55 protein-coding genes are annotated in these 56,804 nt (G+C 70.6%); 26 read left to right on the forward strand and 29 right to left on the reverse strand.

The features are described from left to right. The 4 genes from ON41_RS21370 to rimP form a co-directional block, all read right to left on the reverse strand. The coding region (locus ON41_RS21370; RefSeq protein ID WP_040749499.1) for a translation initiation factor IF-2 N-terminal domain-containing protein at window positions 1–526 on the reverse strand (526 nt) is incomplete at its 3' end. A 111-nt stretch (window positions 527–637) separates the two neighbouring features. Continuing rightward, entirely contained in the window at window positions 638–1,033 is a 396-nt protein-coding gene (locus ON41_RS40445) for a YlxR family protein (protein WP_306307786.1), read from the reverse strand. A 35-nt stretch (window positions 1,034–1,068) separates the two neighbouring features. After that, window positions 1,069–2,097 carry a transcription termination factor NusA gene (gene nusA, locus ON41_RS21375; protein ID WP_040749500.1) on the reverse strand — a complete coding sequence of 343 codons (1,029 nt, stop codon included), beginning with the start codon at window positions 2,095–2,097 and terminating at the stop codon, window positions 1,069–1,071. Continuing rightward, window positions 2,094–2,747 (reverse strand): ribosome maturation factor RimP, encoded by a 654-nt coding sequence (rimP, locus tag ON41_RS21380; RefSeq protein ID WP_040749565.1) that lies wholly within the window; start codon window positions 2,745–2,747, stop codon window positions 2,094–2,096. The genes nusA and rimP overlap by 4 nt, the downstream gene beginning before the upstream one ends. Window positions 2,748–2,958: 211 nt before the next feature. Between rimP and ON41_RS21385 the strand changes: the two genes are divergently transcribed. Next, window positions 2,959–3,495 (forward strand): hypothetical protein, encoded by a 537-nt coding sequence (locus ON41_RS21385; protein WP_040749501.1) that lies wholly within the window; start codon window positions 2,959–2,961, stop codon window positions 3,493–3,495. A gap of 55 nt (window positions 3,496–3,550) precedes the next feature. Then, complete coding sequence (locus ON41_RS21390; RefSeq protein WP_040749502.1) at window positions 3,551–3,985, forward strand: DUF4439 domain-containing protein; 435 nt, start codon at window positions 3,551–3,553, stop codon at window positions 3,983–3,985. Between the two features lie 97 nt (window positions 3,986–4,082). Here the strand turns inward: ON41_RS21390 and ON41_RS21395 are convergent, their stop codons facing one another. Then, the gene (locus ON41_RS21395) at window positions 4,083–5,840 is read right to left on the reverse strand and encodes a proline--tRNA ligase (protein WP_040749503.1); all 1,758 of its coding nucleotides are present in this window, start codon (window positions 5,838–5,840) and stop codon (window positions 4,083–4,085) included. Between the two features lie 58 nt (window positions 5,841–5,898). Between ON41_RS21395 and yaaA the strand changes: the two genes are divergently transcribed. Both yaaA and ON41_RS21405 read left to right on the forward strand, forming a co-directional pair. Beyond that, window positions 5,899–6,642 carry a peroxide stress protein YaaA gene (gene yaaA, locus ON41_RS21400; protein WP_040749504.1) on the forward strand — a complete coding sequence of 248 codons (744 nt, stop codon included), beginning with the start codon at window positions 5,899–5,901 and terminating at the stop codon, window positions 6,640–6,642. A gap of 216 nt (window positions 6,643–6,858) precedes the next feature. Continuing rightward, window positions 6,859–8,271 carry a three-helix bundle dimerization domain-containing protein gene (locus ON41_RS21405; RefSeq protein ID WP_246829575.1) on the forward strand — a complete coding sequence of 471 codons (1,413 nt, stop codon included), beginning with the start codon at window positions 6,859–6,861 and terminating at the stop codon, window positions 8,269–8,271. Window positions 8,272–8,274: 3 nt separating this feature from the next. Here the strand turns inward: ON41_RS21405 and ON41_RS21410 are convergent, their stop codons facing one another. Both ON41_RS21410 and ON41_RS21415 read right to left on the reverse strand, forming a co-directional pair. Further along, window positions 8,275–8,766 (reverse strand): carboxymuconolactone decarboxylase family protein, encoded by a 492-nt coding sequence (locus ON41_RS21410; RefSeq protein ID WP_040749505.1) that lies wholly within the window; start codon window positions 8,764–8,766, stop codon window positions 8,275–8,277. Then, a complete protein-coding gene (locus ON41_RS21415) occupies window positions 8,763–9,842 on the reverse strand; it encodes an NAD(P)H-dependent amine dehydrogenase family protein (RefSeq protein ID WP_040749506.1) in 1,080 nt (359 codons plus the stop codon). The genes ON41_RS21410 and ON41_RS21415 overlap by 4 nt, the downstream gene beginning before the upstream one ends. 133 nt (window positions 9,843–9,975) lie before the next feature. Between ON41_RS21415 and ON41_RS21420 the strand changes: the two genes are divergently transcribed. Next, the gene (locus ON41_RS21420; RefSeq protein ID WP_040749507.1) at window positions 9,976–10,350 is read left to right on the forward strand and encodes an ankyrin repeat domain-containing protein; all 375 of its coding nucleotides are present in this window, start codon (window positions 9,976–9,978) and stop codon (window positions 10,348–10,350) included. 138 nt (window positions 10,351–10,488) lie between these two features. On the opposite strand, the gene ON41_RS21425 is transcribed toward ON41_RS21420, so the two are convergent. Further along, window positions 10,489–12,075, reverse strand: a complete 1,587-nt coding sequence (locus ON41_RS21425; protein WP_040749567.1) for a PucR family transcriptional regulator — start codon at window positions 12,073–12,075, stop codon at window positions 10,489–10,491. 112 nt (window positions 12,076–12,187) lie between these two features. Between ON41_RS21425 and ON41_RS21430 the strand changes: the two genes are divergently transcribed. The 3 genes from ON41_RS21430 to ON41_RS21440 all read left to right on the forward strand — a co-directional run bounded on the left by ON41_RS21430 (window position 12,188) and on the right by ON41_RS21440 (window position 16,108). Beyond that, window positions 12,188–13,678: a CoA-acylating methylmalonate-semialdehyde dehydrogenase gene (locus tag ON41_RS21430; protein ID WP_040749508.1), complete on the forward strand. Its 1,491-nt coding sequence runs from the start codon at window positions 12,188–12,190 to the stop codon at window positions 13,676–13,678. A gap of 14 nt (window positions 13,679–13,692) precedes the next feature. Continuing rightward, on the forward strand, window positions 13,693–15,057 hold the full coding sequence (locus tag ON41_RS21435; protein WP_083905521.1) for an aspartate aminotransferase family protein: 1,365 nt from the start codon (window positions 13,693–13,695) through the stop codon (window positions 15,055–15,057). Window positions 15,058–15,190: 133 nt separating this feature from the next. Beyond that, window positions 15,191–16,108, forward strand: a complete 918-nt coding sequence (locus tag ON41_RS21440) for an SMP-30/gluconolactonase/LRE family protein (RefSeq protein ID WP_040749509.1) — start codon at window positions 15,191–15,193, stop codon at window positions 16,106–16,108. Here ON41_RS21440 and ON41_RS39235 read toward each other — a convergent pair. From ON41_RS39235 to ON41_RS21460, 4 genes are all read right to left on the reverse strand, one after another. Continuing rightward, window positions 16,092–16,673 (reverse strand): Uma2 family endonuclease, encoded by a 582-nt coding sequence (locus tag ON41_RS39235; protein ID WP_051162105.1) that lies wholly within the window; start codon window positions 16,671–16,673, stop codon window positions 16,092–16,094. The genes ON41_RS21440 and ON41_RS39235 overlap by 17 nt on opposite strands. Window positions 16,674–16,862: 189 nt before the next feature. Beyond that, entirely contained in the window at window positions 16,863–18,380 is a 1,518-nt protein-coding gene (locus tag ON41_RS21450; protein ID WP_051162107.1) for an MFS transporter, read from the reverse strand. A 26-nt stretch (window positions 18,381–18,406) separates the two neighbouring features. Further along, window positions 18,407–19,675 (reverse strand): uroporphyrinogen-III C-methyltransferase, encoded by a 1,269-nt coding sequence (gene cobA / locus ON41_RS21455; RefSeq protein WP_040749510.1) that lies wholly within the window; start codon window positions 19,673–19,675, stop codon window positions 18,407–18,409. 52 nt (window positions 19,676–19,727) lie between these two features. Beyond that, window positions 19,728–20,138 (reverse strand): PPOX class F420-dependent oxidoreductase, encoded by a 411-nt coding sequence (locus ON41_RS21460; protein ID WP_051162109.1) that lies wholly within the window; start codon window positions 20,136–20,138, stop codon window positions 19,728–19,730. 76 nt (window positions 20,139–20,214) lie between these two features. Here ON41_RS21460 and ON41_RS21465 point away from each other — a divergent pair, with 76 nt between their 5' ends. Continuing rightward, window positions 20,215–21,180, forward strand: coding sequence for a poly(ethylene terephthalate) hydrolase family protein (locus tag ON41_RS21465; protein ID WP_157185569.1), 966 nt, complete (start codon window positions 20,215–20,217; stop codon window positions 21,178–21,180). Window positions 21,181–21,258: 78 nt separating this feature from the next. Here ON41_RS21465 and ON41_RS21470 read toward each other — a convergent pair whose 3' ends face one another. Continuing rightward, window positions 21,259–22,590 (reverse strand): DoxX family protein, encoded by a 1,332-nt coding sequence (locus tag ON41_RS21470; RefSeq protein WP_246829576.1) that lies wholly within the window; start codon window positions 22,588–22,590, stop codon window positions 21,259–21,261. 317 nt (window positions 22,591–22,907) lie between these two features. Here ON41_RS21470 and ON41_RS21475 point away from each other — a divergent pair, with 317 nt between their 5' ends. Both ON41_RS21475 and ON41_RS21480 read left to right on the forward strand, forming a co-directional pair. Continuing rightward, complete coding sequence (locus ON41_RS21475; protein ID WP_040749511.1) at window positions 22,908–24,044, forward strand: phosphotransferase family protein; 1,137 nt, start codon at window positions 22,908–22,910, stop codon at window positions 24,042–24,044. A 24-nt stretch (window positions 24,045–24,068) separates the two neighbouring features. Further along, entirely contained in the window at window positions 24,069–25,172 is a 1,104-nt protein-coding gene (locus ON41_RS21480; protein ID WP_040749512.1) for an Rv3169 family protein, read from the forward strand. A 10-nt stretch (window positions 25,173–25,182) separates the two neighbouring features. On the opposite strand, the gene ON41_RS42305 is transcribed toward ON41_RS21480, so the two are convergent. Then, the gene (locus tag ON41_RS42305; RefSeq protein ID WP_040749513.1) at window positions 25,183–25,443 is read right to left on the reverse strand and encodes a hypothetical protein; all 261 of its coding nucleotides are present in this window, start codon (window positions 25,441–25,443) and stop codon (window positions 25,183–25,185) included. 66 nt (window positions 25,444–25,509) lie between these two features. On the opposite strand from ON41_RS42305, the gene ON41_RS21490 reads away from it, so the two are divergent. Next, window positions 25,510–26,538: a DUF2293 domain-containing protein gene (locus tag ON41_RS21490; RefSeq protein WP_040749574.1), complete on the forward strand. Its 1,029-nt coding sequence runs from the start codon at window positions 25,510–25,512 to the stop codon at window positions 26,536–26,538. Window positions 26,539–26,552: 14 nt separating this feature from the next. Here ON41_RS21490 and ON41_RS21495 read toward each other — a convergent pair whose 3' ends face one another. From ON41_RS21495 to cobO, 3 genes are all read right to left on the reverse strand, one after another. Next, complete coding sequence (locus ON41_RS21495; RefSeq protein ID WP_246829577.1) at window positions 26,553–26,924, reverse strand: cobalamin biosynthesis protein; 372 nt, start codon at window positions 26,922–26,924, stop codon at window positions 26,553–26,555. 101 nt (window positions 26,925–27,025) lie between these two features. Then, entirely contained in the window at window positions 27,026–28,411 is a 1,386-nt protein-coding gene (locus ON41_RS21500; RefSeq protein ID WP_040749514.1) for a cobyrinic acid a,c-diamide synthase CobB, read from the reverse strand. A gap of 34 nt (window positions 28,412–28,445) precedes the next feature. Next, complete coding sequence (cobO, locus tag ON41_RS21505) at window positions 28,446–29,060, reverse strand: cob(I)yrinic acid a,c-diamide adenosyltransferase (protein WP_040749515.1); 615 nt, start codon at window positions 29,058–29,060, stop codon at window positions 28,446–28,448. Window positions 29,061–29,151: 91 nt separating this feature from the next. On the opposite strand from cobO, the gene ON41_RS21510 reads away from it, so the two are divergent. Beyond that, on the forward strand, window positions 29,152–30,009 hold the full coding sequence (locus tag ON41_RS21510) for an NAD-dependent protein deacetylase (RefSeq protein WP_051162116.1): 858 nt from the start codon (window positions 29,152–29,154) through the stop codon (window positions 30,007–30,009). A 538-nt stretch (window positions 30,010–30,547) separates the two neighbouring features. Here the strand turns inward: ON41_RS21510 and ON41_RS21515 are convergent. After that, window positions 30,548–32,509: a magnesium chelatase subunit D family protein gene (locus ON41_RS21515; RefSeq protein WP_246829581.1), complete on the reverse strand. Its 1,962-nt coding sequence runs from the start codon at window positions 32,507–32,509 to the stop codon at window positions 30,548–30,550. 352 nt (window positions 32,510–32,861) lie between these two features. Between ON41_RS21515 and ON41_RS21520 the strand changes: the two genes are divergently transcribed. Beyond that, window positions 32,862–33,608, forward strand: coding sequence for an EI24 domain-containing protein (locus ON41_RS21520; RefSeq protein WP_246829578.1), 747 nt, complete (start codon window positions 32,862–32,864; stop codon window positions 33,606–33,608). An 83-nt stretch (window positions 33,609–33,691) separates the two neighbouring features. Here the strand turns inward: ON41_RS21520 and ON41_RS21525 are convergent, their stop codons facing one another. After that, on the reverse strand, window positions 33,692–34,057 hold the full coding sequence (locus ON41_RS21525; RefSeq protein WP_040749516.1) for a winged helix-turn-helix transcriptional regulator: 366 nt from the start codon (window positions 34,055–34,057) through the stop codon (window positions 33,692–33,694). Between the two features lie 65 nt (window positions 34,058–34,122). Here ON41_RS21525 and ON41_RS21530 point away from each other — a divergent pair, with 65 nt between their 5' ends. Beyond that, entirely contained in the window at window positions 34,123–34,743 is a 621-nt protein-coding gene (locus ON41_RS21530) for an NAD(P)-dependent oxidoreductase (RefSeq protein WP_040749517.1), read from the forward strand. 93 nt (window positions 34,744–34,836) lie between these two features. On the opposite strand, the gene ON41_RS21535 is transcribed toward ON41_RS21530, so the two are convergent. Together ON41_RS21535 and mqo are read right to left on the reverse strand one after the other, a co-directional pair. Then, window positions 34,837–35,286, reverse strand: coding sequence for a GNAT family N-acetyltransferase (locus ON41_RS21535; protein ID WP_040749518.1), 450 nt, complete (start codon window positions 35,284–35,286; stop codon window positions 34,837–34,839). A 21-nt stretch (window positions 35,287–35,307) separates the two neighbouring features. Next, complete coding sequence (mqo, locus tag ON41_RS21540; protein ID WP_040749579.1) at window positions 35,308–36,810, reverse strand: malate dehydrogenase (quinone); 1,503 nt, start codon at window positions 36,808–36,810, stop codon at window positions 35,308–35,310. Window positions 36,811–37,002: 192 nt separating this feature from the next. Here mqo and ON41_RS21545 point away from each other — a divergent pair, with 192 nt between their 5' ends. Further along, window positions 37,003–38,040 (forward strand): alpha/beta hydrolase, encoded by a 1,038-nt coding sequence (locus tag ON41_RS21545; RefSeq protein ID WP_051162117.1) that lies wholly within the window; start codon window positions 37,003–37,005, stop codon window positions 38,038–38,040. Window positions 38,041–38,043: 3 nt separating this feature from the next. Here ON41_RS21545 and ON41_RS21550 read toward each other — a convergent pair whose 3' ends face one another. The 3 genes from ON41_RS21550 to map form a co-directional block, all read right to left on the reverse strand. Continuing rightward, window positions 38,044–38,598 carry a hypothetical protein gene (locus ON41_RS21550; RefSeq protein WP_040749519.1) on the reverse strand — a complete coding sequence of 185 codons (555 nt, stop codon included), beginning with the start codon at window positions 38,596–38,598 and terminating at the stop codon, window positions 38,044–38,046. Between the two features lie 320 nt (window positions 38,599–38,918). Further along, window positions 38,919–40,436: a cobyric acid synthase gene (locus ON41_RS21555; protein WP_246829579.1), complete on the reverse strand. Its 1,518-nt coding sequence runs from the start codon at window positions 40,434–40,436 to the stop codon at window positions 38,919–38,921. Window positions 40,437–40,696: 260 nt separating this feature from the next. Beyond that, entirely contained in the window at window positions 40,697–41,560 is an 864-nt protein-coding gene (gene map / locus ON41_RS21560; RefSeq protein ID WP_040749520.1) for a type I methionyl aminopeptidase, read from the reverse strand. A gap of 124 nt (window positions 41,561–41,684) precedes the next feature. Here map and ON41_RS21565 point away from each other — a divergent pair, with 124 nt between their 5' ends. Further along, a complete protein-coding gene (locus ON41_RS21565; RefSeq protein ID WP_040749521.1) occupies window positions 41,685–42,692 on the forward strand; it encodes an LLM class flavin-dependent oxidoreductase in 1,008 nt (335 codons plus the stop codon). 14 nt (window positions 42,693–42,706) lie between these two features. On the opposite strand, the gene ON41_RS42505 is transcribed toward ON41_RS21565, so the two are convergent. Beyond that, a complete protein-coding gene (locus ON41_RS42505; protein WP_051162120.1) occupies window positions 42,707–43,864 on the reverse strand; it encodes a DUF308 domain-containing protein in 1,158 nt (385 codons plus the stop codon). A gap of 302 nt (window positions 43,865–44,166) precedes the next feature. On the opposite strand from ON41_RS42505, the gene ON41_RS40450 reads away from it, so the two are divergent. Then, window positions 44,167–46,383 carry a sensor histidine kinase gene (locus ON41_RS40450; RefSeq protein ID WP_157185570.1) on the forward strand — a complete coding sequence of 739 codons (2,217 nt, stop codon included), beginning with the start codon at window positions 44,167–44,169 and terminating at the stop codon, window positions 46,381–46,383. 78 nt (window positions 46,384–46,461) lie between these two features. Here the strand turns inward: ON41_RS40450 and ON41_RS21585 are convergent, their stop codons facing one another. Then, on the reverse strand, window positions 46,462–47,169 hold the full coding sequence (locus ON41_RS21585; protein WP_040749585.1) for a GntR family transcriptional regulator: 708 nt from the start codon (window positions 47,167–47,169) through the stop codon (window positions 46,462–46,464). Between the two features lie 163 nt (window positions 47,170–47,332). Here ON41_RS21585 and ON41_RS21590 point away from each other — a divergent pair, with 163 nt between their 5' ends. From ON41_RS21590 to ON41_RS21615, 6 genes are all read left to right on the forward strand, one after another. Further along, a complete protein-coding gene (locus ON41_RS21590) occupies window positions 47,333–48,448 on the forward strand; it encodes a TIGR03364 family FAD-dependent oxidoreductase (protein ID WP_040749586.1) in 1,116 nt (371 codons plus the stop codon). 11 nt (window positions 48,449–48,459) lie between these two features. Continuing rightward, window positions 48,460–49,143, forward strand: a complete 684-nt coding sequence (locus ON41_RS21595; protein ID WP_040749522.1) for a phosphonatase-like hydrolase — start codon at window positions 48,460–48,462, stop codon at window positions 49,141–49,143. A gap of 37 nt (window positions 49,144–49,180) precedes the next feature. Further along, the gene (locus ON41_RS21600; RefSeq protein ID WP_040749523.1) at window positions 49,181–50,233 is read left to right on the forward strand and encodes a 2-aminoethylphosphonate ABC transporter substrate-binding protein; all 1,053 of its coding nucleotides are present in this window, start codon (window positions 49,181–49,183) and stop codon (window positions 50,231–50,233) included. Window positions 50,234–50,260: 27 nt separating this feature from the next. Then, the gene (locus ON41_RS21605; RefSeq protein ID WP_051162124.1) at window positions 50,261–51,454 is read left to right on the forward strand and encodes an ABC transporter ATP-binding protein; all 1,194 of its coding nucleotides are present in this window, start codon (window positions 50,261–50,263) and stop codon (window positions 51,452–51,454) included. Window positions 51,455–51,708: 254 nt separating this feature from the next. Next, complete coding sequence (locus ON41_RS21610; protein WP_051162126.1) at window positions 51,709–52,551, forward strand: 2-aminoethylphosphonate ABC transporter permease subunit; 843 nt, start codon at window positions 51,709–51,711, stop codon at window positions 52,549–52,551. A gap of 2 nt (window positions 52,552–52,553) precedes the next feature. Continuing rightward, complete coding sequence (locus ON41_RS21615; RefSeq protein WP_040749524.1) at window positions 52,554–53,351, forward strand: ABC transporter permease; 798 nt, start codon at window positions 52,554–52,556, stop codon at window positions 53,349–53,351. A gap of 177 nt (window positions 53,352–53,528) precedes the next feature. Here the strand turns inward: ON41_RS21615 and ON41_RS21620 are convergent, their stop codons facing one another. Next, a complete protein-coding gene (locus tag ON41_RS21620; RefSeq protein WP_040749589.1) occupies window positions 53,529–53,888 on the reverse strand; it encodes a DUF4254 domain-containing protein in 360 nt (119 codons plus the stop codon). A gap of 375 nt (window positions 53,889–54,263) precedes the next feature. After that, window positions 54,264–54,932 (reverse strand): TetR/AcrR family transcriptional regulator, encoded by a 669-nt coding sequence (locus ON41_RS21625; RefSeq protein WP_040749525.1) that lies wholly within the window; start codon window positions 54,930–54,932, stop codon window positions 54,264–54,266. Between the two features lie 161 nt (window positions 54,933–55,093). On the opposite strand from ON41_RS21625, the gene ON41_RS41730 reads away from it, so the two are divergent. Together ON41_RS41730 and ON41_RS21630 are read left to right on the forward strand one after the other, a co-directional pair. After that, on the forward strand, window positions 55,094–55,321 hold the full coding sequence (locus tag ON41_RS41730; protein ID WP_157185571.1) for a hypothetical protein: 228 nt from the start codon (window positions 55,094–55,096) through the stop codon (window positions 55,319–55,321). 3 nt (window positions 55,322–55,324) lie between these two features. After that, entirely contained in the window at window positions 55,325–55,684 is a 360-nt protein-coding gene (locus ON41_RS21630; RefSeq protein ID WP_040749526.1) for a hypothetical protein, read from the forward strand. Here ON41_RS21630 and ON41_RS21635 read toward each other — a convergent pair. Continuing rightward, window positions 55,662–56,801, reverse strand: a complete 1,140-nt coding sequence (locus ON41_RS21635; RefSeq protein ID WP_040749527.1) for an acyl-CoA dehydrogenase family protein — start codon at window positions 56,799–56,801, stop codon at window positions 55,662–55,664. The two genes, ON41_RS21630 and ON41_RS21635, sit on opposite strands and share 23 nt — an antisense overlap. Window positions 56,802–56,804: the final 3 nt, after the last annotated feature.

Raw genomic sequence — 56,804 nt, forward strand, 5'->3', positions numbered from 1 at the left:
CGCCGGGCGCCGGGCGCGAACCCTGCTGCGGCTGCTGCTGCGCGGGCGTGGACTGCTGGGCCGCGGCCGCCGGGGACGGCGCGGCCGGACGCGGGCCGCCGGGCTTGGGCGCGGGGCCGGGCTTCACGGCCGGGCCGGGACGCGACGCCGGGGCCTCACTGTCGGACCGGGCCGCCGGAGCGGACGACTGCTGCTCCGCAGCGGGCGCCGGCTTCGCCTGGGCCGCCGGGCTGGGTGCGCTGCGCGGGCCGGGACGGGGACCCGGGGTCGCGCCGGACGCGGGCTTACCTCCACCGGCCGGGCGGGCGCCCTGGTCGGAACCGGACCTCGCACCGGACTTCGCGGCGCCGTTCGACGGGGTGGACTTCGCCGAGAACGACTCCCGCAGCCGGCGCGCGACGGGTGCCTCCACCGTCGACGACGCCGACTTCACGAACTCGCCCTGCTCCTTGAGCGTTGCGAGTAGTTGCTTGCTCGTGACACCGAGTTCTTTCGCCAACTCGTGCACGCGGGCCTTGCCTGCCACTGCTCTCCTCACTGAGAGGTCGAGCGTGACAGTCCGTCCGGAATGGACGGAAGTCCGCACGACCTCCGATTATCTTCGATGGCCGATCATCGCTGGTACTTCACGGTGTGCTCATGAGTGCTCGTGCCTGTTCTCCACGTAGTGCTCCAGGGCTGAGATATCCAGTTTTCCGGACACTCTTAGCGCTCTGCCGAACGCTCGGCGCCGAACTGCCGCGGCCAGACAAGCCGAATCGGGGTGCAACCAGGCACCCCTCCCGGGAAATCTGTGCCGCGGATCGGGAACGATCGCCACGCCATCGGTCTGGGATGACGACGCCACGATCCGCAACAGATCGGCGGCCAGCTCGCGTTTCCGGCACCCCACACATGTCCGTACGGGACCCGAGGACGGTGCCTCGCCCCGCGCGGAACGCGTGGAAACCGGAGACTCGTGCTGAGCCTGCGTCCACTCTACCGCTGCCATGTCCAGATCCCCGCATCCAGCCCTCTGCTTAGTTACCAACATGTCACTCCACCACTGCCGTTGCGGAATGACGGCTTCTACCCGTGCGGCGCTTCCGTACGAACGGAGCCCTGTACATCGGGGGCCGCGTCGCTGCGGATATCGATGCGCCAGCCGGTCAGGCGGGCGGCCAGGCGGGCGTTCTGGCCCTCCTTGCCGATCGCCAGGGACAGCTGGAAATCGGGGACGACGACCCGGGCCGCGCGGGCCTCGGGGTCCACGATCGTGACGGAGACAACCTTGGACGGGCTCAGCGCATTCCCGACGAAGGTGGCCGGATCGTCGGCGTAGTCGATGATGTCGATCTTCTCACCGGCCAGCTCGCTCATCACGTTGCGCACCCGCTGGCCCATCGGGCCGATGCAGGCCCCCTTGGCATTGACGCCCGGCACCGTACTGCGGACCGCGATCTTGGAGCGGTGCCCGGCCTCGCGAGCCACCGCCACGATCTCGACCGAGCCGTCGGCGATCTCGGGGACCTCGAGCGCGAACAGCCGCCGCACCAGATTCGGATGCGAGCGCGACAGGTTGATCTGCGGGCCGCGCGGGCCGCGCGAGACTGCGTACACGTAGCACTTGATGCGGTCGCCGTGCTCGTAGGTCTCGCCGGGGACCTGTTCGGCCGGCGGGATCAGGCCCTCCGCGCCGTGCGCCTCGCTGCCGATGCGCACCACGATCGTGCCGCGGGCGTTCATGCGGGCGTCGCGCTGGACGACGCCGCCGACGATATCGCCCTCGTGCGTGGAGAATTCGCCGAAGGATTTCTCGTTCTCGGCGTCCCGCAACCGCTGCAGCACCACCTGCCGGGCGGTGGTCGCGGCGATGCGGCCGAAACCCTCAGGCGTGTCGTCCCATTCGGTGATGACGTTGCCGTCGGCGTCGACCTCGCGGGCCATCACGCGCACCACACCGGATTTCTGGTTGATATCGATGCGGGCGTTGGGCTCGTGCCCGTCGGTGTGCCGGTACGCGGTCAGCAGCGCGGACTCGATCGCGGAGATCACGGTCTCCATCGAGATCCCCTTGTCCGCGACAATCGCGCGCAGGGCTTCGATTTCGATGTTCATTCCACGATCCCTTCGGTCGGCGCGGCTACTGATTCGGGTGCTTCCTGATTTTCTCTCCCGGATTTCCCGGGCGATCTCGCGGCATTCGGCTCGTCCTCGGCCGCGGCGCCGGGTTCGGGACGTCCCGGCGCCACGCCGCCCGCCAACTCCATCTCCGCGGCGCCGGGCGCCGAGAATTCCACCTGAACAACGGCACTCTGGATATCGGCGAGCGGTACGGTGACGCGGTGCGGTTTTCGTTTTCCACCGAGCACGAGCGCCACCTCGGAATCGGAGGCCGCGCCCACGCGGGCGTCGAATGTGCCGGCGTTCTCCGGAGCGGGCGCGCCCGGGCGCAGGGTGACGCGCACCTTGCGGCCGCGGGCGCGGCGCCAATGCCGGGGCGCGGCGAGCGGGCGGTCGATTCCCGGGGTAGTGACCTCCAGCTGATACGCCGCCTCGCCGAAATCCCCGACCTCGTCGAGGGCCTGCGAGATCTCCGAACTCAATTCCGCGATCGTGTCCAGGCCGATGGCCTCGTCACTGTCCACGGTCACCGTCACCCGCGCCGGACCGGTGGCCGCGATCGCCACACCCTCGAGGTCGAATCCTCGGCGCTCGACGGGTCCAGCAACAAGCTGGCTCACCCTTTCCTCGGTCGGCATGGGCATGTGGGGCGGCTCCTGGTTCAGTTGTGACGGGGTGGCGTTGTCGGTATCGGCCCTGGTCCGGGCTTGGTCAGCGAGCATCGACGGCGAAAGTGTCCGCCGCTGCTCCAGCGTAACGCGCTGCAAGAGTGTAAAGGACCAGCCAACCTTCCCTAATTTCGCGTCGGCGGCCCTGCGCGCGTCCGCCCCGGACGAGGGCTGGCACGATGTACGCGTGCCGAGCAGCCATCACCGCGTCCCGCCGCGCCCAGCGGCCGCGAATCTCCCCGCCCTGAGCCGCCGTTCGATGCTGCGGATCACCGGCGGCGGCGCCGTCGCGGTCACCGTGCTGGGGGCGTCGGCCTGCACCGACGACAAGCCGGTCCAGCCGGACGTGTTGCTGGCGCCGGAGCGGGAGGCGCGCGCCGACGCCGTGTGGGCGCGGGCGGCGATGGCCGTCGCACCCGAACGCACGGCCGCGCTCACCGCGATCGCGACGCAGCGCACCGAGCACGCGGACGCGCTGCGCGCCGAGATCGACCGGGCGATCGGGGTCTACGGCGACGGCACGAAACCGAAGTCGAACACCCCGCCGGTGACGCCGCCGGCGGCCCCCGTCCCGCCGCCGACCGTCGCGGCCCTGCGCGAGCAGCTGACCCGCTCGCAGCGGTCAGCCGCCGATCTGTCGGTCGGCCGGTCCGGATTCCGCGCGGGCCTGCTGGCCTCGATCAGCGCCAGCTGCGCCACGCATGCCGGGGTGTTGCTGGCATGAGCGGACAGACGAATTCACCACTCTCGGCTCGCGCCCGAAAGGACGAGAACGCAGCATGACGACACCGGATCAGCAGGCGCTGACCGATGCCCTCGCCGCCGAGTACGCCGCGGTCTACGCCTACGGGGTGATCGCCGCCTACGCCGCGCACGAACGCAATCAGATCGTCGCGGAGTTCACCGCCGCGCACCGCGCCCGCCGCGACGCCACCGCCGACGCGCTGAAGTCGATCGGCGCGCCCGTGCCCGCCCCGGCCGCCGCCTACCCGCCGCCGTTCCCGGTGAACGACCCGATCCCGGCGGCCAACCTGGCGGTCACGGTCGAATCCGATACGGCGGCCGCCTGGCGGTCGGTGGTGGAGCGCGCCGACTCCCCCCAGGTCCGGCGCACCGCCATCGACGCCCTCACCGAATCCGCCGTCCGCCTCGCGACCTGGCAAGCCATCCTGGGCACGAACCCCGCAACGGCCTCGTTCCCGGGCAAGGTCTAGCCCCAGGTCACGGGCACAGGTCTGCCGCGGCCACGGCGCAATCCGTTCCTCGGCCGCGGCTACACCTGTTCCTCAGCCGCGGCTCAACCTCTTTTCCTCAGCCGCGCACCTTGGCGAGGACCGCGGCCACGGCATCGTCGGCCGCGACTTCCTCGTTGGTCTCCGCGAAGCGGTCGCGCAGTTCGACCTTGCCGTCGGCCCAGCCACGGCCGACGACCAGGACCAGGGGCATGCCCAGCAGCTCGGCGTCCTTGAACTTCACGCCCGGGGAGGCGGTGCGGTCGTCGAACAGGACCTCCAGGCCGGCGGCGTCCAGCTGGGCGGCGACCTGTTCGGCGCCGGCACGGGCGCCCTCGTCCTTGTTGGCGATGACGACGTGGACCTGGTACGGCGCGACCTCCAGGGGCCAGCGCAGGCCCTTGTCGTCGTGCATCTGCTCGGCGAGCACGGCGACCATGCGGGAGACGCCGACGCCGTAGGACCCCATGACCAGCCGCACCGGCTTACCGTTCTCGCCGAGTACGTCGACCTCGAAGGCATCGGTGTACTTGTAGCCGAGCTGGAAGATGTGACCGATCTCGATACCGCGCGCCGCGTGCAGCAGGCCGCGCCCGTCGGGCGAGGGATCGCCCTCGCGGACCTCGGCGGCCTCGATCACGCCGTCGGGCGTGAAGTCGCGGCCCGCGACCAGGCCGACCACGTGCCGGCCGGGCGCGTCGGCGCCGGTGATCCACGACGTGCCGGTCACCACGCGCGGGTCGACCAGATAGCGGACCCCGTTGTCCTGCAGCCCCTTCGGCCCGATATACCCCTTCACCAGGAACGGGTTGGCGGCGAAGTCCTCCTCGGTGAGCAGTTCCACCTCGGCGGGCTCGAGCGCGGCGCCCAGCCGCTTGTCGTCGACCTCGCGATCCCCGGGAACGCCGATGCCGAGGATCTCGGACTTGCCGTCCGGGTGGCGCAGCTTGACCATCACGTTCTTGAGGGTGTCGGCCGCGGTGACCGGACGCCCGAGCCGCTCGCCGACACCGGCGGAGTTGGCCCAGTCGACCAGCGTCGCGATGGTCGGGGCGTCGGGGGTGTCGTGCACCTGCGCCGGGGCCTGCCCGTCGAGGGGGATCTCCGGCGGCGCGGGCGTGACCACGGCCTCGACATTGGCGGCGTATCCGGATTCGCGGCAGACCACATAGGTGTCCTCGCCGACGGGGCTGTCGGCCAGGAACTCCTCCGACGCGCTGCCGCCCATGGCGCCCGAGGTGGCGGCGACGATCACGTAGGTGACGCCGAGCCGGTCGAAGATGCGCTGGTAGGCCGCCCGGTGCGCCTGGTAGCTGGCCTCCAGCCCGGCCTCGTCCAGATCGAAGGAGTAGGAGTCCTTCATGACGAATTCGCGCCCGCGCAGGATGCCGGCGCGCGGCCGCTCCTCGTCGCGGTACTTGGTCTGGATCTGATACAGCGTGACCGGCAGGTCCTTGTACGAGCTGTACTCACCCTTCACGGTGAGCGCGAACAACTCCTCGTGGGTGGGTCCGAGCAGGTAGTCGGCCTTCTTGCGGTCCTGCAGCCGGAACAGGCTGTCGCCGTACTCGACCCAGCGGTTGGTGGTCTCGTAGGGTTCGCGCGGCAGCAGCGCGGGCAGCGAGATCTCCTGGCCGCCGATGGCGTTCATCTCCTCGCGCACCACGTTCTCGACCTTGCGCAGCACCTTCAGGCCCAGCGGCAGCCACGAATAGACGCCCGGCGCGACGCGGCGGACGTACCCGGCACGGACGAGCAGCTTGTGGCTGGGCACCTCGGCGTCGGCGGGATCGTCCCGCAGAGTGCGCAGAAACAGGTGGGAGAGGCGGGTGATCACGGGTGCACAGCGTAGCCCCTGCTCCCCGGGCACAGGCAAAGCGTTACCGTATCCCCCCGTGCTGGTCATCCTGCCTCCCTCCGAAACGAAGTCCGACGGCGGCCACCTCGGTCCGCTGGACCTGGACGAGCTGTGGTTGCCGCAGCTCACCGCGGTGCGGGACAAGCTGATCGCCGAATTGGTGGCGCTGGCCGACGATCCCGAGACGGCCCGCACGGCATTGGCGCTCGGCAAGGGGGCTGATCCGGAGATCGCCCGCAACGCCGCGCTGCGCACCTCCCCCACGCGCCCGGCGCTGGAGCGCTACACCGGCGTGCTCTACGACGCGCTGGACGCGGGCGGGTTCACCAAGGTCCAGCGGGAGAAGGCCCGCGCCCGGCTGGCCATCGGCTCGGCGCTGTTCGGGGTCGTGCGCGCGGGCGATCCGATCCCGGCGTACCGGCTGTCGGGCGGGTCCAAACTGCCGGGGCTGCCGACCCTTTCGTCGCTGTGGAAACCGGAGCTGGCGCCGGCGCTACGCGCGGAGACGGCCGGGCGGCTGGTGGTCGACCTGCGCTCGGGCAGCTACCAGCAGCTGGGCCGCATCCCCGGCGCGGTCACCGCGACCGTGCTGACCGAGCGGCCCGACGGCACCCGCACGGTGGTCAGCCATTTCAACAAGCACCACAAGGGCCTGCTGGCCCGCGCGCTGGTGTGCGGCCGCTCCGAGCCGAGCGATATCCGCGGGGTGGCGCGGGTCGCGGAGAAGGCCGGGCTGCGCGTCGAGATCTCGTCGTCCGCCGAACTCCTGGTGCTCACCTGAGTGAATTCCCGGTAGCGTACGAGCCAATTCGAACGGAATTGATATCGGCGTGAATTCGAATTCGCGGTGACGAAAACACCTGTCGTTCAATCGCTTCGGAACGGACGGTCCGCAAAGTCATTGCCTCGCTTGGGAATGTCGGTCGACATACCGTAGGGTTGGCGCCGCGCGCCGGGTGCGCGCGGATATTTTCGCTGCGATGCCGAGGAGCTTGGCGTGGGTGTCAGTACCACCCCTGAAGACAAGGCGGCCCGTGAGGAAAAGGCGCTGCGCGAGCTGACGAATCGGCTTGTCGAAAGCTATACCGACAGCCATTCGCAGGAACGGATCGGAAGTGCCGTCGGTGCGGCGCGAAACAGATTCGACGACGCCTCGATTCGCGATTTCGTCCCCATTCTGGTGGAGCGGATGGCCCGGCGGGACCTGGACGGCGCTCCCGAGCCCGCCCCGGAGCCCGAGACCACCGAGGGCGATGCGGCCGAGAGCGCGGGCTCGGGTCGCGGTCTGGCGGCCGTGCGGGATCTGCTGCCGCCGCCGTGGACTCCGCGCCGCCTGGCGCTACCGGCCGGTGCGCTCGTGGTGGTCGCGGCGGTGGCGGCGGCCGTCGGCCTGGGCGGTTCCTCCCCTGAATCCCCCGCCGCGGCGGCCCCGGCGCTGACCACGGTGAGCGGCGTGGTCGGCTCGGAGAAGGCGGCGTTCTTCGACGATCCGAACGTGGCCGCGGTACTGGCCCGCAACGGCTTCAAGGTGCAGGTGGACCGGGCCGGATCGCGGCAGATCGCGACCACCGTCGACCTCGGCACCTACGATTTCGCGTTCCCGTCGAGCACACCCGCCGCGGAACGCATTCTGCGGCAGCGCAATACGACGGACAGGTACACCCCGTTCTCCTCGCCGATGGCCATCGCGACCTTCCGGCCGATCGTCGACCTGCTGACCAAGGCCGGTGTGGTGCGGCCGGGCCCGGTGCCCACCTTCGACATGAACCGCTACCTCGACCTCACCCAGCGCGGCGTGCAGTGGGACCAGCTGGAGGGCAACACCGAATACCCGGTACGCAAGAGTCTGCTCATCTCCACCACCGATCCGCGCACCTCGAATTCGGCCGCCATGTATCTGGCCGTCGCCGGCTACGTCGCCAACGACAACGCGATCGTGCGCGGCCGGACCGCCGAGGAGTTCGTGGTCTCCAAGGTGGCGCGGCTGTTCACCAAGCAGGGCTTCACCGACAGTTCCAGCGAAGGGCCCTTCGCCGAATACCTCTCGGCGGGAATAGGTCCCACGCCGATGGTGTGGGCGTACGAGGCGCAGTTCGTGGAGGCCGGGGTCGAGGGCAAGCTGCAGCCCGACATGACCCTGCTGTACCCGTCACCGACCGTGCTGTCGCGGCACACGCTGGTCCCGCTGACCTCCGCGGGCGACCGGATCGGCCGCCTGCTGTCGACCGATCCCGATCTGCAACGCCTGGCCGCCGAGCACGGCTTCCGCCCCAACGACGGCGCGCAGTTCGCGAAAGTGGTTGCCGAACACAAGGTTCCGGCGGCCGCCGACGTAGTCGACGTGGTGGACACCCCCGCCTACGACACCCTCGAGCACCTGCTCGACGGCGTCGCGGAGTCCTACAACTGAGGGCTACCTGTTCTCCAGATGGCTCGGCAGAACACAGACAGCGTCCAAGCCGAAGACGTGGTTGAGGCGGCCGAAGCCGAGCCAGGAGCCCAGGCACATGGTGAGTTCGACGGCCTCGGCCTGGGTGTAGTGGGCGAGCATGCGGGTCCAGAACTCGTCGTCGAGATTGTGGTGGTCCAGCGCATAGCGGTCGGCGTACTCGGCGGCGAGGCGGGTGCGCTCGTCGAACAGATCCGTTGTGCGCCAGTCGGTGACGGCCTCGGCGAACTCCTCTTCGACCTTCACGCCGTCGCGCTCGGTGCGCCAGTCCTGGCAGAACAGGCAGCCGTTGATCTGGGCGATGCGCAGCCGCGCCGCCTCGAACTCGCGCAGCCCCAGCGTGCTGTGCGAGTACACCGCGAGCGCGAATTGCGAGGCGGCCGTGCCGATTCCGGGGACCATCTCACCCCAGACGTATTCGATCGGGTCACGGCCCTCGGGCACATCGATGATCATGGCGCTGTCCTTCCGAGAATTCCGGCCGCCGGGCGTAGCGGCACGTCGAGCGCGTCGTAGAGTCCGGGTTCGGCGGCGGCCAGCCATTCGACGGCCCCGACCAGGCGGCCGACCGCGGTGGCGTTACCGCCGGCCGAGCGGTTGCCGTCCTCGTCGGTGGCCTCGACGGTCACCTCGATGCGCGGACGGCCCTCCACGATCACCCGGTGGGCGCCGTCGCCGTCCGGGGGTGTCGGCCAGTCCCGCGCGCAGGACGGATGGATGCGGGTGACGTGCTCGATGATCAGCCGCGGTGCGCCGCCGACGATGCCCTGCACCTCGAATCGCACGGCGCCCTGGGTACCCGCCTCGAATTCGCCCATGCGCTCGGTGGCCACGGTCTCGTCGAGCGGGCGGCGGTCGACGGTCTCGCGGATCTCGTCGATGTCGGCGCCCAGCGCGCGGGCCAGCAGCCGGATCTGACCGCCCCACACCATGGTCGGGATGCCGTTCGCGAGCATCGGCGGCTCGTACTCCATCGGCTGGCCCATGCCCACCAGATAGCGCACCGAATCGGGTTGGTCGTAGGTGGTGTAGTCGAAGATCTCCTGGCAGCGGATCGTCTCGACCTCGCTGCCGAGCCCGGCGACCAGCAGCGGCAGCACATCGTTGCCCCAGCCCGGGTCGACGCCCGACACGAACAGCGAGCCGCCGCCGTCCTCGATCGCGGACAGCACCTGATCGCGCGATTCCGCTGGGGCGCTGCGGTGGTCGTAGAAGGCGTACAGCGCGGGCGTCACGACGACGGCGCCCGCGCGGATCGCCCGGACGATATCGGCGAGCGCGTCGTCGGGCCGGATATCGCCGGAGGCCGCGTAGACCACCGCGCGGGGACGCGCCGCCAGCGCCGCCTCGATATCGGTCGAGGCGGCGACGCCGAGCGTGCGGTCGAGACCGGCGAGTTCACCGGCGTCGCGCCCGTCCTTGTCCGGATTGTGGACGAGCACACCGGACAGCTCGAGCGCGGGATGGGCGGCCACCGCCCGGACGGCGGCACGGCCGACATTGCCGGTGCCCCAGACGATCGTGGGGATCATCGCGTGAGCGTAGCAAGCGCTTGGTCGGCTGTCCTCGACTTGCGATATCTGTGCGTGACACGGCCCCGGCCTGCGTTTTTCCGGGGGTCGTTCACGTCTCGGTGGTAGAAGTAGCGAGGTGGAAAGCGCAGATATGGACCCGGAGCTGATCGAGCTGGCGACCAAGGTCTTCGACCTCGCCCGCACCGGCGACGCGGCCACGCTGACGGCCTACCTGGAAGCGGGCATCCCGCCGAACCTCACCAACGACCGCGGCGACACCCTCCTCATGCTCGCCGCCTACCACGGCCACCGGGAAGTGGTCGCAGCTCTCCTGAACCACGGTGCCGACCCCAACCGCCCCAACGACAAGGGCCAAACTCCGGCCGCCGGCGCGGTATTCAAAGGCGAGGACGAGATCCTGAAGGCCCTCCTCGCCGCAGGCGCCGACCCCGACGCCGGCACCCCCTCGGCCCGCGACTCCGCCACCATGTTCGGCAAGACGGAGCTACTGAAACTCTTCGGCTGACCACCGCGCTCCACCTCAGCACTCCCCTCTTTTTTCCGGCACGCTTTTGGCCGGAATCTCCCGCGGCCGAGGTGGATTCCGGCCAAGAGCGTGCCGGAAAAATGGGTTGGTACGGGTGGCCGGTCACGGACGTAGCGCCTACGGCTTGGCCAGGTCGCGGATGAGCAGTGCCGCGTGTAGCGACGTCCTGACCTCGCCGTCGTCGAGATCCACGCCAAGCACGCGTTCGATGCGAGAGAGTCGGTCGTAGAGCGTGGGGCGGCTGATGTTCATGCGGCGGGACAGTTCGGTCTTGTTGCCCGCGAGGTCGAGGAACTGGCGGAGGGTGGCGGTGAGGTCGCCGCGGTGGCGGATGTCGTGGCGCAGCAGGGCGCCGAGTTCGGTCTCGGCGAAGTGCTGCACTCCGGGCTCGTTGCGGATCAGCGACAGCAGCCCGCGCAACCGGACGTCGCCGCTGCGGTAGAACGGGCGCGGGGCCGCCGAATTCAGCGACAGCGCCACCTCCGCGACGTGCCCGGCATGGGCCAGTTCGCGGGCGGTGTCCAGCAGCGATTCGGAATCCGCGCCGACGCCGATCACGACCCGAAGCACCCCGTCGACGCGGCGCACCTCGGCGGCCACCGCGGCGCACACCTCCCCCAGCCGATCGTCCGGATCGCCGGAGCGGCCGACGGCCACGATGAGCGTGAGCCGATCGTGCTCCGCTGCCGACAGCGCGGTGGCCTTGGTCAGCGCGAGGCCGTGCCCGGCGGCATCCAGCAGCGCCGCGCCCCGCCGCTGCCGGGCCACCGGATCCGGTTCCGCGAGCGCCGCGACGTGCACCGCCAGCGGGACGTATCGCGCACGCCGCGCCAGGCCGAGCGCCGCCGCCCGGGCCATCGCGTCCCGCTCGTCGCCGAGCCGCCCGCCGACCATATCCTCGAGCAGCCCGGTCTGCGCCTGCCGATGCAGCCCGAAGCGGTCGCGCTCGATCATCCGGTGCAGGGTGAGGGTCTGCGCGGCGCGCTCGAGCACCAGGCGCGCGCGAGCCGTCGGGATATGCGGCGAGCGCAGGAGGAGCCGCCCCCATCGCTGGGTGTGCGGGCCGACGGGGACGACGCTCTCGTCCTCGGTCAGCATCCGCGAGGTCGTCTCCCAGTTGTCCAGCAGCGCCGCGGTGGAGGCGTGGCGGGCGGTCAGCGCCAGCACCCGGTGCGCCAGATCCTCCAGCACCACCGAGGCGTCCAGCAGATCGGCGGCGGTCCGCACGATCTCCTCCAGCGACGCCCGCCGCACACTCAGCGCGGTGAAGGTCTCGTGCACCGAATGCGCGAATTCGAGTTCGGCGTACTGGTCGGCCACGATCACCCGGTGCACGGCCTCGGTCACCTCGACGAAGCGGGTGACGCGGTGCAGGGCGATCACCGGCAGTCCGAGCCGGTCGGCATCGGCGGCGACCGCCCGGTCCAGCTCGGCCACATAACTACCCAGCTCCACCACCAGACCCGAAACACCCGCCGCGGCAAGCGATTCCAGATAGGCACTCGTCGCCGCGGCACCGTGCGCCAGCGGCTGGCCGGTGGTGAGGACCAGCTCGCGGCCGGTCAACAGGGTGGCCACATCGGCCACATCGCTGACGTGCACCCAGCGCACATCCCGCGACAGGTCCGCGCCGCCGCCCGCGATCTCGGGCTCGCCCGCGCGCACGACCGGCATGGCGAGGATATCGGCGATGGTCGGCAGCACCGACGAATCGTAAAACATTCTTCCGAACGACCGACATATCGTCGCCTCGGCCGCGGAGCGTGCTGGGGCACAGTGGTCGGTGGGTCGCAGACGACGCGAGGCGAGGAGCACCATGCAGACCATCACGCACTGGGTCGACGGCAAGCCGTTCGACGGGACGAATCCGGCGACCGCACCGGTGACCAACCCCGCCACCGGCGCCGTCACCGGACAGGTGGCCCTCGCCGACGCCGCCGATACGGGTGTGGCGGTCGCGGCCGCCGCGGCGGCATTCCCCGCCTGGCGCGACACCTCGCTGACCCGCCGCACCCAGATCCTGTTCCGGTTCCGCGAACTGCTCAACGAGCGGCGCGAGGACCTGGCCGCGATCATCACCGCCGAACACGGGAAGGTGCTCTCCGATGCCCTCGGCGAGGTCACCCGCGGCCTCGAGGTGGTCGAATTCGCCTGCGGCATACCGCATCTGCTCAAGGGCGGCTTCACCGAGAACGCCTCCACGAAGGTCGACATCTTCTCGATCCGGCAGCCGCTGGGCCCGGTGGCGATCATCTCGCCGTTCAACTTCCCCGCGATGGTGCCGATGTGGTTCTTCCCGATCGCCATCGCGTCGGGCAATACCGTGGTGCTCAAGCCGAGTGAGAAGGACCCCTCGGCGGCGCTGTGGCTGGCGCGCCTGTGGTCCGAGGCGGGCCTGCCGGACGGGGTGTTCAACGTGGTGCAGGGCGCCAAGGCCGCGGTCGACGCGCTGCTGGACGCCCCGGCGATCAAGGCGGTGTCGTTCGTCGGCTCCACGCCCATCGCGCGCTACGTCTACGAGCACGGCACCGCGAGCGGCAAGCGGGTGCAGGCCCTGGGCGGGGCGAAGAACCACATGGTGGTGCTGCCCGACGCCGATCTCGATCTGGCCGCCGACGCCGCGGTCAACGCCGGATTCGGCTCGGCCGGCGAACGCTGCATGGCGATCAGCGTGGTGGTCGCCGTCGGCGAGGTCGCCGACGCTCTAGTCTCCCGAATCACCGACCGCGCCAGGACTATTCGCACCGGCGACGGCACCCGCGGCACCGATATGGGCCCGCTGGTGACGCGCGAGCACCGCGATCGGGTCGCCGGCTACGTGGCGAAGGGCGAGGCCGAGGGCGCGCGCGTGGTGCTCGACGGCCGCGGCGTCGAGGCGGACGGCGGAGCGGACGGATTCTGGCTCGGCCCGACGCTCCTCGACGAGGTCACGCCCGAGATGAGCGTCTACACCGACGAGATCTTCGGCCCGGTGCTGTCGGTCGTGCGGGCCGAGAGCTACGAGGACGCCCTCGCCCTGATCAACGCCAACCCCTACGGCAACGGCACCGCGATCTTCACCAACGACGGCGGCGCGGCCCGGCGCTTCCAGAACGAGGTCGAGGTCGGCATGGTCGGCATCAACGTGCCGATCCCGGTGCCGATGGCCTACTACAGTTTCGGCGGCTGGAAGTCCTCGCTGTTCGGCGACTCGCACGCGCACGGCGCGGACGGTGTGCACTTCTTCACCCGGACCAAGGCGGTCACCTCGCGCTGGCTCGATCCCAGCCACGGCGGGCTGAACCTCGGTTTTCCCCGCAACGACTGACGGAGGCGCACACGATGACACTGCCCAACGGCCTGACCCCCGACGACGCCCGCGCCGAGGCCGCCCGCGCCTACGAGCTGGACCGCCGTCACGTCTTCCACTCGTGGTCGGCGCAGAAGAACCTGAAACCCATGACCGTCACCGCCGCCCAGGGCAGCTACGTGTGGGACGGCGACGGCAAGCGGCTGCTGGACTTCTCCTCGCAGATGGTGAACACCAATATCGGACACCAGCATCCGAAGGTCGTCGCGGCCGTGCAGGAGCAGGCCGCCAAGCTGTGCACGGTCGCGCCGCACCACGCGAATGCCGCGCGCTCGGAGGCCGCCCGGCTCATCGCCGAGCGCACGCCCGGCGAGCTGGACCGGATCTTCTTCACCAACGGCGGCGCCGACGCGGTCGAGCACGCGGTGCGGATGGCGCGCCTGCACACCGGACGCCCGAAGGTGCTGGCGCGCTACCGGTCCTATCACGGCGGCACCGAGACCGCGGTCAATCTCACCGGTGATCCGCGCCGGTGGCCCAACGATCGTGGCACCGCCGGCGTGGTGCACTTCCACGGGCCGTTCCTTTACCGGTCGCAGTTCTACGCGCGCGACGAGGCCGAGGAGTCCCAGCGGGCGCTCGCGCATCTCGAGCAGACCATCGCGATGGAGGGGCCCGACACCATCGCGGCCGTCATCCTCGAATCCGTCCCCGGCACAGCCGGAATCATGGTGCCGCCACCCGGATATCTGGCCGGGGTGCGGGAGCTGTGCGACCGATACGGGATCGTGTTCATCGCCGACGAGGTGATGGCCGGATTCGGCCGCACCGGGCGGTGGTTCGCCATCGACCACTTCGATGTCGTCCCCGACCTGCTGACCTTCGCCAAGGGCGTGAACTCCGGCTATGTGCCGCTGGGCGGCGTGGCCATCGGCCCGCGGGTGGCCGCCACCTTCGACGACCGGGCCTATCCCGGCGGGCTGACCTACTCCGGTCACCCGCTGGCGACGGCCGCCGCGGTCGCCACCATCACCGCCATGGCCGAGGAGGGCATCGTCGAGAACGCCGCCGCGATCGGCGCGGACGTGCTGGGCCCGGGGCTGCGCGAGCTGGCCGACCGGCATCCGAGCATCGGCGAGGTGCGCGGGCTGGGCGTGTTCTGGGCGCTGGAACTGGTGCGGGACAGGCGGACTCGCGAACCGCTCGCCCCGTACGGCGGCACCTCCCCCGCGATGACCGAGGTCGTCGCGGCCTGCCGCGCCGCCGGACTGCTCCTGTTCGTCAACTTCAATCGCCTGCACGTGGTCCCGCCCTGCACGGTCGCCGAGGCCGAGGCCAAGGAGGGGATGGCGATCCTGGACTCGGCCCTGGCGGTCGCGGACCGGCACACGGTCTGATCGGGTTTCCGTCCGGATACCGCCGCGCGGCGCGGTACGGTTCGGGACTATGGCTCCGCAATCGTTCGACGCGCATCGATGGACACCACCGGCCGCGCCCCCGCGCGCCCGCGAAAGCCGCAGTGTCCCACCGATGCCCGCGCCCCGGCTGTTGTCGCTGCCCGGGGCGTCGCCGGAGGACGTGGTGGTCGGACCGGACGGCCGGGTGTTCACCGGCATCGCGGGCGGAGCGATCCTGGCGGTCGATCCGGACAGCGGTGCGGTGGAGCAGGTCGGCCACACCGGCGGGCGGCCGCTCGGCCTGCACGCCGAACCCGATGGCGCGCTGCTGATCTGCGATTCCGAGCGTGGGCTGCTACGCCTCGCCGAGCCACACGGGCAGATCGAGGTCCTCGTCGACGAGGTGGACGGGGAACGGCTCAACTTCGCCAGCAACGTGGTCGCGGATACCGACGGCACGATCTACTTCTCGGCGTCGACCCGCCGGTACGGCTTCGACAACTACATGGGCGACTTCTACGAGCACTCCGGCACCGGCCGGCTGTTCCGCCGCCACCCCGACGGCCGCATCGACACCCTGATCGACGGGTTGCAGTTCGCCAACGGCGTGGTCCTCGCCCCCGACCGCTCGTGCGTCCTGGTCGCCGAGACCGCCGCGTACCGGGTGGCCCGTCACCACCTGACCGGCCCGGACGCGGGCTCCACCGACTACCTGGTGGAGAACCTGCCGGGCATGCCGGACAATATGGGGCTGGGCAGCGACGGGCTGGCCTGGGTCACCCTGGTGACACCGCGAAATCCGTTGCTGGACAAGCTGCTTCCCTTGCCGGGCATACTCCGGCGCATCGCCTGGTCGCTGCCCTCGGCGCTGCAGCCGAAGCCCGCGCGCACGGCATGGGTGCAGGCCTTCGACTTCACCGGCGCGCTCGTGCACGACCTGCAACGCGAGGGCGACGACTACGCCCTGGTCACCGGCGTCGCCGAACGCGACGGCACGCTGTATCTGGGCAGCCTCGCCGAATCGTCCGTCGCCGTCACCACGGTGCCGTGAAATCCGTCGGGAAGTCGATCCGCACCGGATACGGGACCGTCCCGGAAAAATGGCCCGCGTGTATCCATCGCGGCGCGGGAACATAGCTGCCGAGCTCCTCGTCCAGCCAGTACTCGTAGACGATCGGCCGGTCGTCCTCGCCCCGCTCCACCCGCCAGAAGTAGGCGATGCCCGCGGCCGCGTACAGCTGCGGCTTGCGGAACCAGTCGTCGGCGAGGCTCGCGCCCGCGATCTCGACGACGAGCGTGGCCGACTCGACCGGCACGTACTCGGCGGAGTACAGGTCGACCCGGGTCTCGTCGACGACCACCACATCCGGTAGCGCCGGATTGAATTCGTCCACGAGGACGCACTGCTGGGCGAGCACCGCGTACGGCGCGCGGCGGGCCTCCCCCAGCGCGGTCAGCAGCGCGTCGCGGACGGCGCCGTGCCAGCCGTTCGGCGAATCACGGACGGCGATCTCCCCGTCGACCAGCTCCCAGTCGAACGGCAACCGCAGATCCTTGACCTCGTCGTAGGTCCACCCCCGACGAGACCGGATCCGGTCGATCGGTACTGCGGTCATGGCCCCCTCCTCAGCCGTTCGAGTCAGCGTAACCCGCTGGCCGGTAGGGCGCAGGCCGAGAAATCCCCGCGCACGGCAAGCCCGCTCACGCACCCCTAGCTGCGACGACAGGGTGTGCGAGCGGCCGGACCGGGTGCGGGAACACGGGTCCGGAACACCGCCCGGACCGGCGGATAGGGGCCGTGGCGGCTACAGCGTCCCGGAGGCCCCGGACTGCTGCGCCTCCTCCTGCGCGTGCTGCGCCTGAGCCAGCTGCTGCGGGGTGTACCGCAGCGTCAGGGCGATCAGGCCGACGGCGATCGCGCCGACACCGCACAGGAGCAGCACCAGCGTGTACCCGCTGCTGAGCGCGGAGATCTCGGCGGCGCTCATATCCGCGGCCTTCCCGGTCCGGCCGCCCAGCGCCAGCGTGCGGGACGCGGCGATCGGGGTCAGCACGCCGATGGCGAGCGGGGTACCGAGATTGAAGGTCATCTGGCCGATCGCCGATAGCGGGCCCACCTCGGAGACGGGAACGCCGACCAGCAGGCACAGCGGCGCCACCACGATCACCAGGCCGACGCCCACACCCGCGAGGAGCAGGAGGATCAGCAGCGTGGGCAGATATTCCACGGACCCGTCGAGGGTCGACCCGTAGACCCCGGCCACCGCCAGGAACACCGCCGCGGTCACGAGGATCCAGCGCGGCCGCACCTTCAGCGCCGCCTTGGTCGCGACGGCCGTGCCCACGCCCGCGGCGAGGGTGAACGGGATCGACGCCAGACCCGCCACCAGCGGGCTGTACCCGACGATGTTCTGCAGGAACTGGGCCACGAAGTAGGTCATCGCCGCGAGGACGCCCGAACCCAGCAGCAGCGCGATGAAGGTCGCCACCCGGTCGCGGTTGCGGAACAGCGCGAGCGGCAAGACCGGATTCTCGGCGTACCGCTCGGCGAGGACGAACAGGATCAGCAGCACGACGCCCGCGATCAGCGCGCCCAAGATCCACGGACTGGACCAGCCCATCTCCGGTCCCTCGGTGGCGCCGAAGACGATCGCGGCGCAGGCGGCGGTGCCGAGGATCGAGCCCTGCACGTCCAGCGTGAGCCGCTCGGGGGTGGTGTCCCGTAGTCGGTAGAGCGCGCCGAGCAGGATGAGCGCACCGATCGGAACGTTGATGAGGAAGATCAGCCGCCAGTTGAGCTGGGTCAGCGCACCGCCGATGACGAGCCCGCCGACGGATCCGACGGCCGCCATCGAACCGAAGATCGCGATAGCGCGGTTGCGGACCGGGCCCGGCGCGTACGTGCTGGCGACCAGCGCCATGGCCGAGGGCGCCGCCACCGCCGCGCCCGCGCCCTGGATCGCGCGGGCGATGATCAACATCGCCTCGTTCTGCGCGAGTCCGCAGGCCAGCGACGCCAGCGTGAACAACGAGACCCCGATGATCAGCATTCGCTTGCGGCCGAACAGATCACCGAGACGGCCGCCGAGCAGCATCAGCCCGGCGAAGGTCAGTCCGTACGCGGTCACCGTCCAGGCGCTGCCCGCGCTCGACAGGGCCATCTGATCCGGCTCCTGCAGCCGCGGCAGGGCGAGGATCACGACGGAACCGTCCAGGATCACCATCAGCTGCAACCCGCTGAGTACCAGGATCGGCAAACCGAAGGCCCGCTTCGTCACCGGATACTGCACAGTCGCGGCGGGGTTGGCGGGGTTATCGAGCACAGTGAGCCACTGTAACGGATGGGCACCTACCGTCCGGTAGCCGACGTTTCGGCGGCATCCGGTGCGCCCGCGGTGAAGCCTGCGGTCGGGCCCACCACGATGATCGCCGGGGGCCGGATGCCTTCCGCGCGAACGCGTTCCGCGGCGGTGGCGAGATCCGCGCGCACGATGCGCTGGGTACGCAGGCTGCCCTCCTGCACGACCGTGACCGGGGTTTCGGCGGGCCGCCCGCCGGCCATGAGCGCCTCGGCGAACTGCTCGATGCGCTCCACCGCCATGAGCAGCACGAGAGTGCCGCGCAGCCGGGCCAGGGCGGGCCAGTCGACCAGCGAATCCGGATGATCGGGCGCGATATGCCCGCTGACCACCACGAATTCATGAGTGACGCCGCGATGCGTCACCGGGATACCGGCCACTGCCGGCACGGAGATCGCACTGGTGACGCCCGGAACAACGGTCACCGGCACGCCCGCGGCCACGCACGCCTCCACTTCCTCGTAGCCGCGGCCGAACACGTAGGGGTCGCCGCCCTTGAGCCGCACCACGAATTTTCCGGCCTTCGCGCCCTCGACCAGCGCGGTGTTGATGGCCTCCTGGGCCATCGCCCGCCCGTACGGGATCTTGGCGGCGTCGACCACCTCGACGTCGGGTCCGAGTTCGGCGAGCAGTTCCGGCGGCGCGAGCCGGTCGGCGACAACGAGATTCGCGCGCGCCAGCAGCCGCCGCCCGCGCACGGTGATGAGATCCGGATCGCCCGGCCCGCCGCCGACCAGGGCGACGCCGGGCGCGACCGGGCCGGAATCGTCGGTCACGACGCCGGACTGCAATGCCTCCAGCAGCGCGGTCCGCACGGCGGCCGACCGGCGGTGCTGCCCGCCCGCGAGTACGCCGAGCGTCATCCCGTCGTAGCGCGCGGAGGCCGGGGTGACGGCGGTGCCGAGGCGAGCGTTGTCGGCGCGCACGCAGAACACGCGGCGGCGGGTCGCCTCGGCCACGATGGCGGCGTTGGTCTCCGGTTCGTCGGTGCAGGCGATGGCGTACCAGGCCTCGTCGAGATCACCGTCGGCGTATTCGCGCAGGTGCAGCGTCAGCTGCCCGGAACTCGCCATACCCTCCACGGCCGGGGTCACGGCACGGCTGACGACGTGCACGTCCGCGCCGGAGGCGATGAGCAGTCCGAGCCGGCGCTGGGCCACGGTCCCGCCGCCCACCACGACGACGCGGCGGCCGGCGAGATCGAGCCCGACCAAGTAGTTCGGGTCCCCTGCATGCGGGTCGGCTGGCGTGTTCGGCACAAGGTTCGAGCCTACGGCCTGCGCCGACGACGGCCACACCCGGAGGCGGTCCTCAGAACCGGCCGAGCACCTTGGTCGGCGTGATGCGCACGATCACCCGGTCGGCGTCGTTCGCCGAGCCCGGGTTGAAGTCGGCGTAGCGCTGTCCGGTGTACTTCCGCGACAACCGGTCCGGAAGTTCCCGCTCCGGATCGGGCGTCAGGGTCACGGTCCCGCGGATCTGGGCGTACCGGTACGGGTCTTCCGGCGGGTTGATCATCACGGTGATGCGCGGGTCGCGCGCGAGGTTCTTGTACTGCTGGCGCGTCACGGTGGTGGAGTACACCAGTTCGTCGCCGTCGCGTTCGATCCAGTTGACCACGAGGTGCGGCTGCCCGTCGCGGCCGATCGTGGCGATGGTGGCGAACACCTTCGCGGTGTCGAGGTGTTTCTTGAGGTCATCGGAAAGTTCGGCGGTCACCATTCTGCGAACCCGGCGCGCGCCATGCCTATTCCGGATGGAACCACCCGGAGCGCCGATGTGCTTCTATGCTGCGATCATGCGACGAGGTGTCTTCCGGATCCTGGTAGCTCTGACCGCGATCGTCCTGGCGGCCGCGCCGGTCGCGCACGCCGATCAGCCGTACGGGCCGACGGGGCCGGTGGAGACGGTGTTCGCCCAGCGTGGCCCGCTGGCCGTCACCGCGCGGCCCGGATTCGGCTGCTGCGATTCCACCGGCGCCGCCTACGACGTGTGGTACCCGACCGATCTGGGCGTGGCCGGCGTCCGGCATCCGATCATCACCTGGGGCAACGGCACCGACGCGGTGCCGCGCCAATACGCCTACCTGCTGGAACATCTCGCGTCCTGGGGGTTCGTGGTGATCGCCACCGAGAACCGCAACACCGGGACCGGGGCCGACATCACCGCGGCCGCGAGGTATCTGATCGACTCCTCCGCCGATCCGGCCAGTGTCTTCCACAACCGGCTGAACACCGACGCCGTCGGCGCGATCGGCCACTCCCAGGGCGCGTCGGGGGCTCTGAACGCGCTGGCGAATTCCGGCGGCCTGGTCAAGACCGCTGTCCCGCTGGAACTTCCGGCCCAGGCGTTCTGCAACGACTCGACGCGATGCTCCGACTCGCGGCGTCTCACCTCCGGTTCGGTGCTGTACGTCAACGGGGGCGAGGACGCGCTGATCTCCCCGTCGAATCCGCCGCCCTGGCAGCCGGCGGGCCTGCAATCCAATCGGGCCTACTACGACGCCACCCCGCCCTCGGTCACCAAGGCGTGGGGAACGCTGGTGCGCGCCAACCACAACGACCCGCAGGGCCAGCCGGGGTGCGCGCAGGCCTCGTTCCCGTGCACGACCGGTGTGCAGGGCTATCTCGGATATCCGACGGCCTGGCTGGTGGGACAGCTGTGGGGTGAGGGGTTCGCGCGGGGCGCGTTCACTCCCGGGTCCGGCGAGTTCTACCAGCCGAATCCCAACTGGGCCAACCAGATCGGCGCGGCGGCGAGCTGAACGACCCGCGCCCCGCTCAGTGCGTGGGGGCTGAGCGGGGCGGCCCGCCGTGCGGGGCACGGCGGGAGTCTGGGGGTGTCATTCCAGAGGTACATCCTGCACCCAGCGGAATCCCGTTCTACGCAGCGGGAAGGTATCCGGGTCCACCCGCCGCAGCGCGATGGTCACCGGATGTCCGCCCACCTCGCCGGTGAGTATCGCGCTGTCGGCGGATCGGCGGTCGACATTCAGCGCGGCCGGCTGCGGACCGCCGGTGATGTCGAGGTGGTGCGTCGCCTCGTCGACCGTACCGGGCACGGTCACGAGGGCGCCGTCCATCCGCTGATACGTGATCTGCCCGGGGAAGTCGACCACGAGTGTGCGCCACCGGTTCTCGTCGGTGAGCAGCGGCGGTAGCGGCTGCCCGTCGCGGGTGAACTCCGAAACCGACCAGATGCCGTACAGCGGCGGCTTCGGGCGGTCGGGCCCGCCCTCCTGCCAGAACCCCCAGCCGGCGTGCGCGATCGCCGAGCCGACCCAGAGACCGAGCGCGAGCTGCGCGACCGCCGCGATCCACCGCGACCGCCGCGTGTGGAAAGGGTAGGGCGCGGTCGAGGGACCCGTCGCGCGGTTCAGCACCAGCACGTCGAGCAGCCGGCGCGCCTCCGGAGCCAGCAGCACCAGACTCAGCAGCAGCAGATGACCGGACAGGATCTTCACCGGCACGCCGAAGGTCATATTCAGCACGAACACCTGCGCCATGCTGATCAGCGTCAGCATCGCGCCCGCCAGCGCGGTGCGCGGGATCAGCAGCAGGATTCCGGCCGTCAGTTCCGCCGCGCCGAGCAGCATCTCGTACACCGGTGACACGCCGACCTGATTCCACAGCACCTGGAACGGCGCCAGCTCGCCGAACGGCTGCAACAGCGTGGTCAGCGTCGGTTCCGGCATCTGCGACGGGATCACCTTGCCGAACCCGTAGTTGATCATCTGCCCGGCCACGCACAGCCGGACGAACAGCAGGAACCAGCCCGCCAGCCGCCGGTAGTCGGCGCGCCGCCGGTCCAGCAACGACCACGCCAGCGTCCCGGCCACCGCGATCACCAGCAGGCAGAACAGCAGCACCCACATGATGCCCTGATCGCCGCTGCCGTTGAACCGCAACTCGACATCGGCCCCGAAGACCGTGCGGCCCACCCATCGCAGCACCGGGGCGAGCGGGCGGACCGCGCCCATCACCGTTTCCTCGGGCAGCCATTCGAGCAGCCATCCCAGGAATGTGGTGACCGGCTGCGGATAGATCACGCAGAACAATCCGAAGTACAGGAAGGAGAACCGGAACACGATCCGGGTGAGAGGATTCCAGCCCGTCCGCGGCGCCTCGTCGATCTCCGAGTGCGTCGCGGGCGGGGCGGTAACGATGGCGCCCACGCTCGTCCTTTCTGTGCAGTTCGCGCTCCGAAACTACGGAATGCGTGCCCCTGCCGCTTCCGGGAAGCCCCCGATTCCCACCCCGAGGCGGGCTACTCCTCAGGGCTTACCAGTCAGCACCCCCGGCCGAGGTGGTGCGAGCACCACCACCGCAATCGCCGGTCCCGATCAGCGGAACTCGGCGAATTCCCGGCCGAATCCCGCCCGCGCACCAATTGGAACGCGTTACATTTCTTCGGACACGCCCGCCGCCGCGTCTCCGCCTGTTTCCGGAACACGTTGGCACCCAGGCGTTTCGACAGTCAGGAGGACACGACATGGCGGCCGAGCCCGAACCCGATCCCGGACAGCGGCGGCAGCTCACCACCAGCGCCCGCGATCTCGACGACCTCGCCGAGCGGCTCACGAGCTGGCTGGCGACCCGGGTGGACTGCGACGACGCACCGGAGGTCACCCACCTGGCCCGACCGCAGGCCGGCGGGCTGTCGAGTTCCTCGGTCCTGTTCGACGCGCGGTGGCAGGCCGGCGGGCGGCCCCGTGGCGGCTCCTATGTGGCGCGCCTGGCCCCGGAGGAGGGATCCTTCCCCGTCTTCGAGACCTACGATCTCGCCACCCAGTACGCGGTGATGTCCGGCGTGAGCGCGCACACCGATGTCCCGGTCCCGCCGCTGTGCTGGCTGGAGACCGACGACTCGATCCTCGGCACACCGTTCTTCGTGATGGAGCGGGTGGACGGGCGTATTCCCGAGGACAATCCGCCGTACGTCTTCGTCGGCTGGCTGTTCGACGCCACCCCGGACGAGCGGCTGCGGCTGACCCGCAACACCGTCGACATCATCGCCAGGATCCACTCCGTCCCCGATCCGGCCGCGGTATTCCCCATGTTCGACGGCGAGGGTTCGGCGCTGCGCCGCCACATCGACGCCCAGCGCGCCTGGTACCGGTGGGCACTGGCCGACGACGGCTACCGGATTCCGTTGCTGGAGCGGGCCTTCGACTGGCTCGAGGAGCATTGGCCCGCGGATCCCGGACCGGACGTGCTCAGCTGGGGTGATGCCCGGCCCGGCAACATCATCTACCGGGAGTTCGAGCCGGTCGCCGTCCTGGACTGGGAGATGGCGGCGCTGGGTCCGCGCGAACTGGATATCGCGTGGGTCATCTTCATCCACCGCTTCTTCCAGGACCTCGCCACCCGGTTCGACCAGCCCGGCCTGCCCGACTACCTGCGCCGCGAGGACGTGGTGGGGCACTACGAGCAGCTCACCGGCTACACCGTCCGGGATCTGGACTGGTACCTGGTCTACGCCGCGCTGCGGCACGGGATCGTCATGGCCCGCATCAAGCGCCGGATGATCCACTTCGGCGAAGACACCGACACCGACGACCGCGACGACTACGTCATGCACCGGCCCAGCCTCGAGGCCCTGCTCGACGGCGCCTACACCTGGGATTGATCGACCTACGAACAGGATTGAGCCATGTCCGCACCGGTACCGTTGGACGAGTACCCCATTCATCAGACTCCGCTGTCGCTGGCCCGCGTGGCCAGTAGCGACCGGAACTTCTACGACCGCAGCTACTTCAACGCCCACGATCGCGACGGCGGCACGCTGCTGGTCACCGGGCTGGGCGTGTACCCCAATCTGGGTGTCATCGATGCCTACGCCGCCGTCCGCCGCGGCGAGACGCAGCGCGTGGTGCGGTTCTCCGACGCGCTGGCCGAGCGCGGCCTGGAGCAGCGGGTCGGCGGGTACCGGGTCGAGGTGCTGGAACCGCTACGGCGCCTCCGGATCGTCTGCGAGCACGACGATCTCGGGCTCGACCTCACCTGGACCGGGTCGTTCCGGCCCATCCAGGAGCAGCCGCACCTGATCCTCGCCGGCTCCCGGCCGATCATCGACGCGTCCCGCTTCGCGCAGGTCGGCTCCTGGGAGGGCACGATCTGCGTGGACGGCACGGATATCGCCGTCGATCCGGAGGTGTGGACCGGCACCCGCGACCGCTCCTGGGGTATCCGCCCGGTCGGCGAGACCGAACCGGCGGGGCGCGCCAATGCCGAAGGGGCGGGCGGGTTCTGGTGGCTGTACGTGCCGCTGCGGTTCGAGGACTTCGCGATCGTGGTGATCGTGCAGGAGAACCCGGACGGCTTCCGCACCCTCAACGACGCGACGCGGATCTGGCCGGACGGCCGCATCGAGCAGCTGGGCTGGCCGCGCGTGCACATCGAATACCGTTCCGGGACAAGGATTCCGATCGGCGCGCGGCTGGAACTGACCGCCGCCGACGGTAAACCGCTCGAGGTCCGGGTCACGCCGCGGACCTTCATGGCGCTGCACATCGGCTGCGGGTACGGCGGCGATCCGGACTGGGGGCACGGCCAGTGGAAGGGGCCGGGCTGGTCCTCCAGTTCCACCTACGATCTGACCGATCCCGCTGTCGCCGGGCGCATTCCGTGGGGCGTGATCGACCACGTCGCCCGCGCGGAGTGCGACGGGGCGGAGGGCTGGGGCCTGTTCGAGCACGCGAGCCTGGGCCGCCACGATCCCACCGGCTTCGCCGACTGGACCGCGGTAGCGCCGTAGCGTTCCGGGCTCACCGGTTGTAGAGCGCTTCCCGCACCCAGTGGAAACCACGACTGGGCAGATAGGCCCGGCGGCGGCGATCCACCACCGACCAGACCACCGTCACCACCGCGGCCAGAAACAGCAGGCAGGCCACTGTCACCCAGTTCGCCGCACCATCGCCGCTCCCCGTGGCCGCACGATCGAGATCCAGATCGACCCCGAAGACATGACTCCCCGGCCCACCGCACCAGCGGATCCAACGGCCGGCCCGGAAGCCCCACGACAGCACGGAACCGCGGCCTCGTTCACCCGGCCTGCGATTGCCCGGCAGTGCGATGTTCTAGGGTTGGTCGGCGTGGCGAAACTGCGGCGGCGGGTGGCCGAGGCCGCGGAGGCGGCGCTGGCCCGGCAGAAGTACGTGTCGGCGATCGATGTGTTCACGGGGCTGGGGTGGGTGCACTCGAGTCAGGTGGCCCGGTGGCGGCAGGGGCAGGCGGAGTCGTTGCAGGGGCTGGCGGCCGTCGACGGGGAGCGGCTGAGCGATGCGGTGGATCTGCTGCGGGAGTGGGCCCGGGACAAGGGCCTCGCCGCCAGCGAGACGGCGTACGTGTCGGGTGGTCGCGATCGCGGGGCGCTCCGATTCCTCGAGGACGGCGACGACGCGGCGTTCCGCGTGCACTGGCTGTCGGCGGACCTTACTCCGGCGCGGCGCGAGCAGCTGGTGAAGCGGCAGAACAAGGCGCCGGATCTGACGGTCGTCGAGGCGCAGGAGCCGTGGGAGTGCGTCGAATGTGCCGAGACCGGGCCGTATCTGATCACGTCGGACGCCGGCTCGCTCTGCCTCACCTGCGCGGACCTGGACCATCTGGAGTTCCTGCCCGCCGGAGACGCCGCGCTCAGCCGGCGCGCCAAGAAGGAGAGCGCCCTCGCCGCGATCGTCGTCCGGTTCAACCGGCGCCGCCGCCGATACGAGCGGCAGGGCATTCTCGTGGAGGAGGCCGCGCTCGCCCGCGCCGAGGAACAGTGCCTGGCCGACGAGGAGGTCCGGCTGCGCCGCCGCGACCGCGACCGGGTGCGGCGGGCCGAACAGGACGTCGAATTCGAGGCGCGCATGGCCGCGGAGATCCGCCGCCTGTTCCCCGGCTGTCCCGCCGACCGTGCCACCGAGATCGCCGCCCACGCCGCGGTGCGCGGCAGCGGCCGCGTGGGCCGCAGCGCCGCCGCCAAAACCCTGGACCCCGAGGCGATCACCCTCGCCGTCATCGCCTCGATCCGCCACCGCGACACCGACTACGACCATCTCCTCATGACCGGCGTCGCCCGCATGGACGCCCGGGCCACCATCCGCCCCGCACTCGACCGGGTGCTGAACTCCTGGCGGTAAACAGATTCCCCTCGTCAGCGAACGCCGCACCGGGCGACCGCGACGGTAACACCGCCGATCACCCTCTTCGGCACGACCAAATGCCCACCGGCGGAGGCACACAGCGCGGCGGCCTCGGCGACACTGGGCGTTCCGATCGCAGCCGTCGTGCGCGCGGCCGGATTCGGGACCTCGACCGCCGACAATTCCTCCGCCGGGAATGCCACAACCGGCACCCCCAGTTCGGCCGCCGCAGCGAGCAACCCGGGCTCCTCCGCGCGCCGATCCACCGTAGCCAGGCACCGGAACTCCCTGTCGCCCAACGCCTTCCGCACCGCAGCAACGATCGACGCCGCCTCCACCCCTGGCCGGAACCCGATCCCCGCCACGAACTCAGCGCCGGACACACGCGCTCCGGCCGAGACGGGCTACAGACGGGCCGCATCCACGAAGACCGGATGTCAGCGGACGGCATCCACCGCCCACCGGCCGATGCCCCGGATCGGGCTCAGGCATCGCTCAGATGCGCGGCATACTCGGCACAGGCCGCGACGAAACGCGTTGTCGCCCTAGGATTTCCGACTGGGTGGGTGTGCAGATACGACGCGTGGACGTTCCCGGTCAGCGCACCCTCCCGCACGGACTCCCCACCAGGCGCACGCCAACCCCACGCCGGGACATCGCCACCGGCGGCCACCAGCCGGGTGCGATGGAACTCGTGGCCCCGCACCCGTTCCCCCGCCGACCACAGCGGGGAATTCGCCAGCGCCACCGCATCCCGATATCCGAGGGTCAGCCGCGAGCCGAATTCCGCCGTGGCATCGACCACCCCGGCCATGGGATGCCCGTCGAGCGAGCGGGTCAGGTACAGCAGCCCGGCGCATTCGGCATGCACCGGCATTCCGCGCCGCGCGCCCTCGGCGACCGCGGTCAGCAGCGGCGTATTGGCCGCCAGTTCCGCCGCGTGCTCCTCCGGAAAACCACCCGGAAGAACCAGGCCCGCTGTGCCGGTGGGCAATTCGTCCCGGAGCGGATCGAACACCACGACCTCCGCCCCTGCCGCGTTCAGCAGTTCGCGATGCTCGGCATAGCCGAAGGTGAACGCCGCGCCCCCGGCCACCGCGATCGCCGGACCGGCCGTGACGCTCGCCTCGACCTCGGCGGCCGGATCCCATGCCGGGCCGGACGTCCGGGCATCCGCCATCCGCGCGACCGCCGTCAGGTCGATGTGCGCGGACACGAGTTCGGTCATGGCATCGACCGCCGCCTGCGCCGCGCGCCCGTGCTCCACGGCCGGGATGAGCCCGAGATGCCGTGACGGAACCGATAATTCGGCCATGCGCGGGAGCGCCCCGAGGACCGGCAGGCCCACCCGGTCGCAGGCCGCGCGCAACACCTCCTCGTGACGTTCGCTGCCGACCCGGTTGAGAATGACGCCCCCGAGCCGGATCTCGCTGTCGAAGGTGGCGAAACCGTGCAGCAGGGCGGCCAGGCTCTGGCTGTGCCCGCGCGCGTCCACCACCAGCACCACCGGCGCGCCGAGCAGTGCGGCCACCTGCGCGGTCGACCCCTCGGCGACGGCGGTGACCCGGTTGTCGTCGATCCGGCCGTCGAACAACCCCATGACGCCCTCGACGACCGCCAAATCGCAGTCCCGCGTGCCGTATTCGTACAGCGGCGCCACCCGCTCCACCCCGACCAGCACCGGATCGAGATTGCGCCCCGGCCGCCCGGCGGCCAGCCCGTGATATCCGGGATCGATGTAGTCGGGCCCCACCTTGAACGGCGCGACCCGATGCCCGGCCCGCCGCAACGCCCCGATCAGCCCCGTCGCGAGAGTGGTCTTGCCGCTCCCCGACGCGGGCGCGGCGATCACGACCGCCGGGACGCTCAACGCCGCTCTCCCGCAACGAAATCGGCCCGCGCGCTCACCACTCGATTCCCCGCTGTCCCTTGCGACCGGCGTCCATGGGGTGCTTGATCTTGCTCATCTCGGTGACCAGGTCGGCGGCCTCGACGAGCGCGGGCGGGGCGTCGCGGCCCGTGATCACCACGTGCTGGTTACCAGGGCGGGTGCGCAGGGTCTCGACCACCTCGTCCACATCGACCCAGCCCCATTTCAGCGGATAGGTGAATTCGTCGAGCACGTAGAAGCGATGCTGTTCGGCGCCGAGGCGGCGGGCGATCTCCTGCCACCCGGCGAGGGCGGCGGCCGCGTGGTCCTCCTCGCTGCCGGGTTTGCGGGACCACGACCAGCCCTCGCCCATCTTGTGCCATTCCACGGCGCCGCCCGTCCCGGTCTCGTCGTGCAGGCGGCCGAGGGTGCGAAACGCCGCCTCCTCGCCCACCTTCCACTTCGCGCTCTTGACGAACTGGAACACCGCGAGGTCGAAGCCCTGGTTCCAGGCCCGCAGCGCCATCCCGAACGCCGCGGTCGACTTGCCCTTCCCCGGGCCGGTGTGCACCGCGAGCACCGGCTGGTTGCGCCGCTGCCGGGTGGTCAGGCCGTCGTCGGGAATGGTCTCCGGAACGCCCTTGGGCATCTGACTGCTCCTCCTCGCCTCTGCACTGCCGCTCCACGGTGCCACATCGGGACACGCCCGGGTTCTCCCGGACCCCCGTACGCTGGGTGGCATGCCGGAAATCCCGTCACCCAGCGCCGTCACCGCCGCGGACGACGTCGCGGCGCTGATCGCCGGTCGCCGCGTGGCCGTGCTGACCGGCGCCGGGATCTCCACCGACAGCGGCATCCCCGACTACCGCGGCCCGGACTCCCCGCCGCGCAACCCGATGACCTATCAGCAGTTCGTGGGCGATTCGGTGTTCCGGCAACGGTATTGGGCCCGCAACCACGTCGGCTGGCGGCGCATGGACGGCGCGCGCCCCAACTCCGGGCATCGCGCCCTGGCCCGGCTCGAGCGGGCCGGCGTCGTGACCGGCCTGATCACTCAGAACGTCGACCTGCTGCACACCAAGGCGGGCAGCCGCCGCGTGCTCGACCTGCACGGCACCTACGCCCGGGTGCGCTGTCTGAGCTGCGACGCCCTGATCTCGCGCATGACGCTGGCCGAGCGCCTCGAGGCCGCGAATCCCGGTTTCGCCGAGGCCGCCGTCACCAGCGGCCTGGAGGTGGCCCCGGACGCCGACGCCGTGGTCACCGAGACGGACAGCTTCCGGATGGTCGACTGCGACCGCTGCGGCGGCATGCTGAAACCGGACATCGTCTACTTCGGCGAGAACGTCCCCAAGCCCCGCGTGGCCGCCGCCTACGAACTGGTGGAGGAGGCCGACGTCCTCCTGGTCGCCGGCTCCTCCCTGACCGTCATGTCCGGCCTCCGCTTCGTCCGCCACGCCGTCAAAACGGCCCGCCCGGTCGTCATCATCAACCGCGGCCCCACCCGAGGCGACCCCCTCGCCACCCTCACCCTCAACGCAGGCTGCTCCCCCACCCTGACAGCCCTCGCCGACCACCACACCACCCTCGCCGCCTGACCCAGGCCACACTCCCGACCTCCACACCCACCGCACCGCACCGCCCTCGGCACACCGCCCCTCCCCGCGCACCGCACCCCCGGCGCACCACCCTCCCTCTCAGCGGCCCACACTCTCGCCCGGCGGACCCATACCCTTGCTCGGCGGACCCGCACCCGTGCTCGGCGACCCCACACTCTCACCTGGCGACCCCACACTCTCACCTGGCGACCCCACACTCTCGCCCGGCAACCCCACACTCTCGCCCGGCAACCCCACACTCTCGCCCGGCAACCCCACACTCTCGCCCGGCAACCCCACACTCTCGCCCGGCAACCCCACACCCGCGCCTGGCAACCCCACACTCTCGCCCGGCAACCCCACACCCGCGCCCGGCGACCCCACACCCGCGCTCAGCGGCCCCACACTCTTGTTTCCGGCATGCTTTTGGCCGGAAACCACTCACCCTGGCAGTCTTCCGCAGCGGGATTCCGGCCAAAAGCGTGCCGGAAAAAGGCAAGGCTCGGTGCGCCCGATACAAGGCGGGTTGCCTTGGGCCTCAGGCTGCCCTGGGGGTCCCTACCGCGCGTACCGCACCCGCGACCGCGTCCCCGCTCAGCTCGGACAGTTGCAGGTACGTCGCGCGGAGGTCCTTGGCGAGTTCGGCGGCGAGGCCGAGGCGGATCATGCCGCGCTCGCAGTCGACGACCACTCCGGCGACGCCGTCGCGGGCGAGGACGCGGGCGGCGGCGCGGGCGCGCGGGACCGGGTCGGTGCCGCCGGTGGCGCGGCCGTCGGTGAGCAGGACCAGCATGGCGCGGCGCTGCGGATCGCGGACACGCTCGCGCCGCACGACCTCGCGGGCCTTCAGAAGTCCCTGTGCCAGTGGGGTTTTGCCGCCGGTGCGCAGGCCGGACAGCCGGCGCACCGCGATGTCGACCGAGGAGGTCGGCGGCAGCACCAGTTCGGCCTCGCTGCCGCGCACGGTGATCACGGCGACCTTGTCGCGGCGCTGGTAGGCATCGCGCAGCAGGGCCACCACCGCGCCGGTCACCGCCGACAGCCGGTCGCGGGCCGCCATCGAGCCGGAGGCGTCCACCACGAATACCACCAGATTGCCTTCGCGCCCTTCGCGATACGCGCCCCGCAGGTCCGCGGCTTCGAGCGCCAGCGGGCCGCCGACGCGTCCGCGCAGGTGCTGGTGGGGTGCGGCGGCGAAGACGGTGCCGAGAACGTGCAGGCCCGCAGAGGTGTCGGTCGTGGAGCGCACGACGCGGCCGTGGCGGGTCCGCGCCCGCGAGCGGCGTCCCGGCGCGCCCTCGCCGATTCCCGGGATCTCCCAGCGAGGCGGGCGCGCAACGGAATCGGCGGGCTTCCCGGCATTGCCCTCCGGGGACCGGCCGCCCCCGGGCGAGTCGGGGCCGCCGTCGGGATCGTCGTCCGGATTCTCCGGTCCGCCGTCCGGATCGTCATCGGGACCGTCGCTCGGACCGGGACCCTCCGATTCGCCTGTGCCGCCGGAGGATTCGTCGTTCCCGCGGGCGGCCTCCTCCTCGGCCTGCCGCATGGCGTCGTCCAGCTGCTCCTCGCTGATGCCCGGCTCGTCGAACGGGTCGCGGCGACGGCGATGCGGCAGAGCCAGTTCGGCGGCCACCCGGACATCCTCGGCCGTCACGCGGTCGCTACCGCGCCATGCGGCGTGCGCGGTGGCGGTGCGGGCCACCACCAGATCGGCGCGCATCCCGTCGACGTCGAAGGAGGCGCACAGCGCGGCGATCCGCCGTAGCTCCACATCGTCGAGGGCGACCGCGCCGAGGCGTTCGCGCGCGGCGAGGATGCGGTCGGCGACCTCGCGGTCCGCCCCGGCGTACCGGGCGGCGAAACCGGCCGGATCGGCCTCGTAGTCGAGGCGGCGACGCACCACGGACATCCGCACGTCGACATCGCGGGAGGCGGCCACGTCGACGGTCAGCCCGAAGCGGTCCAGCAACTGCGGCCGCAGCTCGCCTTCCTCCGGATTCATGGTCCCGACGAGGACGAATCGCGCGGGATGCGAATGCGATACGCCGTCGCGCTCGATATGCACCCGGCCCATGGCCGCGGCGTCGAGCAGCACGTCCACCAGGTGGTCGTGCAGCAGGTTCACCTCGTCGACGTAGAGCACGCCGTGGTGGGCGGCGGCCAGCAGCCCGGGACGGAAGGCCTGCTCACCGTCGCGCAGCACCCGCTCCAGATCCAGCGAGCCGACCACCCGGTCCTCGGTCGCGCCGACCGGCAGCTCCACCAGCCGCGCGGGCCGCTCGCCGCGCTCGTCCACCACGGGCGGCAGCAGCTGGGCCAGCGCCCGCACGACCGTCGACTTCGCGGTCCCCTTCTCCCCGCGCACCAGCACCCCGCCGATACCCGGATGCACCGCGCACAGGATCAACCCCAGCTGCAGCCGCTCCTGCCCCACGACTGCCGAGAACGGAAAACCGGCCTCCCCGTCGCCCGCCGCCGCGGCCTCGGAACGCTGGATCACGCTGGTTCGGGATTCGCCCACGGCCCCAACTCTAGGCCCGCCCCCGGCAACCCCCACCCCCACCCTTCTGTGACCAACCGCACCCACACAACTCTTCGCAAGAGAGTTCCCGGCCAAAAGCATGCCGGAAACTACGAGGGCAAACGCACTCTCCATCAAACTACGAGGGCAAACGCACTCTCCATCAAACTACGAGGGCAAACGCACTCTCCGTCAAACTACGACGGCAAACGCACTCTCCATCACTTCCCGGCATGCTTTTGGCCGGGAACCCCGCACACCACCCGACCAAATAGGGTGGGCCGGTGCGTGATCTGGCGAGCGGGTTCGGTTACCTCGTGCGTGGGCAGAGGTGGGTGGGGAGTCATCGGCGATCGCTGGGCTGGGCCTGGTGCCCGGGCTCATCGCCCTGGTGCTGTATCTGGCGGCGCTGATCGCGCTGGTCGTCTTCGCCGGGGACATCGTCGGCGCGGCCACGCCGTTTGCCGATACCTGGGACTCGCCGTGGCCGGGGTTGCTGCGCGGTTTCCTGGCGGTGCTGCTGGTGGTGCTGGGCCTGCTGCTGTCGGTGCTGACCTTCACCGCGGTGACGCTGGCCATCGGCCAGCCGTTCTACGAGAACCTGTCCGAGCAGGTGGACCGGTCGGAATCACCCGACGGCACCGCACCCGAATCCGGGCTGCCGTTCTGGCGCGAGCTGTGGATCTCGGTGCGCGACAGCCTGCGGATCCTGGTGCGCGCGGCGTTCTGGGGCATCCTGCTGTTCGCCGCCGGATTCCTGCCCGTGGTCGGCCAGACGGTCGTCCCCGTCCTCGCCCTCTGCGTCACCGGCTACTTCCTCACCCAGGAACTCGCCTCCATCGCCCTGGCCCGCCGCGGCCTCCACCTCCGCGACCAGCTCGCTCTGCTGCGCTCCCGCCGAATGCTGGTGTGGGGCTTCGGAATCCCCCTCGCCGCCGTCTTCCTGATCCCCTTCGTAGCCGTCCTCCTCATGCCCGGCGCGGTGGCGGGCGCAACCCTCCTGGCCCGCGACCTCACCGAGGATCCCGGCCAAAAGCATGCCGGGAAAGGAGTGAAGACCATGCCGGGGAACGAGTGAAGACGACCCCGGGAACGAATGAAGACCACCCCGGGAACGAATGAAGACCACGCCGGGAAACGGGTAGGAAGCGCGGGGCGGGCTCAGGCCCCCAGGGCGGCGGGCTCGTCGGGGTCTACGGCGTCGACGAGTTCGTCCCAGTGCTCCGCGGCCCAGTCGCAGATCGCGCGTAGGGGTTCGAGCATGCTGCGGCCGAGGGGGGTGAGGTCGTAGGTGACCTGGCGGCCTTCGACGGAGCGGGTGACCAGGCCGAGGCGTTCGAGGGTGCGCAGAGACTGGGTCATGACCTTGGGGGTGATGCGCGCCAACGGGATTCGCAGTTCGGAGTACCGGCGGGGGCCGTCGGACAGGCAGGCCACGATCAGCGCGCCCCATTTGTCGCCGATACGGATCGGGGACAGGCCGGACGGGCACAGTTCGTCGAACATCCCTGGATCGAGCTGACGCATTCCCCCAGCGTAGCGAGCCGCGAGGTATCCGAATGGAAACCATGGCCCCCGCTACCGTCGCCGCCATGGCACACATCATCGTTTTCGGAGCAGGCGGCCGCGCGGGGCGCACCATCGCGGCGGAGGCGCACTCGCGCGGCCACAGCGTCACCCGCGTGGTGCGCGACCCGTCCCGGCATCCGGACCTCGACGCGACCGCCGGCGACGTCACCGACGCCGCCCGGATCGCGGAACTGGCCGCGGGCCACGACGTCGCGGTCCACGCCGCCGCCACCCTCGACACTCCCGCGGGCGAGTTCTTCCCCGCGGCCGCGCGGGCCCTGCTCACCGGCCTCGCCAGCGCGGGCGTCCCCCGGCTCGTCGCCATCGGCCTGGCCACCAGCCTGCCCGTCGCCGACGGCGTACTCCTGCGCGACACCGTGGACCTCCCCGCCGAACACCGGGACTTCCTCCTCGGCCACGGAGCGGGAACCGACGCCCTGCAATCCGCCGACACCGCCATCGACTGGACCATCGTGGCCCCCGCGGGCGACTTCGACCACACCGGCGACCCCGTGGGCCGCTACCGCACCGCCCTGGGCGATATGAGCGCCCGCATCACCTACCCGGATTTCGCCCGCGCGGTGGTGGACGAGATCGACCACCCGGCCCACTCGCGCACCTTCTACGCGGTCACAGGCGGGTAAGAGTCTGCGCACCGACGGACACCGCCGGGCGCGGCACAGGATCCTCACATGACAAGTCCCGCAACCGTTCCCGGTTGCGGGACATCCGGATTGTCAGCCGCGCCGCATCGGGATGTGCGGGATGCCGTCCTCGATGTACTCCTCGCCGTCGGTCTTGAAACCGTGCTTGGTATACATGTCGACCAGGTAGGTCTGGGCATTCAAACGCACTGTGGCCGAACCGGTCTCGGCCAGCGCCGCCCGCAGCAGCCGCGTGGTGTAGCCGTGTCCGCGGGCGGCCGGGGTGGTGCACAACCGGCCGATGCGGAAGGACTTCACGCCCGCGTCGTGCTCCTCCAGCAGCCGCAGGGTGCTGATGACCTCACCCTCGTCGTCGAGCCAGAAGTGCCGCGTCTCGGCACCCAGGTCGAGACCGTCCAGCTCCGGGTACGCGCATTTCTGCTCGACGACGAAGACCGCGACGCGAAGCTGCAACAGCTTGTACAGGGTCGCGGTGTCCAGATCCGCCGCCCACGACCGTTTGAGCGCAACCGTTGACATCATCGCGTCTTGCTATCACATCGATCAGTTCGACGCGACTCCTACCGGCGTCGGCGTGTTGTCGACCAGGTGCAACGCCTTGTTCGACCAGTCCCACACCTCGCGGTAGAGGGCCTGGTTCTCCGACAGCTTCACGCCCAGCGACGGCACCATGTCCTGCAGCTTCGGCATCCACCCCTGGTACTCCTGCGGGAAGCACCGCTGCAGCACGTCCAGCATGGCGCTGACGCAGGTGGAGGCGCCCGGCGAGGCGCCGAGCAGCCCGGCGACCGAACCGTCGGCGGCGGCGATCACGGCGGTGCCCAGCTCGAGCACGCCCCCGACGCCCTTGCGGCGGATGATCTGCACGCGCTGACCGGCGGTGATCAGTTCCCAATCGTGCCCCTCGGCGCGCGGGATGAACTCCTCCATGGTGTTCACCTTGCCCGCCGGCGACTTCAGCAGCTCGCTGACCAGGTACTTGACCAAGCCCAGCTCGGTGACGCCGACGCCGAGCATCGGCGTCAGGTTGCCCGCCCGCACCGACTTGAACAGATCGGTGAGCTTGCCGTCCTTGAGGAACTTCGGCGTCCACCCGGCGTACGGGCCGAACAGCAGCCCGGCGCGGCCGTTGATGACGCGAGTATCCAAGTGCGGCACCGACATCGGGGGCGCGCCGACGGCGGCCTTGCCGTACACCTTGGCGTTATGCTGCCGGATCAGCTCGGGATTCGTGCAGCGCAGGAACTGGCCGCTGACGGGGAAGCCCGCGAAGCCCTTGATCTCGGAGATACCGGCCTTCTGCAGCAGCGGCAGCGCGTAACCGCCGGCGCCGACGAAGACGAACTTCGCGTTCACCGTGCGGGTGCGGCCCGTACGGGTGTTGCGGGCGCGGACATCCCAGCTGCCGTCGGACTGCTTGTTCAGATTCTGGACCGAGGTGCCGAAGGCGATCTCGACGCCGCTGCCGCCCAGATACGCCAGCAGCTGCTTGGTCAGCGAGCCGAAGTCGATATCGGTGCCGCGATCGCTCCAGTTCAGCGCGATCGGATCGGAGTAGTCGCGCCCCTTGGCCATCAGTGGCAGGCGGCGCGCGAACTCGTCCGGCGTATCGATGTACTCCATGCCCTCGAACAGCGGGTGCCGCGACAGCGCCTCGTAGCGCTTGCGCAGGTAGTCGACGTTATCGGCGCCGTGGACGAAGCTGACGTGCGAGATCGGGTTGATGAACTGCGACGGGTCGCCGAGCACACCGGTCTCCACCGCGTGCGCCCAGAACTGCCGCGACACCTGGAAGCGCTCGTTGATGTCGACGGCCTTGGACACGTCGACCGAGCCGTCGGGCAGCTGCGGGCTGTAGTTCAGCTCGCACAGCGCCGAATGGCCTGTGCCCGCGTTGTTCCACGGGTCACTGCTCTCCGGAGCGGCGGCATCCGTCCGCTCGAACATGGTGATCGACCAGTCGGGCTGCAACTGTCGTAGCAGCGCACCGAGGGTGGCACTCATGATGCCGGCACCGATGAGGACTACATCGGTCTTTTCAGTCATCGCAGCGTTCGGCACGGGTAGATCGACTTCCTTGTCCTGCGGCAGGGTCAGCAACTTCAGCGGGAAGGTTACCCGCCGTTCACTTCAACCTAATTCTGCCCCTCACCATGCCCGTTTCCGATAAGGACCACACCGGATGTGACCGACTTCCCTCCGCACGACCTCTCTCAGCGGGTCGAATATCGTGGAGCTGTGACGAACGAGACGCCGGTAGCACCCGTCCGCACCGATGCCTGGCGGCCCGATGTGCTGGGCAAGGACTACGAACAGCTGACCATCCCGCTGGGCGCGGATCCGGACGGCGAGGGCACGGTCGAGGCCACCCTGGTCCGGTACACCGCCGGTGTGCCCGATACGGACGCCGGGGCCGTGCTCTACCTCCACGGATTCACCGACTACTTCTTCCAGAAGCACGTCGCCGAGCACATGGCCGCCCACGGCTATCGCTTCTACGCCCTCGACCTGCGTAAGTGCGGGCGTTCGCGGCGCTCCGGGCAGACTCCGCACTACGTCAGCGACCTGTCGCTCTACGACGCGGAGCTGAACGAGGCGCTGCGCATCGTGCGCGCGGAGACCGGGCAGCCGGTGCTGCTGATGGCGCACTCCACCGGCGGGCTGGTGGCGCCGCTCTGGCTGGACCGCCTGAACCGGGCCGAAGACGTTGCGGCGCAGGGTATTACCGGACTCGTCCTGAACAGCCCCTGGTTCGATCTGCAGGGCCCGTCCTACTATCGCACGATCGGCACGGCGGTCATCAACGGAGTCGGCCGGCTGCGGGGCATGACGCGCATGCCCGGCCAGGAGCTGACCACCTACGGCGACAGCCTGCACACCAGCGCGTCGGGCGAATGGGACTACGACCTGGATTGGAAGCCGCTGACCGGCTTTCCCGTGCATCTGGGCTGGCTGCGGGCGATCCGGCAGGGTCACGCCCGGCTGCAGCGCGGACTGGAGATCGGGGTGCCGGCGCTGATCCTGCGGTCGAAGGTGACCAAATTCATGCGCGAGTACGGGCCCGCGGCCGATGTCGCCGATACGGTGCTCGACGTGCGACAGATCCAGCGCTGGTCGGGCTGCCTGGGCGATCGCACCAGCATCGTGCCGATCGAGGGCGCTCGCCACGACGTGTTCCTGTCCTCGGCGCCGGTGCGGGCCGAGGCGTTCGACGAGCTGGATTCGTGGCTGGCGTGGCTGGCGGAGTTCACCGCGAAAGGTCAACGGGCCGAGTAGGCCTCACCACAGGCCGCTGCGCAGCACGATCTCCGTCGCGAGTTCCTGGTCGGCCTCGGCGGCGACGTGCGCGACGTCGACCTGGGTGACCCGGAATTCGCCGAAGACGTGGCGCCCGCTGGCCTCGGCGGCCGTGCGGGGCAGATCCTTGGTGGCGATGACGGTGGTGGGCAGTTCCACGGCCGGGCAGTCCGGGTCGCCGCCCGTACCCGGCACCGCCGGATGGGCCCGCCCCGCCGCGACCAGGCCGATGAACCGGCCGAAGCCCCGCGCGCTCAGCTGCCAGGCCAGATCTGCGCCGGCACCGACGCCGACGAGGTTTGTCCAGGGCACGCCCAGCTCGTCGAGGATGGCGTAGACGCCGTCCCGATCCAGGTCCTCCAGGGTTCCGACCGCGATCGTGCGCAGGTCGGAGGTGTGCAGCCGGGTGCACACCCGGTCGTAGACGTCGACCGGGTCACCCGCGTCGGGCAGCAGCAGCACGGTGTGCCGTGACTGCGGTCCACCGACTCGCACGGTCCACGCGCGATCCCCGACCGCGATCCGCCGAGTTTCCATGCCGACTCACGCTACACGGCGTCGCACCCCCCGACCGCGTGTTACTGACCACCATTCCCAGCCCCGCGACCCCAGCTTGTCGAACCTCACAACCCCGCCGACCCAGCCTTATGACCATCCGTCCCGCACGGTCCCACCGCCGCCAGCCCTCACCATCCCAGCACACCTCGCCCCGCTATCCCGGCACGCCTCACCCCGCTATCCCGGCACGCCTCGCTCTACTATCCCGGCACGCTTTTGGCCGGGATCCACAGTCTGGTCCCGGTGGATTCCGGCCAAAAGCGTGCCGGAATAATGCGGACGCGGGTGTGGATGCGTGACTAGTGGCCGACGGTGAGGGTGGGGAGGTTCGGGGTGGGGCCGGTGGTGAGGAGGCGCTCGAGGTGGTCGAGGTCGAGGTGTTTTTCGATAAGGTCGGCCAGCAGGTCGAGCTGGGCCGTTCGGATGGCGGAGACCGAGATGCCCTCGGCGACAACGAAACCGGGACGGCCTGCGCATGCCGCGACCTCGCGCAACCATGCGCGGCGGAAGTCGTCGGATTCCAGCAGGCCGTGCAGGTGGGTGCCCCACACCGCGCCGCGCACGCTTCCCTCCGGAAGGCCGTCCGTGAGTGCGAGCCACGCCGGGTCACCGCTGTGCCGCACACGGCCGTGATGAATCTCGTAGCCTTGCACCGTGATCGGCTGTCCCGCACCCCCGGCGGCCACACGCCCCTCGGTGCGGCGCAGCACCTTCGGGTCGGCGAATTCGATCGCGAGATCCAGCAGGCCGAGGCCGGGAACCTCGCCGGCGGCGGATTCGACGGTGTCGAGGATGCGCGTGCCCAGCATCTGGTAGCCGCCGCAGATGCCCAGGGTAGGGCGGCCGGCGCGGGCGCGGGCGATCAGCGCGTCGGCTATTCCGTTGCGCCGCAACCAGTCCAGATCGCTGACGGTGGATTTGGTGCCGGGCAGGACCACGAGGTCGGCGTCGGCGAGCCGGGACGGATCGGTCACCCAGCGGACCGCGACCCCCGGCTCGCATGCCAGGGCCTCGACGTCGGTGGAATTGGAGATGCGGGGCAACCGGATCGCCGCGACCGTGAGCCAGTCGGTTCCGGCGGGCGGCTCCGGGCGGCCGACCGGCGCGTCGGCGACGGTGCCGAGGGAGTCCTCGGCGTCGATCCAGAGGTCCTCGGCGTACGGGAGCACGCCGAGGGTAGGACGTCCGGTGAGTTCGGTCAGCCGGTCGATGCCGGGCCGCAGCAGGTCCACGTCGCCACGGAACTTGTTGACGACGAATCCCGAAATCAGCTGCTGGTCTTCGGGTTCCAGGATCGCCACGGTGCCGAACAGGTGAGCCAGCACGCCGCCGCGATCGATGTCGCCGACCAGCAGGACCGGGAGGTTCGCGGCCCGCGCCAGGCCCATATTCGCCAGATCTGTTGCCCGCAGGTTGATCTCGGCGGGCGATCCGGCACCCTCGCAGATCACCACGTCGTAATCCGCACGCAGCGAGGCCAATTCGTCGGCGACCACCTGCCGCAGCTCCCGCCGGTGCCGGAAGTAGTCCGCGGCGCCGACGGTATCGACGGCCCGCCCCCGCACCACCAGCTGCGACCGCCGGTCGCTACCGGGCTTGAGTAGCACCGGATTGAACCGCACGCTCGGCTCGAGCCCGCACGCCCGCGCCTGCAGCGCCTGCGCCCGCCCGATCTCCCCGCCGTCGAGCGTCACCACCGAATTGTTCGACATATTCTGCGCCTTGAACGGCGCCACCCGCACCCCCCGCCGCGCCAACATCCGGCAGATCCCCGCCACCACAACACTTTTCCCCGCATCCGAGGTCGTCCCCGCCACCAGGAGAGCACCCCTCGCCTTCGGCTCGGGGAATGAGGAGGTCGGCTCGGGGAATGGGGATGCCGCCTCGGGGAATGAGGAAGCCGCCCCGGGAAATGAGGCGGCCGCCCCAGAGACCGCAGCTGCTTCGGAAACCGACGTGACCGCCTCAGGGACCGAGGCCGCCTCGCGCACCGACGTGACCGCCCCGGGGAGCGAGGCCGCCTCGCGGGCCGACGTGACCGCCCCGGGGACCGGTGGGTCGGCGGGGCGGGGGGCGTTCATGGGAGGGTGAGGATTTCGGCGCCCTCGTCGGTGACCACCAGGGTGTGCTCGAACTGGGCGGTCCACTTGCGGTCCTTGGTGACGACGGTCCAGCCGTCGTCCCAGATGTCGTAGTCGATGCCGCCGAGGTTGATCATCGGCTCGATGGTGAAGGTCATGCCGGGCTCGATGACCGAGTCGACGGCGGGCTGGTCGTAGTGCAGGATCACCAGGCCGCTGTGGAAGGTGGGGCCAACGCCGTGACCGGTGAAGTCGCGCACGACGCCGTAGCCGAACCGGTTGGCGTAGGACTCGATCACGCGGCCGATCACATTCAGTGCCCGGCCCGGACGCACCGCCTTGATGGCCCGCATGGTGGCCTCCTCGGTGCGCTCCACCAGCAGCCGCACCTCCTCGTCGACATCGCCGGCGAGGTAGGTCGCGTTGGTGTCGCCGTGCACGCCGTTGATGTACGCGGTGACGTCGATATTGACGATGTCGCCGTCCTCGACCACCGTCGAGTCGGGGATGCCGTGGCAGATGACCTCGTTCAGCGAGGTGCAGCACGACTTCGGGAAGCCCTTGTAGCCCAGCGTCGACGGGTAGGCGCCGTGGTCGCACAGGTATTCGTGCACGATGCGGTCGAGTTCGTCGGTGGTGACGCCCGGCGCGACCGCTTTACCGGCCTCGGCGAGCGCCCGCGCGGCGAGGGTGCTCGCCAGCCGCATCTTCTCGATCGTCTCGGGCGTCTGCACCCATGGCTCACGGCCCTCGTTGGCGGTCTTCTTCCACGCGTATTCCGGGCGCTCGATGGAGCGGGGGACCTCACGGATGGGCGACTGGATTCCGGGAACGAGCGGCTGACGAGTGCGGACAGACATGCCGTCCAGACTATCCGCACCGCCCGCTCACATGCTCGGCACGCCGTGTTCCGCACCCTCCGGAATGCATCCGGACCACGGTCCGTTTACGCTCGTGACTACTTCGACAGCCGAGGACGGAATCATGGAACTGGGACTCACAACCTTCGCCGAGCGGCACGCCGTCGGCGACCGCCCCGCTCCCACCGCGGGCGAGCGACTGCGCCAGGTGGTCGAGGAGGCCGTCGCCACCGAACGGGCGGGCCTGGACGTCTACGGCGTCGGCGAACATCATCGCGAGGATTTCGCGGCCTCGGCGCCGGAGGTCGTCCTCGGGGCGATCGCCGCGCGGACCGAGCGCATCCGGCTGACCAGCGCCGTGAGCGTGCTGAGCTCCGACGACCCGGTCCGCCTGTACGAGCGTTTCGCGACGCTGGACGGACTGTCCGGCGGCCGCGCCGAGCTGATGGCGGGCCGCGGCTCGTTCACCGAGTCGTTCCCGCTGTTCGGCTACGACCTGGCCGATTACGACAACCTGTTCGCCGAGAAGCTCGCCCTGCTGCTGCGGCTGCGCGAGGACGAGCCGGTGACCTGGTCGGGCGCCTTCCGGGCGCCGCTGCGGGACACGATCGTCTACCCGCGCGCCGACCGGCGGCTGCCGGTGTGGATCGCGGTCGGCGGCAGCCCGGAATCGGTCGCCCGCGCGGGCTTGCTGGGCCTGCCGCTGGCGATCGCGATCATCGGCGGGCAGCCCGCACGGTTCCGGCCGCTGGTCGACCTGTACCACCGCGCCCTCGAACAGGGCGGTCACGAGCGTCAGCCGATCGCGGTGCACGCGCACGGCTACCTCGCCGATACCGACGAGCAGGCGGTCGCGGACTTCTACGAGCCCTACGCCGCGGCCATGAGCGGTCTGGGCCGCGAGCGCGGCTGGGGCCCGATGACCCCCGCGCAGTTCGAGGCCCTCCGCTCGCCGGACGGTTCGCTGTTCGTCGGCGCCCCCGACCGCGTCGCGGAGAAGATCGCCGCCGTCCGCGACACCCTCGAACTGGACCGCTTCATGCTCCACCCCAGCGTCGGCACCCTCCCCCACGACAAGGTCCTGCACGCCATCGACCTACTCGGCGAGAAGGTCGCCCCGCAGATCCGCTGAGCCGACCCGCCGAATCACCGTTCCTCAACAGGCTTCTCGGCGGGAGCCTGGGAGCCCCCCGAACCGCCCTCCCCCTGACCCGGCCGCGCCCACACCGCATCCCCGCCCACGGGCTGCGGCGGGTTCCCGGCCGGAGTCGAGTCCGCGCCCGCCTGCGACCCCCACGGCTGAACCTTCGTCGCATCCCCGGCGGGATACGAAACCGCCTGCGCGCCAGGCTTTATCGGCTGCGGCAGGGACGGCTCGACCGGAGCCTGCCGCGGCTGCGACGGGTACGACTGGCCGATGGCCTGCTGCGACGAGGACAGCGGACCGTCGCCCTGCTGCGGCAGGGACGGCTGCCCCGCGGCCTGCTGCGGCGAATACTGCTGACCCGGTGATTGCTCTGGCGAGAACGACTGACCAGGAACCTGCTCCGGCGCGTACGACTGGCCCGGAAACGGCTGCGGCGGATACTGCTGACCCGCAGCCTGGTGCGGCGGATACGACTGGCCGGGGTACGGCTGCGGTGAATATGACTGACCCGAGGATTGAGCCGGCGGGTACTGCTGAGCCGGGGATTGGGCCGATGGGTACTGCTGACCGCCAACCTGCTGCGGCGGGTACGGCTGGCCCGGATACGGCTGCGGTGGGTACTGCTGAGCTGGGTACGGTTGCGGCGCGGCGGGTTGTGCCGGGTCGGCGGCGAGCCAGCGCGTGGTCGCGGGGACCAGGGTCAGGACGATCGTGACTATCGGAAACGCCATGCCGATGGTCGCGCTCAGCAATACGACGGCGGCCACCGCACCGCCGGCGGTCCGCGCCTCGAATGCGACCAGCAGCGAGACGATTCCGATCACCAGCGTCGTCGCGCAGCCCGCGACCACCGGCATCCGTCCCGACCGCTTGCGGCGGAACAGGCCGACCGCCCCGCCGGCAAGCAGTCCCGCGGCGATCAGCGCGATCACCCCGCTCGCTATCGTGTAGGCCACGTACCAGTTGGCGTCCGTCATCGAGCTGAGATCTTGTGATCGCGTCGCCCCCAGCACGATATTCATCACCCCGCCCAGCCCCTGCCCGGCCGCGCCGAGCGAGGCGAGCACCCCCGCTGTGATCGCGGTTCCGCCGCCAGGCCCACGGGCGGGTGCGTACGGATACGGGTGGTAACCACCTTGGTACTGCGGATAATTCATCGATCGATCCCCCCGTCAGGTGCGGCCACGCCGCGTCGGCGGCTGTCATCGTACGCGAGAAAGCGCAGCGTGATCGGCCCACGCGTGGCATCACCGGCGGGCGGTCCGGTCGCGAGCGAGGGCGGCGGACCGCTGCGTCTCGTGCGAGAATCGGCCCGCCGAACACCCCGAATCCGACTTCAGGGATTCGCGCACCCGTTCGGTGGGTATTCATCCATGTCGGGCCGCCTACACTCCGGGTCGCCGGTTCGCACTAGACGGAGGGGCGGACCAGACGGAATGACGAGACGACTACAGGTTCGATGAGCGTGATGCGGATCGCCTGGCCCGCACCGGCGCCGGGGCTTGCGGAGGAGCGCGCGCGGCGGGCGATCGGGCTGGCGGTCGGCGTCGGCAGCGTGCTGTGGGTGGTCACGCATCGGTCGACCATCGTGGCCCAGGCGGATCTGGTGAGTGCCTGGTGGACCCCGGTCGTGGTGACCGCCCTCACGGCGGCGGGCGCGGCGGTGATCGTCGGCGCGGTATTGCTCGGCGGGCGAGCGACCGTCGCGAGCGCCGCGGCGCTGGCCGTCGTCGTGCCCGCGAGTATCGCGGCCCTGCCGCTCGCCGGGCGGTACGGCTGCTTCGGCCCCGCCGGCACCTGGATCCCGCCGCTGGTCGCGGTCGCCGGGGTCGCGGGCGTCCTGGCCTGGCGGCGCGGCTGGCCGATCGTGCTGGCGGTGTCGGGGGCCGTGGCCGTCGCCGTCGACTTCTACGTGCACGGCGGCCAGAGCATCCACAGCGTGGTGGAGAGCCTGGCGCGAACATGGGTGATGCAGGGGTTCTTCGCTTGCACCGCAGCGGCACTCGTGCGGGCGGCGGCGCAGCTCGACCACGCGACGGCGACCGCCGTACGCCAGGCGGCGGTAGCCGCGACCGCCGAGGCCACCGATGAGGAACGCTCGAGATTCGCCGGGCTGATCCACGACACCGTGCTCGCCACGCTCCTCGATGCCGCGCGGGGCGGCGACACCACCGCCCTATCCACTGCGGCCGCGCGCGCCCTCCGGCAACTCGACAGCACGCAGGACACCGACGCCGAGACGGTCCCGGCGGCCGTGGCCGTCGCGAACTGGCGTGCGGCGGCCGTCGAGATCAGCGCCGACATCGTGGTCGAGACGCGGGTCGACGGCCGCGCGCACGACAGTCCACTGCCACACGACGTCGTCGGCGCCGTGACAGCGGCCATCGGCGAAGCCGTGCGAAACAGCCTGCGGCACGCCGCGACCGGGCGCCGCGCGGTCGCACGCATGCTGCTGGTGGTGCTCGACGCGGGCGGCGCGACCGTCCGCATCAGCGACGACGGCGCCGGATTCGATCCGACGCGGGTGGCCGCCGACCGGCTCGGCATCCGGCACAGCATCGTGGGCCGGATGGGCCGTGTCCCCGGCGGCAACGCCGTGGTCGAATCCGATCCCGGCCGCGGGACCACCGTCGTCCTGCGCTGGCTGCGCACCGAACCCGCCGAGGCGCACGTGCCGACGCTGATCAGCCTGCGCGGCGGATACGGGCTCGCCATGCTGATCGTGCTCGAGGCGGCCGTGACGATGCTGATGATCGGCTACCTGGCGGGCCGGGCGGACCCGCTCGCCGCGATCGCCGCCTACGGGGTGGTCGGACTCGCGGGTGCGGCCGTCCTGGTCCCCCGGCGCGATCCGCTGTGGCGGGCGGCCACGGCGTTCATCGTCGTCGCCGGTCCGGCCGCCGTCCTCGCGATGCGTCTCCATCCGCCGCACCACTTCGTCCACCATCAGTCGTGGATCCTCGTCGCCTATTCGTATGTGCTTGCGCTGCTGGCCATTCGAGGGCGCATCGTGTGGGCGTGGGTCGGGCTCGTCGCGGCGGCGGTGACCTTCGCGGCCGCCGGCGCGGGCGTGGCGGCGGCGATCGACGGTTCCGCGGTCACCGTCGGCACCGTGCTCGCCGCCACCGGTTTCGCGCTGTACATGCGGCCGACGCTGCGGTCGTTCCATCGCGCCCGCGCGGAGGTCGCCCGGCACGCGGGCGCGGAGGCCCGGACCGCGGCGCGGCACTGCGAGCGCCGCCGCCAGCTCGACTACCTCGACCGGACCGCCCGCCCCACGCTGGAGCTGATCGCCGCGGGCGCACCGCTCACCGACGGCCACCGCCGGGACTGCGCACTGCTGGAGGCGCAACTGCGAGATCGGTTGCGGGCCCCCGGATTCGCCACCACTGCCGTGGTCGAGGCCGCCCGCCGCGCCCGCGGCCGCGGGGTCACCGTCGCCCTCCTCGACGACGGCGGCCTGGAAGCAGCCCCCGACGACGTCCGCGACCGCGTCATCGACACCGCCGTCGCGGCCCTCGACGCCACCGTCGACGGCCGCATCACCGTTCGCGCCCTCCCCCCGGGCCGCCCCCTGCTGGCCACGATCGTCGCCGGCTCCGACCCTCCCCGCCGCCTCGAGATCGCCCCCGACGGAACAACCGTCTCCCCCGCGCAACAGCCTGCCGAGGCATAAAAGCCAACGGCCTTCTCCGACACGACCGGTCGACCCGGCCCGCCGTGCCTGCCCAGCGGAACAGTGTGCAGCGCAACGCTATTCGCGCAGCAGGGCCTCGAAGGCGATGCGGTCACCACGGTAGAGGGAACGCACGCGTTCGATGGGGTGGCCGTGGGTGTCGACGGTGCGGCGGTGCAGCAGGATCATGGGGAGGGCCGTGGTGCACTCCAGCAGGGTGGCCTCGCGCGGGGACGCCAGCACGGTTTCGATGCGCTCACGCGCGGAGCCGAACCCGACGCCGGCGGCGGTGATCGCGGCGTACAGCGAGGTGGTCGGGTCGTAGTGCGCGCGCAGGCCGCCGAACCGTTCCCGGGTCAGGAAGGTGCTCTCCAGGCCGATCTTCTCGCCGTCGGCGAGCAGGATGCGCTCCAGGTGCATCACCGGCGCGCCCGCCGCGACCCCCAGGGCGTCGGCGGTATCGGCATCGGCAGGCACATCGTCCCAGCCCACCAGCAGACGACCGGGCCTGCGGCCCAGGCTCAGCGCCGCCTCGGTGTACGACCGCAGCGACAGTGGCTGCACCAGTTTGGGCCGCGACACCACCGTGCCGCGCCCCTGCCGCCGGATCCGGCCCTCCACCAGTAGATCCCGCAGCGCCTGCCGCACGGTCTCGCGCGCGACCTCGAACCGCGCGGCGAGTTCGCGCTCCGACGGCACCGAATCACCCTCGCACAGCTCAGCGATCATGCCTTCGATCTGCGTGCGCACGCGATATGCCTTGGACTGCCGAGCCCCCGAATCCACACCGCCCCCGGGCAATTCGCCGACTCCGAAACCGGACCCCACCGCCGCCACACCCTTTCCGTCCATGCCGACAGCGTACCCGCAATTGGTCTATACCAATTATTAACCTCCTGTTCGCGCGGCTGGCACCCAACGGTCTAGACCATTGCGCATCATTCTCGGCATGCGATTGGTCATCATCGGCGGCGGCATCCTGGGCACCGCACACGCCCTGGCCGCGATCGGCCGCGGACACGAGGTCGTACACCTCGAGCGGGAGGTCGAGGCTCGCGGCGCCACCGTCCGCAACTTCGGCCTGGTCTGGGTGTCCGGACGCGCCGCGAACGAACTCGAGCTCACGCTGCGCTCGCGGCGGCTGTGGGAGGAGATCGGCGGCAAGGTGCCCGGGGTCGGCTTCCGCCCGGCCGGATCGATCACGCTGGTCCGCACCGAAGCGGAGTTGGCCGTGGCCGAGGCCGCCGCGGCGGGCCCCACCGCCGCCGAGCGGGGTTTCGAACTGCTGGATCCCGACCGCGTGCGCGCCCTGAACCCCGCCCTGCGCGGCAAATTCCTTGCGGGCCTCCACTGTTCGACGGACGCCGCGGTCGAGTCGCGACAGGCGCTGCCCGCGCTGCGCGCCTACCTGGAGGCCTCCGGCCGCTACAGCTTCTACGCCGGCGCCGAGGCCCGGACCGTCACCGGCGGCACGGTGATCGACGACCGCGGCCGCCGCTTCGACGCCGATCACGTCCTGGTGTGCCCGGGCGCCGCGCACTCCGGTCTCGTCCGGGAACTCGTGGGCGATATCCCCGTGCGGCGGGTGCGGCTGCAGATGATGCAGACCGCGCCGCTCGGCGAACCGCTCACCACGGCGATCGCGGACGGCGACAGCTTCCGCTACTACCCCGGATTCGCGGGCGAACCGCTGAACCGGCTCAATCGCGAAGAGTCCCAGGCGTTCACGGCCGCCCGGCACAAGATGCAGCTGCTGTGCGTGCAGCGCCTGCACGGCGGGCTCACCATCGGCGACACCCACGAATACGACGAGCCGTTCGCCTTCGACGTCGACGAGGCGCCCTACGACCACCTGACCTCGGTCGCCGAGGAGTTCCTGGGCCGCAAGCTGCCTCCGGTGGTGCGTCGCTGGGCCGGCGTCTACAGCCAGAGCATCGACCCGACCGCGATCGTGACCCGCGCGCGGGCCGCCGACAACGTCTGGGTGATCACCGGCCCCGGCGGCCGCGGCATGACCCTGGGCCCCGCACTCGGCGAGGAAACCGCCGACCTCCTCCACCTGTGAAGGGAAAGTCAGTGTCCGACAAGCAGATCGACCTCGCCGTGCTGGATATGGCCGGAACCACGGTGGCAGACGGCGGGCTGGTGCTGCGCGCCTTCGACGCCGCCGCCACGGCCGCGGGCATTCCGGCCGAGGGCCCCGAGCGCGAGGCGGCGATCCGCTACGTGGTCGATACCATGGGCCGGTCGAAGATCACCGTCTTCCGGGAGCTGCTCGGCGACGAGGACCGCGCCCAGCTGGCGAACCGCACGTTCGAGGCCGCCTACGACGAGTTCGCGGGCGAGGCTACGCCGATACCCGGTGCGGCCGAGGCGATCACGCGATTGCGGGCGGCCGGGATCAAGGTCGCGCTCACCACCGGCTTCAGCCGCGGCACCCAGGACAAGCTGCTGGACGCGCTGGGCTGGCACGATATCGCCGACCTGACGCTGGCCCCGGCGGAGGCCGGACGCGGACGCCCGTATCCGGATCTGGTACTGACCGCACTGCTCCGGCTGCGCATCGACGCGGTGCATCGCGTTGCGGTGCTGGGCGATACGGCCAGCGATATCGGCACCGGGCTCGCGGCCGGTGCGCGCATCGTCGCGGGTGCGCTGACCGGCGCGCACGACGAAGAACAACTGGCGGCCGCCGGCGCGACCCACGTGGTGCCGTCGGTGGTGCAGTTCGCCGACCTTCTCCTGGCCGAACGGCCGTAATCCCCTCTCCACCCTTCACACGAAAGTTGCTGTCATCGTGCGCATTTCGATATCGCGCCTCGCACGCGCCGCGCTGATCCTGGCCTCCGCCACCACCGTCGCGGCCGGCGTGGCCGCGTGCGGCGGCACCGGAACCTCCTCGGACGGCGACACCGTCACCGTGTACTCCGCGGACGGTGTCGGCGACTGGTACAAGAAACAGTTCGCGACGTTCGAGGAGCAGACCGGGATCGCGGTCAACCTGGTCGAGGCCGGTTCCGGCGAGGTGGTCAACCGCGTCGACAAGGAACAGGCCAACCCGCAGGCCGACGTCCTGGTCACGCTGCCGCCGTTCATCCAGAAGGCGAACAAGTCCGGCCTGCTGCAGGACAGCGGCGTCGACACCGGCGCGGTGGCCGCCACGGACAAGGATCCGGGCGGCAAGTACGTCACGCTGGCCGGAAACTACCTGTCGTTCATCGCCAATCCGTCGATCGATGCCAAGCTCACCTGGGACGACCTGCTGAAGCCGGAGTTCAAGGGCAAGGTGCAGTACTCGACGCCCGGGCAGGCCGGCGACGGGACGGCGGTGCTGATCCTGCTGCAGCAGCTGTTCGGCAAGCAGGGTGCGCTGGACTACCTGACCAAACTGCAGGCCAACAATGTCGGGCCGTCGGCGTCCACCGGCAAGTTGCAGCCGAAGGTCGACAACGGCGAACTGCTGGTCGCCAACGGCGACGTCCAGATGAACCTGGCGAATATCAAGGAGAAGGGTTCGAAGTTCACCGTCTTCTTCCCCGCCACCGCGGACGGCAAGCGCAGCACGGTCGCCGTGCCGTACGTCATGGGCATGGCCAAGGGTGCGCCACACCGGGATTCGGCGAAGAAGCTGATGGACTACCTGCTGTCGGAGGAGGTGCAGAAGACGCTCGGCCCCGACGCCATGGCGGTACCGGCCCGCACGGATCTGCGCGACACACCCGCCGTGCCCGGCGGCATCTCCCCGGCCGCGTACCTCGAGGGCGTGACCGTGGTGACGCCCGACTGGAACAAGGTCCTCGACGAGCTGGACGGCGATGTCGCCGCCTACCAGAAGGCCACCGGAAGCTGACCCGCTGATCAGGCACAGGAGCGCACCATGTCCGCACCGACGACCGCCGCCGCGGCGGCCACCGTCACGGCCGACGGGGAACCGGCGATCGTATTCGACAGAGTCGGCGTCCGTTACGGGCGCGGCCGCAAGGCCACCGTCGCACTGGCCGACTTCACCCTGCGAGTCGCGGCCGGGGAGACGGTCGCGCTGCTGGGCCCCAGCGGTTCCGGTAAGTCTACCGCGCTCAAGGCGCTGGCCGGATTCGTCCGGCCGACCTCGGGCGCGGTGCGGCTGGCCGGTCGCGATGTCACCGGCCTGTCCCCCGCCAAGCGCGGGATCGGCGTGGTGGTGCAGTCGTACGCGCTGTTCCCGCACCTGCGGGTGCGCGACAATGTGGCCTTCGGCCTGCGGGCGCACCGGATTCCGCGCCGCGAGATCGCCGGGCGGGTGGCCGAGGCGCTGGAGATGGTCGGCATGGCCGAGTACGCCGGGCGGCTGCCCCGGGAGCTGTCCGGCGGGCAGCAGCAGCGCGTCGCCATCGCGCGGGCGCTGGCCATCCGGCCCCGGGTCCTGCTACTGGACGAACCGCTCGCCGCGCTCGACGCCCAACTGCGTCAGACCATGCTCGCCGAGTTGCAGGAGCTGCGAAAAGCCCTGCCGGACACCGCGATGCTGTACGTGACCCACGATCAGTCGGAGGCGCTGGCGCTGGCCGACCGGATCGCGGTCATGCGCGACGCCCGGCTGATCGATATCGACTCCGCCGAGAATCTGTGGCGCCGCCCGCCGAGTTCGTTCACCGCCGCCTTCCTGGGCGGGGCGAATCTCCTGCCGTGCACCGTGCGGCACGTGACCGGCACCGCGGCACTGGTCACCGCGGGCGATCGCACGTTGCGCGCGGAGGCCCCCAAACCCGGTGTCGGGCACCTGGACTGGGCCCCGGAGTCCGAGGCCCTGCTGTGCGTGCGCCCGCACACCGTGCACGTGGGCGGCACCAACGACCGCGACGCCGTCCTGGCCTCGATCGTCTCCAGCGTCTGGCGCGGCGCGACGACCCGGCTGCGCCTCGACGTCAACGGCCTCCCCGGCGACATCGTCGCCGACGTCCCCGGCCACGTCGACACCGCCGTCGGCGCGACAGTCGGCGTACGCCTCCCCGACCCGGCGGGTGTCCTCATCCCGGCAACAGTCGGCGCGGAATCAGCCTCTCCCGCAGACGTTTCAGAGGCCCACGCATGAATCCACGCACGACACCCCCGGGGGCCGCGATCCATGAGGGGGATCGCGGCCGCCCGGACCACCCCGGCACACGCCAACCCGACACGCACGTCCACGATCCCAGCACGAGCCACCATCGTTTTCCCGGCATGCTTCATCGTTTTCCCGGCGCGCCTTACCGTTTTCCCCGCGTGCCTTACCGTTTTCCCCGCGCGCCTCATCGATCTCCCCGCGCGCCTCATCGATCTCCCCGCTCGCCTCATCGTTTTCCCGGCGTGCTTTTGGCCGGGAACTGGCGGCCGATCGTGTGGTCACTACCACCGGTGGTGATCGTGCTGGGGATCGCCGTCTACCCCATCGTGCGGGTGTTGACCGAATCCGTGCGTACGCCCACCGGCACGGGGACGGCGGTCTGGTCGGAGGTGCTGGGGTCGCAGGCGTTTCGGGATGCGTTGTGGCGCACGGTGTCCATCGCGGCGTGTTCGACGGCGGGATGCCTGGTGCTGGGGACGTTTCTGGCGGTGGTGCTGGCGTTCGTGCCGTTCCCGGGGTCCGGGGTGGTGGGCAGGCTGGTCGATACGGTGCTCACGCTGCCGTCGTTCCTGATCACGCTGGCGTTCACCTTCCTCTACGGCACGGCGGGCGCGGTGAACGCGCTGATCAGTCGCATCACCGGGAACGGCGCCCCCGTACTGGATTTCCTCACCACACCGGCCGGAATCGTTGTCGCCGAGATCACCTACTTCACCCCGTTCGTGGTGCGCCCGCTGCTGGCGGCGTTCGCGCAGCTGCCGCGCGAGCAGCTCGACGTGGCCGCGAGCCTGGGCGCGTCGCCGTGGCGGGTGCTGCGGCAGGTGGTGCTGCCGGAGGCATGGCCGGCCCTCGCCGCGGGCGGCAGCCTGGTCCTGCTGCTGACGCTCAACGAATTCGGCATCGTGCTGTTCACCGGCGCCAAGGGCGTCATCACCCTGCCCGCGCTGATCTACACCCGCGGCATCGTCACCTTCGATCTGCCGGGGGCGGCGGTGCTCGCCTCGGTCCAGGTCCTGCTGTCGCTGTCGCTGTACGTCGGCTATCGGCTGATCTTCGCCTGGTTCACCAGGATTCGGGAGGACTGACCATGCTGGTATGGACTCGGACGGGGCGGGCGCTCGTCCTCGCGGTATTCGCGCTCGTCGTGCTCGTGGTATTCGCGGCGCCGATCGCGACCGTGGCGGCGGCGGCGCTGGCCGGACGCTGGACCGGACCGCTGCCGTCGGATCTCGGCTTCGGGAACTTCCGGCAGGCGCTGTCGGGCGAGCAGGCGGCGAGCCTGTCGGTCAGCCTGCAGACGGCGTTGCTGGCCGGCGCGGTCGCGCTGGTACTCGGCGCCTGGGCGGCGCTGGCGGCGCGGGAGTCTCCGGCCTGGTGGCGGCGGACCACTGACGCGATCTTCCACCTGCCGGTGGCGGTGCCGTCGGTGGCGATCGGCCTGGGCGTGCTGATCGCGTTCAATCAGCGCCCGCTGCTGCTGGGCGGCACGAAATGGATTGTCATCCTGGCGCATTCGGTGCTGGTATTGGCGTACGCGTTCAGTGCGGTGTCCGCGGCGCTGGACCGCCTCGATCCGGGATATCGCCAGGCCGCCGAATCGCTCGGGGCGGGACCGGCCCGGGTGCTGACGCGGATCACCCTGCCGCTGCTGCTGCCGGCGCTCGGCGCGGCCGCGGGCCTAGCGCTCGCGCTGTCGATGGGTGAGCTGGGCGCGACGATCATGGTGTACCCCGCGACCTGGAAGACCCTGCCGGTCACCATCTTCGCCGCGACCGACCGCGGGGACGTCTTCGGCGCGGCCGCCTGCACGACGCTGCTGGTCGCGGTCACGCTGGCGGCGCTGCTGATACTGGGACGGGTGCGGGGCCGAGCGGCCCTGCGCTGAGAATGGGTGGCGTGCCGCGCCAGTCGACCGCGCGGCACGCCGGGCGAGGCGCCCCGTTGCGCCCGCCGATCAGGGCGGACAACGTCTCGGCCCGAGCACCGCTACCGGTCGTACAGCGCCTGCTCGGGCGACGTCACCGGTCGGGCAGCAACCACGATCTATCGGTATCCGGGGAAGTCACTGCTCGGGTAAACGGCGACGGCCACCGGCCACGTCGATTACGAGATCAGTGTAACCGTCAACCAGTTCCGCCAGGTGATACCAGTGTTTATGGGTATTGTCACTGCGCGGTCCCTCGCGGTCGATGACCCGATTGGCATCGACCCAACTGCGGGCCATCCGGTCGACCACGGCGCCCAGGCTCTCGGTGTGCAGGGAGGCGCCGTTGCGATGCTGCGGCAGCTCCTGCTCCACCCAGTCGTTGATGTCGTCGACGAGTTCGCCGCGACGGCAGTCTATTTCCGCGACCATGATCGGGTCGCGCACCTGTGTCCGGCGAGCATGCAGCTCCGCCAGGGCGCGTGCCGTGCGCAACAGCACTCGATCCTGGAATCGGCGGCCCTGGAACGCGCACAACAGTTGCGGCGCCGTCGGCAGCACCCCAGCTATCGACATGGTCATCGCAGCACCCCGAACACGCCCGCAAGCACTACTAATCGCACCAACATGATTGATCTCCGGGTTCAGCTGTACCGGTCTCGGATCGGTGGGTCACAACTAGGCTAGCTGGGATCATGCTCTTACAAATGCAAGAACGCAAGATTGCGTCCTACCGGCCTCAGAAACGGTGCTCTTACTCGGAGGGGCCTGCCTGACCGGCGTGTCTTCCGGTTCCGGCGGCCGTCTACACAGGACCGACGGCGGTGACCGACGACGTTTCCCGGGCTGATTGCGGTCACCGGCGTGCCGGTTCTAGTCGGTGTCGCTCGCCTGGGACGACCTCGCGCGGGCGAGTTCGGTGATCGCGCTGGCGGCGTGGCGGTCGAAGCGGGTGCGGGAGATGTCGAGGGCGCCGTCGAGCCAGGGGCGGTACAGGAAGGCCAGGGTGCCGAAGATGGCGTGGGCGTTGAGCCGGATATCCGTGTCGTCGGCGGGGTTTCGGTTCTCCTCGGCCTGCGCGAGGACCATCGCGATGGGCGCGGTGAATTCGACGACGAGTTCGTTGCCCCGCTCGCCGAGCACCGTGGTCGCCTGCGATTCCACGAACATGATGCGGCCGCGCCGGGGATCCTCGTCCATATAGTCGGTGAAGCGGGCGACCATGTAGGCGAAGACCCGATCCGGTTCGGTGGGGGCGGTGGACAGCGATTCCAGCAGGCGGTCACGCGCGCCGAGCACCACGTCGTCGAGGACCGCGAGTTGCAGCGCGTCCAGATTCGCGAAGCTCTCGTAGAAGTACCGCTCGGTCAGACCCGCGGTCCGGCACACCGCGCGCATCGACATTCCGGCCACCCCGACGGTGCCCATCAGCTCGAATCCCGCGTCGAGCAGTTGTCTGCGCCGGGTCGCCGTGCGGTCGGCGGGTTCGCGACCGCGCCAGCGCCGGGACTCGCCTCGGGGCTCCTCGGTGGCGGTCGGCATGGCCGAATCCTCTCACAGACCCGGACACCGCGGATGTTGACATCATGTGCTGTTGACATCAACTGATGTCGATTATTAACCTTGATGAAATCCCGCGTATGCGCACGTGACGGCGGTTCCGCGTACCCCCGCCCGCGTGCCTGGCGTCACGAGGAGAAGGCATGAAGTTCGGGCAGGCAGCGCAATCGGTCGTACTGAACATTCTTCGTCCCGGCGGGTTGTTGTCGGCGGTTCAGATCCAGCGCCAAGCGCAACTGCCGGGGTGGACGACCCGCAGCGCCCTGGCGCGGTTGCAGTCGCGCGGTCTGGTCGTCGCGATCGCGCACAAGGGCTGCTGGCAGATCAGCGAACGCGGGCGCGCGGCGCTCACGGCCGACGGCCCGAGGTGAGTCGTGGCTGCCCTCCGGCCGCTGATGCTCGGCTATCTGCGTGACGACCTGGTCGATGATCCCGCCGGGTGGGTCACCGTCCTGACGGACGCGGCCGCCGCCGCGGGATTCGATCTGGGCGAGGTCTTCCACGAGCGGGCCACGGATTCGGGGCCGATCCCACCGCAGTTCCTCGCGCTGCTCGACGCCTTGCGGCGCACCGACGCGCACGTCGTCGCGATCCCGGAAGGCCATCTGGCCGGCCACGCCGTCCCGGAGGGGTGTCTCGTCAATCGCCTGCGGGACGGCGCGGACACGCGGATACACGAGGTGCGTGTCGGCGCGCCGTCCGGGAAATCGCTCAGCGAGCCAGTTCGCGGCTGATGACGAGACGCTGAATCTGGTTGGTGCCCTCGAAGATCTGGGTGATCTTGGCTTCGCGCATATAGCGCTCGACGCGGAAGTCGCGGGTGTAGCCGTAGCCGCCGAAGACCTGGACGGCGTCGGTGGTGACCTTCATGGCCGCGTCGGTGGCGACGAGTTTGGCGACCGCGGCATTGCGCGAATAGGGCAGCCCCGCGTCCCGCCGGCGCGCGGCGTCGAGGTAGGTGGCCCGCGCGGAGTCCACGGCCGCGGCCATATCGGCGAGCAGGAATCCCAGCCCCTGATGGTCGATGATCTTGCGGCCGAACGCCGCTCGCTCCTTGGCGTAGGCGACGGCCTCGTCGAGGGCCGCCTGCGCGAGCCCGACCGCGACGGCGGCGATGCCGAGCCGGCCGGAGTCCAGCGCGCTGAAGGCGATGCGCAGACCCTGCCCCTCGGCCCCGATCCGGCGCTCGGCCGGGACGAACGCGTCGTCGTAGTGGGCGGAGGTGGTCGGCACCGCGTGCAGGCCCATCTTCTCCTCCGGCTTGCCGAAGCTCAGCCCGCCCGTGTCCTTGGGCACCAGGAAGCACGAGATGCCCCCGGAGCCTTCGCCGGTGCGGGCGAAGAGGTTGTAGAAGTCGGCGATGCCGCCGTGGGTGATCCACGCCTTGGCGCCGGTGATCCGGTATCCGCCCGCGGCGGCGGTGGCCCGGCACTCGAGTGCGGCGGCGTCGGATCCGGCCTGCGGCTCCGACAGGCTGTAGGCGCCGATCGTGGCGCCGCCCAGCATCTCCGGCAGCCAGCGCTGCTTCTGCTCGTCGGTTCCGAAGGTCATGAGCGGATGGCAGGCCAGGCTGTGCACGCTCACCGCGACCGCCACCGCGGCCCAGCGGGCGGCGATCTCCTCGAGGACCTGCAGATACACCTCGTACGGCTGTCCACCGCCGCCCCACTCCTCCGGATACGGCAGGCTCAGCAGCCCCGCCGCGCCGAGCGTGGCGAAGACGCCCTCGGGATAGGTCTCCGATTTCTCGTGCTCGTCCACGATCGGGGTGAGCACCTTGTCGGCGACCTCGCGGGTGAGCTGGATGAGATCCCGCGCCTCGTCGGTGGGCAGGAGTCGATCGACGGCCACAGG

Source organism: Nocardia transvalensis NBRC 15921 (assembly GCF_000308875.1).
GTDB lineage: Bacteria > Actinomycetota > Actinomycetes > Mycobacteriales > Mycobacteriaceae > Nocardia > Nocardia transvalensis.

What these genes read in the sequence shown, in the direction of transcription:
- ON41_RS40445 (WP_306307786.1), bottom strand. Translation starts at nt 1,033, where the DNA reads ATGTTGGTAACTAAGCAGAGGGCTGGATGCGGGGATCTGGACATGGCA.
- nusA (WP_040749500.1), bottom strand. Translation starts at nt 2,097, where the DNA reads ATGAACATCGAAATCGAAGCCCTGCGCGCGATTGTCGCGGACAAGGGG.
- rimP (WP_040749565.1), bottom strand. Translation starts at nt 2,747, where the DNA reads ATGCCCATGCCGACCGAGGAAAGGGTGAGCCAGCTTGTTGCTGGACCC.
- ON41_RS21390 (WP_040749502.1), top strand. Translation starts at nt 3,551, where the DNA reads ATGACGACACCGGATCAGCAGGCGCTGACCGATGCCCTCGCCGCCGAG.
- ON41_RS21410 (WP_040749505.1), bottom strand. Translation starts at nt 8,766, where the DNA reads ATGATCATCGATGTGCCCGAGGGCCGTGACCCGATCGAATACGTCTGG.
- ON41_RS21415 (WP_040749506.1), bottom strand. Translation starts at nt 9,842, where the DNA reads ATGATCCCCACGATCGTCTGGGGCACCGGCAATGTCGGCCGTGCCGCC.
- ON41_RS21420 (WP_040749507.1), top strand. Translation starts at nt 9,976, where the DNA reads ATGGACCCGGAGCTGATCGAGCTGGCGACCAAGGTCTTCGACCTCGCC.
- ON41_RS21430 (WP_040749508.1), top strand. Translation starts at nt 12,188, where the DNA reads ATGCAGACCATCACGCACTGGGTCGACGGCAAGCCGTTCGACGGGACG.
- ON41_RS21435 (WP_083905521.1), top strand. Translation starts at nt 13,693, where the DNA reads ATGACACTGCCCAACGGCCTGACCCCCGACGACGCCCGCGCCGAGGCC.
- ON41_RS21440 (WP_040749509.1), top strand. Translation starts at nt 15,191, where the DNA reads ATGCCCGCGCCCCGGCTGTTGTCGCTGCCCGGGGCGTCGCCGGAGGAC.
- ON41_RS39235 (WP_051162105.1), bottom strand. Translation starts at nt 16,673, where the DNA reads ATGACCGCAGTACCGATCGACCGGATCCGGTCTCGTCGGGGGTGGACC.
- ON41_RS21460 (WP_051162109.1), bottom strand. Translation starts at nt 20,138, where the DNA reads ATGGTGACCGCCGAACTTTCCGATGACCTCAAGAAACACCTCGACACC.
- ON41_RS21465 (WP_157185569.1), top strand. Translation starts at nt 20,215, where the DNA reads ATGCGACGAGGTGTCTTCCGGATCCTGGTAGCTCTGACCGCGATCGTC.
- ON41_RS21475 (WP_040749511.1), top strand. Translation starts at nt 22,908, where the DNA reads ATGGCGGCCGAGCCCGAACCCGATCCCGGACAGCGGCGGCAGCTCACC.
- ON41_RS21480 (WP_040749512.1), top strand. Translation starts at nt 24,069, where the DNA reads ATGTCCGCACCGGTACCGTTGGACGAGTACCCCATTCATCAGACTCCG.
- cobO (WP_040749515.1), bottom strand. Translation starts at nt 29,060, where the DNA reads ATGCCCAAGGGCGTTCCGGAGACCATTCCCGACGACGGCCTGACCACC.
- ON41_RS21510 (WP_051162116.1), top strand. Translation starts at nt 29,152, where the DNA reads ATGCCGGAAATCCCGTCACCCAGCGCCGTCACCGCCGCGGACGACGTC.
- ON41_RS21525 (WP_040749516.1), bottom strand. Translation starts at nt 34,057, where the DNA reads ATGCGTCAGCTCGATCCAGGGATGTTCGACGAACTGTGCCCGTCCGGC.
- ON41_RS21530 (WP_040749517.1), top strand. Translation starts at nt 34,123, where the DNA reads ATGGCACACATCATCGTTTTCGGAGCAGGCGGCCGCGCGGGGCGCACC.
- ON41_RS21535 (WP_040749518.1), bottom strand. Translation starts at nt 35,286, where the DNA reads ATGATGTCAACGGTTGCGCTCAAACGGTCGTGGGCGGCGGATCTGGAC.
- mqo (WP_040749579.1), bottom strand. Translation starts at nt 36,810, where the DNA reads ATGACTGAAAAGACCGATGTAGTCCTCATCGGTGCCGGCATCATGAGT.
- ON41_RS21550 (WP_040749519.1), bottom strand. Translation starts at nt 38,598, where the DNA reads ATGGAAACTCGGCGGATCGCGGTCGGGGATCGCGCGTGGACCGTGCGA.
- map (WP_040749520.1), bottom strand. Translation starts at nt 41,560, where the DNA reads ATGTCTGTCCGCACTCGTCAGCCGCTCGTTCCCGGAATCCAGTCGCCC.
- ON41_RS21565 (WP_040749521.1), top strand. Translation starts at nt 41,685, where the DNA reads ATGGAACTGGGACTCACAACCTTCGCCGAGCGGCACGCCGTCGGCGAC.
- ON41_RS42505 (WP_051162120.1), bottom strand. Translation starts at nt 43,864, where the DNA reads ATGAATTATCCGCAGTACCAAGGTGGTTACCACCCGTATCCGTACGCA.
- ON41_RS40450 (WP_157185570.1), top strand. Translation starts at nt 44,167, where the DNA reads ATGAGCGTGATGCGGATCGCCTGGCCCGCACCGGCGCCGGGGCTTGCG.
- ON41_RS21590 (WP_040749586.1), top strand. Translation starts at nt 47,333, where the DNA reads ATGCGATTGGTCATCATCGGCGGCGGCATCCTGGGCACCGCACACGCC.
- ON41_RS21605 (WP_051162124.1), top strand. Translation starts at nt 50,261, where the DNA reads ATGTCCGCACCGACGACCGCCGCCGCGGCGGCCACCGTCACGGCCGAC.
- ON41_RS21615 (WP_040749524.1), top strand. Translation starts at nt 52,554, where the DNA reads ATGCTGGTATGGACTCGGACGGGGCGGGCGCTCGTCCTCGCGGTATTC.
- ON41_RS21625 (WP_040749525.1), bottom strand. Translation starts at nt 54,932, where the DNA reads ATGCCGACCGCCACCGAGGAGCCCCGAGGCGAGTCCCGGCGCTGGCGC.
- ON41_RS41730 (WP_157185571.1), top strand. Translation starts at nt 55,094, where the DNA reads ATGAAGTTCGGGCAGGCAGCGCAATCGGTCGTACTGAACATTCTTCGT.